This is a genomic window from Citrobacter sp. Cb023, assembly GCF_030336805.1.
Classification (GTDB): Bacteria; Pseudomonadota; Gammaproteobacteria; order Enterobacterales; family Enterobacteriaceae; genus Citrobacter; species Citrobacter braakii.
The window spans coordinates 172,381-230,051 of sequence record NZ_JAOWCV010000025.1; the positions used below are offsets into that span (position 1 = coordinate 172,381).

At 53.0% G+C, this 57,671-nt stretch carries 48 protein-coding genes and 2 pseudogenes (1 of these 50 running past the window's edge); 26 read left to right on the forward strand and 24 right to left on the reverse strand.

Annotated features, from left to right (window positions below):
* Positions 1 to 18 precede the first annotated feature (18 nt).
* On the forward strand, positions 19 to 1,446 hold the full coding sequence (gene patD / locus OGW44_RS02150) for an aminobutyraldehyde dehydrogenase (RefSeq protein WP_016153151.1): 1,428 nt from the start codon (positions 19 to 21) through the stop codon (positions 1,444 to 1,446).
* A 775-nt stretch (positions 1,447 to 2,221) separates the two neighbouring features.
* On the opposite strand, the gene OGW44_RS02155 is transcribed toward patD, so the two are convergent.
* The gene (locus OGW44_RS02155) at positions 2,222 to 3,349 is read right to left on the reverse strand and encodes a multidrug effflux MFS transporter (RefSeq protein ID WP_185654625.1); all 1,128 of its coding nucleotides are present in this window, start codon (positions 3,347 to 3,349) and stop codon (positions 2,222 to 2,224) included.
* Between the two features lie 101 nt (positions 3,350 to 3,450).
* On the opposite strand from OGW44_RS02155, the gene OGW44_RS02160 reads away from it, so the two are divergent.
* Positions 3,451 to 4,230 carry an AraC family transcriptional regulator gene (locus tag OGW44_RS02160; protein ID WP_053389780.1) on the forward strand — a complete coding sequence of 260 codons (780 nt, stop codon included), beginning with the start codon at positions 3,451 to 3,453 and terminating at the stop codon, positions 4,228 to 4,230.
* A gap of 119 nt (positions 4,231 to 4,349) precedes the next feature.
* On the opposite strand, the gene yncL is transcribed toward OGW44_RS02160, so the two are convergent.
* Complete coding sequence (yncL, locus tag OGW44_RS02165) at positions 4,350 to 4,445, reverse strand: stress response membrane protein YncL (RefSeq protein WP_071524268.1); 96 nt, start codon at positions 4,443 to 4,445, stop codon at positions 4,350 to 4,352.
* A 192-nt stretch (positions 4,446 to 4,637) separates the two neighbouring features.
* Here yncL and OGW44_RS02170 point away from each other — a divergent pair, with 192 nt between their 5' ends.
* Positions 4,638 to 4,811, forward strand: a complete 174-nt coding sequence (locus OGW44_RS02170; protein ID WP_016153148.1) for a GhoT/OrtT family toxin — start codon at positions 4,638 to 4,640, stop codon at positions 4,809 to 4,811.
* Between the two features lie 19 nt (positions 4,812 to 4,830).
* On the opposite strand, the gene OGW44_RS02175 is transcribed toward OGW44_RS02170, so the two are convergent.
* Genes OGW44_RS02175 through OGW44_RS02185 form a run of 3 tightly spaced genes read right to left on the reverse strand, consistent with a single transcriptional unit; the run spans position 4,831 to position 11,286 of the window.
* On the reverse strand, positions 4,831 to 6,990 hold the full coding sequence (locus tag OGW44_RS02175; RefSeq protein ID WP_131405935.1) for a virulence factor SrfC family protein: 2,160 nt from the start codon (positions 6,988 to 6,990) through the stop codon (positions 4,831 to 4,833).
* Positions 6,987 to 9,968, reverse strand: a complete 2,982-nt coding sequence (locus OGW44_RS02180) for a virulence factor SrfB (RefSeq protein WP_185654624.1) — start codon at positions 9,966 to 9,968, stop codon at positions 6,987 to 6,989. Before OGW44_RS02180 ends, OGW44_RS02175 begins: the two co-directional genes overlap by 4 nt.
* A gap of 4 nt (positions 9,969 to 9,972) precedes the next feature.
* Positions 9,973 to 11,286, reverse strand: coding sequence for an SrfA family protein (locus OGW44_RS02185; RefSeq protein WP_181599233.1), 1,314 nt, complete (start codon positions 11,284 to 11,286; stop codon positions 9,973 to 9,975).
* Positions 11,287 to 11,568: 282 nt separating this feature from the next.
* Between OGW44_RS02185 and OGW44_RS02190 the strand changes: the two genes are divergently transcribed.
* Both OGW44_RS02190 and OGW44_RS02195 read left to right on the forward strand, forming a co-directional pair.
* Positions 11,569 to 13,167: an ABC transporter substrate-binding protein gene (locus OGW44_RS02190; RefSeq protein ID WP_016156573.1), complete on the forward strand. Its 1,599-nt coding sequence runs from the start codon at positions 11,569 to 11,571 to the stop codon at positions 13,165 to 13,167.
* A 17-nt stretch (positions 13,168 to 13,184) separates the two neighbouring features.
* Positions 13,185 to 13,418 carry a YdcY family protein gene (locus OGW44_RS02195; RefSeq protein WP_016153143.1) on the forward strand — a complete coding sequence of 78 codons (234 nt, stop codon included), beginning with the start codon at positions 13,185 to 13,187 and terminating at the stop codon, positions 13,416 to 13,418.
* Between the two features lie 66 nt (positions 13,419 to 13,484).
* On the opposite strand, the gene OGW44_RS02200 is transcribed toward OGW44_RS02195, so the two are convergent.
* Positions 13,485 to 13,934: a DMT family transporter gene (locus OGW44_RS02200; RefSeq protein WP_016156572.1), complete on the reverse strand. Its 450-nt coding sequence runs from the start codon at positions 13,932 to 13,934 to the stop codon at positions 13,485 to 13,487.
* Positions 13,931 to 14,449, reverse strand: a complete 519-nt coding sequence (locus OGW44_RS02205; RefSeq protein ID WP_047498607.1) for a GNAT family N-acetyltransferase — start codon at positions 14,447 to 14,449, stop codon at positions 13,931 to 13,933. The genes OGW44_RS02200 and OGW44_RS02205 overlap by 4 nt, the downstream gene beginning before the upstream one ends.
* Positions 14,450 to 14,486: 37 nt before the next feature.
* Here OGW44_RS02205 and OGW44_RS02210 point away from each other — a divergent pair, with 37 nt between their 5' ends.
* Together OGW44_RS02210 and curA are read left to right on the forward strand one after the other, a co-directional pair.
* Entirely contained in the window at positions 14,487 to 15,062 is a 576-nt protein-coding gene (locus OGW44_RS02210) for a helix-turn-helix domain-containing protein (RefSeq protein ID WP_049271597.1), read from the forward strand.
* Between the two features lie 58 nt (positions 15,063 to 15,120).
* On the forward strand, positions 15,121 to 16,158 hold the full coding sequence (gene curA / locus OGW44_RS02215) for an NADPH-dependent curcumin/dihydrocurcumin reductase (protein WP_016156570.1): 1,038 nt from the start codon (positions 15,121 to 15,123) through the stop codon (positions 16,156 to 16,158).
* Between the two features lie 30 nt (positions 16,159 to 16,188).
* On the opposite strand, the gene pqqU is transcribed toward curA, so the two are convergent.
* Positions 16,189 to 18,309, reverse strand: coding sequence for a TonB-dependent receptor PqqU (gene pqqU / locus OGW44_RS02220; protein ID WP_049271594.1), 2,121 nt, complete (start codon positions 18,307 to 18,309; stop codon positions 16,189 to 16,191).
* Positions 18,310 to 18,569: 260 nt separating this feature from the next.
* On the opposite strand from pqqU, the gene yncE reads away from it, so the two are divergent.
* Entirely contained in the window at positions 18,570 to 19,631 is a 1,062-nt protein-coding gene (yncE, locus tag OGW44_RS02225; protein WP_046275590.1) for a 7-bladed beta-propeller protein YncE, read from the forward strand.
* A gap of 136 nt (positions 19,632 to 19,767) precedes the next feature.
* On the forward strand, positions 19,768 to 19,989 hold the full coding sequence (locus OGW44_RS02230; RefSeq protein ID WP_003020157.1) for a YgdI/YgdR family lipoprotein: 222 nt from the start codon (positions 19,768 to 19,770) through the stop codon (positions 19,987 to 19,989).
* A gap of 41 nt (positions 19,990 to 20,030) precedes the next feature.
* On the opposite strand, the gene ansP is transcribed toward OGW44_RS02230, so the two are convergent.
* Both ansP and OGW44_RS02240 read right to left on the reverse strand, forming a co-directional pair.
* Positions 20,031 to 21,473, reverse strand: a complete 1,443-nt coding sequence (gene ansP, locus OGW44_RS02235; RefSeq protein ID WP_003833088.1) for an L-asparagine permease — start codon at positions 21,471 to 21,473, stop codon at positions 20,031 to 20,033.
* A gap of 224 nt (positions 21,474 to 21,697) precedes the next feature.
* A pseudogene (locus OGW44_RS02240) lies at positions 21,698 to 22,332 on the reverse strand (Tn3 family transposase); the annotation flags it as partial.
* A gap of 69 nt (positions 22,333 to 22,401) precedes the next feature.
* Here OGW44_RS02240 and OGW44_RS02245 point away from each other — a divergent pair.
* From OGW44_RS02245 to OGW44_RS02255, 3 genes and pseudogenes are all read left to right on the forward strand, one after another.
* Positions 22,402 to 23,094 carry a hypothetical protein gene (locus OGW44_RS02245; protein ID WP_185654622.1) on the forward strand — a complete coding sequence of 231 codons (693 nt, stop codon included), beginning with the start codon at positions 22,402 to 22,404 and terminating at the stop codon, positions 23,092 to 23,094.
* Positions 23,095 to 23,333: 239 nt separating this feature from the next.
* Positions 23,334 to 23,813 carry an Hcp family type VI secretion system effector gene (locus tag OGW44_RS02250; RefSeq protein WP_053389794.1) on the forward strand — a complete coding sequence of 160 codons (480 nt, stop codon included), beginning with the start codon at positions 23,334 to 23,336 and terminating at the stop codon, positions 23,811 to 23,813.
* A 29-nt stretch (positions 23,814 to 23,842) separates the two neighbouring features.
* Positions 23,843 to 24,075 (forward strand): annotated as a pseudogene (locus tag OGW44_RS02255) (hypothetical protein).
* Between the two features lie 93 nt (positions 24,076 to 24,168).
* On the opposite strand, the gene OGW44_RS02260 reads toward OGW44_RS02255, so the two are convergent.
* Positions 24,169 to 25,710 (reverse strand): methyl-accepting chemotaxis protein, encoded by a 1,542-nt coding sequence (locus OGW44_RS02260; RefSeq protein ID WP_053389793.1) that lies wholly within the window; start codon positions 25,708 to 25,710, stop codon positions 24,169 to 24,171.
* Positions 25,711 to 26,226: 516 nt separating this feature from the next.
* Between OGW44_RS02260 and OGW44_RS02265 the strand changes: the two genes are divergently transcribed.
* The 8 genes from OGW44_RS02265 (at position 26,227) to OGW44_RS02295 (ending at position 33,544) form a co-directional block, all read left to right on the forward strand.
* Positions 26,227 to 27,225 carry an MsnO8 family LLM class oxidoreductase gene (locus OGW44_RS02265; RefSeq protein WP_185654621.1) on the forward strand — a complete coding sequence of 333 codons (999 nt, stop codon included), beginning with the start codon at positions 26,227 to 26,229 and terminating at the stop codon, positions 27,223 to 27,225.
* The gene (locus tag OGW44_RS02270; RefSeq protein ID WP_185654620.1) at positions 27,225 to 28,346 is read left to right on the forward strand and encodes an amidohydrolase; all 1,122 of its coding nucleotides are present in this window, start codon (positions 27,225 to 27,227) and stop codon (positions 28,344 to 28,346) included. Before OGW44_RS02265 ends, OGW44_RS02270 begins: the two co-directional genes overlap by 1 nt.
* Positions 28,347 to 28,371: 25 nt before the next feature.
* A complete protein-coding gene (locus OGW44_RS25730; RefSeq protein WP_016153133.1) occupies positions 28,372 to 29,685 on the forward strand; it encodes an LLM class flavin-dependent oxidoreductase in 1,314 nt (437 codons plus the stop codon).
* Between the two features lie 12 nt (positions 29,686 to 29,697).
* The gene (locus OGW44_RS25735) at positions 29,698 to 30,630 is read left to right on the forward strand and encodes an ABC transporter substrate-binding protein (protein ID WP_185665814.1); all 933 of its coding nucleotides are present in this window, start codon (positions 29,698 to 29,700) and stop codon (positions 30,628 to 30,630) included.
* A gap of 10 nt (positions 30,631 to 30,640) precedes the next feature.
* Positions 30,641 to 31,150, forward strand: a complete 510-nt coding sequence (locus OGW44_RS02280; RefSeq protein ID WP_016153131.1) for a GNAT family N-acetyltransferase — start codon at positions 30,641 to 30,643, stop codon at positions 31,148 to 31,150.
* Positions 31,151 to 31,159: 9 nt separating this feature from the next.
* On the forward strand, positions 31,160 to 32,086 hold the full coding sequence (locus tag OGW44_RS02285) for an amino acid ABC transporter permease (RefSeq protein ID WP_185654619.1): 927 nt from the start codon (positions 31,160 to 31,162) through the stop codon (positions 32,084 to 32,086).
* Entirely contained in the window at positions 32,070 to 32,843 is a 774-nt protein-coding gene (locus OGW44_RS02290) for an amino acid ABC transporter ATP-binding protein (RefSeq protein WP_016153129.1), read from the forward strand. The genes OGW44_RS02285 and OGW44_RS02290 overlap by 17 nt, the downstream gene beginning before the upstream one ends.
* An 83-nt stretch (positions 32,844 to 32,926) precedes the next feature.
* Positions 32,927 to 33,544 (forward strand): glutathione S-transferase family protein, encoded by a 618-nt coding sequence (locus tag OGW44_RS02295; RefSeq protein ID WP_016153128.1) that lies wholly within the window; start codon positions 32,927 to 32,929, stop codon positions 33,542 to 33,544.
* A gap of 69 nt (positions 33,545 to 33,613) precedes the next feature.
* On the opposite strand, the gene OGW44_RS02300 is transcribed toward OGW44_RS02295, so the two are convergent.
* Positions 33,614 to 34,924 (reverse strand): MFS transporter, encoded by a 1,311-nt coding sequence (locus OGW44_RS02300; protein WP_016156557.1) that lies wholly within the window; start codon positions 34,922 to 34,924, stop codon positions 33,614 to 33,616.
* Between the two features lie 73 nt (positions 34,925 to 34,997).
* On the reverse strand, positions 34,998 to 36,194 hold the full coding sequence (locus tag OGW44_RS02305; RefSeq protein WP_016153126.1) for an L-talarate/galactarate dehydratase: 1,197 nt from the start codon (positions 36,192 to 36,194) through the stop codon (positions 34,998 to 35,000).
* A 271-nt stretch (positions 36,195 to 36,465) separates the two neighbouring features.
* On the opposite strand from OGW44_RS02305, the gene OGW44_RS02310 reads away from it, so the two are divergent.
* Together OGW44_RS02310 and pptA are read left to right on the forward strand one after the other, a co-directional pair.
* Positions 36,466 to 37,518 carry a LacI family DNA-binding transcriptional regulator gene (locus OGW44_RS02310; protein WP_233628821.1) on the forward strand — a complete coding sequence of 351 codons (1,053 nt, stop codon included), beginning with the start codon at positions 36,466 to 36,468 and terminating at the stop codon, positions 37,516 to 37,518.
* A gap of 34 nt (positions 37,519 to 37,552) precedes the next feature.
* Entirely contained in the window at positions 37,553 to 37,780 is a 228-nt protein-coding gene (gene pptA, locus OGW44_RS02315) for a tautomerase PptA (protein ID WP_016156554.1), read from the forward strand.
* 39 nt (positions 37,781 to 37,819) lie between these two features.
* On the opposite strand, the gene OGW44_RS02320 is transcribed toward pptA, so the two are convergent.
* Positions 37,820 to 38,392 carry a flavin reductase family protein gene (locus OGW44_RS02320; RefSeq protein ID WP_109018153.1) on the reverse strand — a complete coding sequence of 191 codons (573 nt, stop codon included), beginning with the start codon at positions 38,390 to 38,392 and terminating at the stop codon, positions 37,820 to 37,822.
* Between the two features lie 157 nt (positions 38,393 to 38,549).
* Between OGW44_RS02320 and nhoA the strand changes: the two genes are divergently transcribed.
* On the forward strand, positions 38,550 to 39,395 hold the full coding sequence (gene nhoA, locus OGW44_RS02325) for an N-hydroxyarylamine O-acetyltransferase (RefSeq protein ID WP_185654618.1): 846 nt from the start codon (positions 38,550 to 38,552) through the stop codon (positions 39,393 to 39,395).
* 57 nt (positions 39,396 to 39,452) lie between these two features.
* Here nhoA and OGW44_RS02330 read toward each other — a convergent pair whose 3' ends face one another.
* The 7 genes from OGW44_RS02330 to OGW44_RS02360 form a co-directional block, all read right to left on the reverse strand.
* Positions 39,453 to 40,346: a PhzF family isomerase gene (locus OGW44_RS02330; RefSeq protein ID WP_047417415.1), complete on the reverse strand. Its 894-nt coding sequence runs from the start codon at positions 40,344 to 40,346 to the stop codon at positions 39,453 to 39,455.
* Positions 40,347 to 40,481: 135 nt separating this feature from the next.
* Positions 40,482 to 41,162, reverse strand: coding sequence for a respiratory nitrate reductase subunit gamma (gene narI / locus OGW44_RS02335; protein ID WP_185654617.1), 681 nt, complete (start codon positions 41,160 to 41,162; stop codon positions 40,482 to 40,484).
* A complete protein-coding gene (gene narW, locus OGW44_RS02340) occupies positions 41,159 to 41,854 on the reverse strand; it encodes a nitrate reductase molybdenum cofactor assembly chaperone (protein WP_016153117.1) in 696 nt (231 codons plus the stop codon). The genes narI and narW overlap by 4 nt, the downstream gene beginning before the upstream one ends.
* Entirely contained in the window at positions 41,854 to 43,398 is a 1,545-nt protein-coding gene (gene narH / locus OGW44_RS02345; protein WP_185654616.1) for a nitrate reductase subunit beta, read from the reverse strand. Before narH ends, narW begins: the two co-directional genes overlap by 1 nt.
* On the reverse strand, positions 43,395 to 47,135 hold the full coding sequence (locus tag OGW44_RS02350; RefSeq protein WP_185654615.1) for a nitrate reductase subunit alpha: 3,741 nt from the start codon (positions 47,133 to 47,135) through the stop codon (positions 43,395 to 43,397). The genes narH and OGW44_RS02350 overlap by 4 nt, the downstream gene beginning before the upstream one ends.
* 113 nt (positions 47,136 to 47,248) lie before the next feature.
* The gene (locus tag OGW44_RS02355; RefSeq protein ID WP_047358146.1) at positions 47,249 to 48,634 is read right to left on the reverse strand and encodes a NarK family nitrate/nitrite MFS transporter; all 1,386 of its coding nucleotides are present in this window, start codon (positions 48,632 to 48,634) and stop codon (positions 47,249 to 47,251) included.
* A 212-nt stretch (positions 48,635 to 48,846) separates the two neighbouring features.
* On the reverse strand, positions 48,847 to 49,425 hold the full coding sequence (locus OGW44_RS02360) for a TetR family transcriptional regulator (protein WP_016153113.1): 579 nt from the start codon (positions 49,423 to 49,425) through the stop codon (positions 48,847 to 48,849).
* A 117-nt stretch (positions 49,426 to 49,542) separates the two neighbouring features.
* On the opposite strand from OGW44_RS02360, the gene OGW44_RS02365 reads away from it, so the two are divergent.
* Positions 49,543 to 51,030: an MFS transporter gene (locus OGW44_RS02365; protein ID WP_049271566.1), complete on the forward strand. Its 1,488-nt coding sequence runs from the start codon at positions 49,543 to 49,545 to the stop codon at positions 51,028 to 51,030.
* Here OGW44_RS02365 and OGW44_RS02370 read toward each other — a convergent pair whose 3' ends face one another.
* The 3 genes from OGW44_RS02370 to yddG form a co-directional block, all read right to left on the reverse strand.
* Complete coding sequence (locus OGW44_RS02370) at positions 51,031 to 51,471, reverse strand: GFA family protein (protein WP_016153111.1); 441 nt, start codon at positions 51,469 to 51,471, stop codon at positions 51,031 to 51,033.
* An 83-nt stretch (positions 51,472 to 51,554) separates the two neighbouring features.
* Entirely contained in the window at positions 51,555 to 52,649 is a 1,095-nt protein-coding gene (ompD, locus tag OGW44_RS02375) for a porin OmpD (protein WP_131345781.1), read from the reverse strand.
* 459 nt (positions 52,650 to 53,108) lie between these two features.
* Positions 53,109 to 53,990 carry an aromatic amino acid efflux DMT transporter YddG gene (yddG, locus tag OGW44_RS02380; protein WP_016156546.1) on the reverse strand — a complete coding sequence of 294 codons (882 nt, stop codon included), beginning with the start codon at positions 53,988 to 53,990 and terminating at the stop codon, positions 53,109 to 53,111.
* Positions 53,991 to 54,277: 287 nt separating this feature from the next.
* Here yddG and fdnG point away from each other — a divergent pair, with 287 nt between their 5' ends.
* Both fdnG and fdnH read left to right on the forward strand, forming a co-directional pair.
* On the forward strand, positions 54,278 to 57,325 hold the full coding sequence (gene fdnG / locus OGW44_RS02385; RefSeq protein WP_185654614.1) for a formate dehydrogenase-N subunit alpha: 3,048 nt from the start codon (positions 54,278 to 54,280) through the stop codon (positions 57,323 to 57,325).
* A 13-nt stretch (positions 57,326 to 57,338) separates the two neighbouring features.
* Positions 57,339 to 57,671, forward strand: the 5' end (the start) of a protein-coding gene (fdnH, locus tag OGW44_RS02390; RefSeq protein ID WP_016153107.1) for a formate dehydrogenase N subunit beta. The gene runs 552 nt beyond the window's last position; 333 of the gene's 885 nt are visible here — the first part of the coding sequence; its start codon is at positions 57,339 to 57,341; its stop codon lies off the right edge, out of view.

Genomic DNA, 57,671 nt, shown 5'->3' on the forward strand with positions numbered 1-57,671 from the left:
ACGATATGGGAAATTGCTATGCAACATCAATTACTGATTAATGGCGAGCTGGTCAACGGTGAAGGTGAAAAGCAGCCAGTCTATAACCCTGCCACTGGAGAACGCATTCTGGAGATTGCCGAGGCGTCAGCCGGGCAGGTTGATGCGGCGGTACGTGCAGCAGACAGCGCATTTGCCTCCTGGGGACAAACCACACCGAAAGTCCGTTCCGAACTGCTGCTGAAACTGGCGGATGCTATCGCCGATAACGCGCAAACCTTCGCTGAGCTGGAATCGCTTAACTGTGGTAAGCCGCTGCACTGTGTCCTTAACGATGAAATTCCGGCAATCGTCGACGTTTTCCGCTTCTTCGCCGGGGCAGCTCGTACCCTGCAAGGACAGGCGGCCGGAGAGTATCTGGAAGGGCATACGTCGATGATTCGTCGGGATCCGCTGGGCGTGGTGGCCTCTATCGCGCCGTGGAACTACCCGCTGATGATGGCGGCGTGGAAGCTGGCACCGGCGCTGGCGGCGGGTAACTGCGTGGTGATTAAACCGTCAGAAATCACCCCGCTAACCGCTCTTAAACTGGCAGAATTTGCCAAAGATATTTATCCGCCTGGCGTTATCAACGTGCTTTTTGGCCGTGGCAAAACGGTGGGTGACCCGCTGACCGGTCATGAAAAAGTCCGGATGGTTTCCCTGACCGGCTCCATTGCGACCGGTGAACACATTATCCAGCACACCGCGCCTTCGATTAAGCGCACACATATGGAGCTGGGCGGCAAAGCCCCGGTCATCATTTTTGATGATGCCGATCTGGATGCGGTGGTGAGCGGCGTGCGAACCTTTGGGTATTACAACGCCGGACAAGACTGTACTGCCGCTTGTCGAATCTATGCCCAGAAAGGCATTTATGACGCGTTGGTTGAGAAACTCGGTGCCGCGGTTGCCAGTCTGAAAATCGGTGCACCGAATGACGAATCGACGGAGCTGGGGCCGGTAAGCTCGCAGGCGCACCTCGATCGCGTGACTAAAGCGGTCGATGAAGCCAAAGCACTGGGGCATATCAAAGTCATCACCGGTGGTAAAAAAGTGGACGGCGCAGGCTACTATTTTGCTCCGACGCTGCTGGCCGGGGCGAAGCAGGAAGATGCTATCGTGCAGCGGGAAGTTTTCGGTCCGGTGGTCAGCGTCACCGTATTTGAGGATGAAGATCAGGTGCTGGCGTGGGCTAACGATTCGAAATACGGCCTGGCATCCTCCGTCTGGACTCGGGATGTGGGGCGCGCGCATCGATTTAGCGCTCGCCTGCAGTATGGTTGCACCTGGGTCAATACCCACTTCACGCTGGTCAGCGAGATGCCGCACGGCGGACAAAAACAGTCTGGTTATGGCAAGGATATGTCGGTTTACGGGCTGGAAGATTACACGATTGTTCGCCATGTCATGATCAAGCATGAGTAATGTATTAAGCGCGAGCGATAAATGCGGCACGGATAGCTAAATACTGGCAAACGTGTGTCTATATTATTCGCGCCACTGGCCTCGTCGCCATCGGACGGCGGTAAGTTGGAAATATCCGCGAGGTCAGGCTAATTTATACAACAAAGCCCCGGCTTAATGTCGTAATGCTTGTCAATTAAGCATTACGGCGAACATGTGATTTCGGCTCAGGGTTCCGTTCACCTCAGCGATATCAATTCTCTGAGGCTCAGACACCCGTGAACGTGCAAGAGAGGCTCACCACCGCATCCCTGCGGGCAGACCCGGTCAGCCGTCAACGCCTCATCGATTTTCAGCCGGAACGGGGTCATCGCTGCAACGCACTGACTTCCAGTTAAATCTGTTTTGCTGTTCAGATAAAAAACGCAGGGGGTCAGGTGTGGGCTGGTCCGGCTGAAAATTGCCGACGTGTTTCCGTAAGGTCGGGAGAACCCGCAGGGATGCGGGTTCAGGGCGCGTTTTGCAGGGACGCTACCTCGCGCCCGGCCCGGTAGCCTGGAGGAATAAACGGAGGGGACCGCGGAGCGGCAATTTTCCCGCCGGGAGCCCGGATTGTTAAGGGTACGGCGATAGTACCCTTAACACGTTCACAGGTCGTATTGCCTCAGAGATGTGACAAACATAAGGTGAACGTAGCAATACGCCGGAGGCAACAGATTCATTACCTGCGTATGTGCCACTCATCCTCGTTAACTGGCAAGCATTACAGCTTAATGTCAGGAGGAACGTCATCCGGTTATCCGCGGCGCAAGCTGCAAATCCAGGCGAGTAGCGCACAGACGCTCAGAACCAGCCCCAATTGTTGCACCATGCCTGCCACCCCCAGCATCATTCCCAGCAACAGGTAATAGCTTAATCCGAATAATGCACCGGCGGCCCCGGCCTGTTCACGATAGTGGCGTAGGGCCTGACTCAGTACATTAGGGATCGCGATGCCATAGGCAATCACCGCGCCGAAAACCGGTATCAGAATCCACGCGGAGTGCTGTAACCACCACGCGGCGAGGCCTGACAATGCTGCCAGCGCACAGGCATAACGTACCCTCTGTTCCGACGTCAGGTCTGTCGTCAATAATCTCCGGTTCAGCAGGCTGCCCGACAGCGAAGCAAACGCAAGTAGTCCCCCCGTCCAGCCAAAGGCTCTGGAACTCCATCCCAATTGCCCGAAAAGAAACGGAGCCAGGCTGTAATAGCTAAACAGCATGGTGTTCAGCAGCGCAACCAGCATGGTATTTTTCCACAGCTCGCGGTCACGCATCATACGGGAGAGCAGTGCAGCAAGGCTGGGTCTGAGCGTATTTTCGGGCCGGGTTTCTGGCAGCATGGTCGCAGTCAGTAGTAGCAGTAGCAGCGCCAGCAGCACAAGGGCAATAAATACACCGGTATGACCATACAGGCTGACCAGCCAACCTCCGCTTAGCAGGCCGAAAACGGGACTCAATGCCAGCGCAGCGCCCATCACGGAAAAGACGCGGGATAGCGCGGTTGATTCATACGTGTCCCGTAACATGGTCTGTACCACCACTGACCCGGCAGCCGCGCCGATGGCTGAGATCATCCGCGCCAGCAGCAAAACTCTGAAGTCAGTGGCAACCACGGCCAGGGCACAACCTGACCCATAGCAGATAAGTCCTGCCAGCATCGCCCAACGTCGACCGAGGCAGTCGCTCAGCCAACCCCACATCGCCACGCCGACGGCGAAGGCAATAAAATAAACGGAGAGTGTTTGCGCCGCGCGCTCACTGCTTACGTGATAAGACGTGGCGATTCCTGGCAATGCCGGGCTATAAATGGTTTCCACCAGTTGCGGAAACATAATCAGCAAAGTAAGAAGCCACAGCGGCGGGCGGCGAAGAGTGTTCATAGGAATATCCAGAGAGACAGAAAACTGGCGGGCATTATTGCTGAAAGGGAGGTGTCGCATTACCATTATCAAGACTTTAAATATCAACTATCGGACAGATAATGGAAATTGCCCCGGATGATGATTTCGATGCGGATAGCTTTGATAAACCGGTAATCGGGATTGCCTCCGAGATGGGCGTACACGATTCCGGCCGGCATAGCCATCTTCGTCATCAGCTACTTTTTTCGGCAGCGGGAAGCATTACGATTGAGCTGGAGCATGCCCTGTGTCTGCTACCGCCACGGCGCGCGGTCTGGATCCCGGCTGGTACGGTACATCGCGCCATAATGCGTGGCGTGATGGCTTATCGTTCGTTGTATTTTTCAACTACATTGCCGTTATCTAAATTACCGCTGCAGATAGTCGACGTTAATCCTCTCTTTTTTGAAGTAATAGAACGTATGGCTTTCTGGCCATGGGAAATGCCTGCCGCGCAGCAGGCCAGTCTTATCACCGTTTTCTGTGAGGAAATGCGGGCCGCCCACAGTGAAAACTGGACGTTGCAGTTTCCCTCAGATCCACGGCTGAACGTGTGGCTTGAAGGAGTACGTATGGGCGAATTGCCACCACGACTAAATCAATTATCCCAACGGGTTGGGGCATGCGAGAGGACGATCAGTCGAATATTTACCAGGGATACCGGGATGAATTATCAGAGCTGGCGGCAGCAATTTAGACTATTAAAAGCCATGGAGATGCTGGCTGACGGGGGGCAGATCAGCCAGATGGCGCAATATCTGGAATTTGTCAGTGACAGTGCTTTTATCGCTTTTTTCCATCAGCATACCGGCACAACACCGAGCCGTTATGCGGGCAATATAATGCCGCAGAAGGATTAGGGGGATTACATACTAAGGATAATTTACCGGGTGGCAGGATAGTGGGAAAATCGTGTACTAATGGCAGAGAGAAGAGCCTCTCTGCCAGCGGACGCTGCAATTAATCAAGAAGAACGACATCAAGCAAACCAGCCAAACCTTGCGGAAATCAGACTGAAAAGTCCTACAGCAGCAAATATATTTATCAGCACCACAGTTTTACTGGAAACATTCATTTGTGCCACCTTTCGTTTTAACCCTTATGGGTATAGTACGGGTTATAACTATCCGCAATAGTACGGATTCTGAACATAATGAAAACGGCTTGTTTTACCGGCGTTTCTCTTAAAATAATTAATAAAACTTGATGTAGGTCATGAAAAAGAGCATATTGCGCGCGATTTTACCTTTCGGCCCGGATGCCTGACATGTCTCTGTACCAAAAAATGTTGGTTTTTTATGCGGTGATGGCCGCTATCACGGCAATCATCACCTGGTTTCTTTCCCGCGATAAAAAGCGGATTCGTTTTCTCAGCGCGGTATTAGTCGGGGCGACCTGGCCGATGAGTTTTCCCGTCGCGTTAATGTTTTCTCTCTTCTGATGACGGCGTAAACGCCGTTTCAGGAGGAAAGCAGTGCATTTAATCGTTTTTTGTCGGCTGCGAAAACATCCTGCGGATGCTGATATCCCACGTTTTCATTGGCGCGGGTATACAAAGCGACCAGCCAGTCGTAAACGTAACGGCTTGCGCCATGCGAAGGTTGTTCATCCAGTTTCGTCAACCGTAACATCGGTTGTTGCGCCGGGGCACTAAAAATAGCCGATCCTTTTTGGATCCTGCTGGCCGGACGCTGTTCCTCTGCCACGCTGGCAAATCCAAGCCAGGTAATAAAATCCCCAATATCGGCATGAAGCTGCGCGGCGCAGACGTTTTCTCGCTGCATAATGCGCTGTAAGCGTTGCGGCATCTCCAGCCGATAGCTGGTGGTAACGAGGATATCAGCAACCTGCCTTAGCGTACGCGGCTCGAGACGTAAACGGCGCGCATTATTTTCATCGCGACACCACTGGCGCACGTGGTTAACCCACATTTTGTGCGCCTGATACCCGGTCTCTTTGCTTTCCGGCGAGTGCGGTGTGTCACGCACCTCGGCAAACAGGTCAATCTCTTCATTAAATAATCCGCTCACCTGTTCCTCGCGCGGCTGCTGAACACGCAGTAGCGACTCAAAGAGGCGCATCGGCGGGAGCAAACCGTCCAGGAGTTCGCCATGTTTTGCCGCCTGGGCCTGGAGCTGGCGGATCACCGACTCATTGCTACCCGATTCGGTTTCAACGGGGTTAATCCAGCCGATCAGGGTTTCGCGTACGCGCTGCTGGTGCTGCTCACGCAGGGAGGTCAATCTCGCCTGGCGTTGCTGGGGCGAGGTTGCCTGAGTCAGCCATTCGACGAGGCGTTGTAAGCTGTGTTTATCCAGCGCCTGCAGCGTGCCCCAGTGCAGTCCGGGCTTGCCCATTAATTGCTGCACAGATTCATCAAGATTTTGCTGAGTGCTAAACCGCGCATCCTGCGGAGTAATGGCCCAGACCACTCCCGGCAATGCGGCGTCATGTACGGGCTGAGTGTCGTTAACCCAGCCCAGTAGTTTGCGGGTGATGGCGGGCGTCTGGGAGCGGGTAGATACCGCATTACAGATTAAAAGTACATCCGGTTGCAGATGCTGGCGATAATGTTCCAGCATCCAGCCTAATTTGGCCTGCCACAATGGATGGGGATGAACATCCGGGGCGAGGGGAATATCCAGCAGATCGACATTTTCCAGTACCGCGTCTTCAACCGTCAGGACCAGCTCGCGCGTGAGCAGCGCCAGCGAAGCCTGAGAAAGGCTGACCGCATTGAGCAACTGATCATTTTCTATTGGATGAACCACCACATCGCTTTGCGCCTCATTCCCGTTCAATGCTACCTGAGTCAGGAAACTCTCGGCAGGTAAACCAAAATGGTCAACCAGCAGGCTCAGCGGAGCCGCGAGTTCTTGCGCGCTCCCGGTTTGTTGCAGCGTATGCGCCAGCGCCAACCACTGTTGCGTCAACTCTGGTTGTTCTCCCCACAGTAACGCCCAGGCGTTTGCCCGGGTAGTCAGATCCAGAGCGGGTAGCAGCGTGGCAAACTGATGCCATAGCGCGTCGTCAAATTGCTGCTGTCTGGCCGGTACGCAGGCGCGCCAGAAACGACCAATTGCCGCGACATCATGCGCGGTAATGCCCGGCACCGGATGACGCTGGCGCAACGTTTGCCATTTTTCCAGGCGCGCCTCAATAATCGATTTCTCGACCTGGCGGTTGTCCGCAAGCGCACAGAACTGGGTAATAAATAGCTGTACCAGTTCGGCTTCACTGAGTAGCCGCAGGCGCAACGGCCATTCACCATCGAGCGGATTTTCATCACGCGTAAAACGGATCGCCATGTTGGTTGGCGCATGACCAGGATTAATATGTGAAAAGTAATCAAAGCTGCGATCCGGGGTAACGATATTCACTTTGCCATTGGCGTTGCTGCACAATGCTGTGAGCAGGTGCGCTTTTGCCGATTGCGAATGTCCGTAAAGCCCAACGCATCCTCGCGATGAAAAGGTTGTCTTCAATGCAGACTCATTAACGGCGGCCAGGGTGAGCTGTGCCAACAGGGCATCCGCTTCATCATCAAGACGCGCCGCACGCTGACGGGTATCAGTTACCCACTCGATGGCGGCCTGCGCGGTGTTTAACATCTTACTCATTTCAGGTACACGCTCCCGCTATCAATCCAGTAATGGCTCCCGCTATGGCGTCGGTCTGCCAGCGTATTCAGTTTTAACGTTAAGGCATTGGCGGCAACGGGAGTGCCATCCTGTAACCACGCATCGCTCAGTACGAAAAATTCCGGGCCGCTTTCTTTGCTACCACCGCGTAGCTGCAGCCGTACATTCAACACGCCATCTCCGGCGATGGTTTTTGCCAGTTCGGCAGAATTTATGCTGAGCGTATACAGCGGTGTGGCAGGCCAACGGCTGTTGGCCAGTTGACGGAAACCTAACGTAACGTTGCCGCGCAATGGGAAGTGCAGGCGGGCATCCAGCTTCGCGCCGGGCTTATCCAGATCGATATCGTGATACCAGATGTTCTCATCACGCAGCGTATTGACCGTATTATCCAACACGCCGAGATAACGTACGGTCGAGTAAGCGCCGATATCGGCAGCTTTAAAGTTGAAACGCGGCAAGCGTAGATCCAGCGCCAGGCTACACAACATGGCACCAACTGCTGCGGTGGATTTGGGGTTACCAATCCGCCCTTGTTGGCTGAACGGATACCACTCATGTACGCGGTAGTTATCCATCCAGATCATACGATTAACCGGAACGGGCTGCAGATGGCGGATCAACGCCTGTACGCCAGGTAAACAGGCGGGTCTGCCGGTCACTAATAAAATATCGCAGCGATAGTGTGAAATGGCCTCACAGACCGCGTGCAGTGGGGAGGTCAGGGTAAACTGGCCCGCCAGTAACGCTTCTTGTAACTGCCGGAACTGCACCTGTAACGGCACGCTCAACACATCAAACGCTGGCGATCCCGCAGGCAACGCATGATCGATAGCCTGCTGGATGTAATTCAGTACGTTGCGCGTTGGTTGCTGGCTCAGGAGTTCGCCAAAGGTGGCATGCAGACCCGCTACCGGATCGTTAATATCACTTTGTTCCCAGGCTGAAAGTACCGCATGACCGAGCGGCATAAAGAGTTGTAACGCCGTTTGTTGACGCAAAATCGCCTGGGTGTCGATGCGCCCGGAATCGCCAAATAGCGTAGCCAGCAATGCGGCGGCGTCGGTCACGCCAGCCTGTTGCAGGCGGGTTTGCAGCGCAGGCAACACGCAACGCTGAATCACGTCCAGCAGCATGTCATCGCCCGCAACCTTAAAGCCTTCACGGAACAGCAGATGCGGGGTAATTTTGACGTTTGTACCCACGCCGTCATCAAGCTGGTAATGGACGACGGCCATATCCGTTGTCCCGCCGCCAATGTCGATCGATGCCACGCGCAGCGCACGACCTTTAGTCTCACCAGGCTCCGGCAGACGGTCCGGGCGGGCAAGGGCGTTAAAGAACGATTCGGTGTGGCCATCGTAGTGAGAGATAGCTTCGTTATACAGCCACACCAGTTGCCCGCAGCTGGCCTCATCCCATTCCATCTGGATCTCAGGTACGGGAACCACGCTCTTTTCCTGCTGTTTACGGGTGGTGAAGTCTTCATCCTGCGGGTGCCAGCCCATTGCTTTCCAGACCAACGCAATAGCTTCAAACATGCGCAGGCGGAAAATCTCACGCTCCTGTTTGGGCATCGCCGACGGCAGGGTCAGGATCAGCGTACGCAACTGACGAGGAGATGCCGGGAATCCGAGGCGCAAACGCGTCGCCACGCTGTTAATTTGCCCCAGCGCCTGGGCCAGTATTTCGCACAACATATGCGTCATCAGCGTACTGCGGCTGTATTGCGGTGAGAATACCGGCAGACGATCATCCTGCGGCAGGCTGAACAGCGGTTGCCCGTCATCGTTCATCAGGTTCATCAGCGGGAAGGCGGTAGCCAGTGGTTCGCGCTGGGTTTTGCCATTCATCTGGCTAAAGCGCCAGTCATGCAACACCGGCGTTTCGTCCCACAGATAACGGCGCGGGCTGGAGATCCCACTGCTGCCTTCAGTGCCCATGCGCTGCATCGCCAGCTTTCGGGCTTCATCGCCAACGCGGACAATCGACGGCCAGATAAAGGCATCATCACGGCCGCTCTCCACGGAAAAGTGCTGCTTACCAAAACGCGCTTCGGAAAACTCCAGTCGGCTGGTGAACAACGGATCGTTGAGAAACTGTGGCTCGCTTAACGAACGCACCTGCAATTCGGCTGTCTGGCGCAGTCCGTCATTGGCATCCCCGTGATCTTCAATCAGGACGCCACAGGTATGGGTGTTACCGATATCCAGGATAAGATCAACGGGAATGGCGGGCGTGCTGAGGGTATGCGTGACCAGCTTCACTTCCGGGACGGAAAGCTGCTCGCCTAACAGGGTTAGCACATTCAGCCAGTGCGCCTGATATTCAAAGTTACGCAGCGCCTGCTGGATCTCTTGTTCTGAGCGGTTCTCACGCTGTGTGACATGATGCATAAAGGATTCGCGCAACCAGCCGTCAATCCAGGTCTGGTCGAGGAAATCGGCAATTTCGTTGTCATGCCAGGCCAGCGCAAATCGCGTACCGTTCAGCAGGTCATTTTCGTTGGGGGTTAACGCCGCAGGGGCATTTTCAGTGAGCTGGCTGTCCAGCGCCACGGTGACGCGGTGGGTGTTGCCCGCGCTGTCAGGTTGCGCCAGCTTTCGCACCTGTACGCGCGCCCAGTTATCCGGGCCTTCAACGAACGTACGCGGCGGATTAAAGCGCAGGAACGGCAGCGGCAGCCAGACACCGTCGAGCACGTTCAGCGAATAATGCAGCTTCTGGGTGCTTTCCGGCTTCACCACTTCGGGCTGACCGCCGGTGCTGCCAGGTAAGGTATAACGTCCGGTTGTCAGATCGAAATCCAGCCGCAGCAGGGGACCGTTTGCCGTTTTGCGCACAAAGCGACCATGATGCGCAGATTCCTGCGGCGTCAGGCCAAAATCCAGAAATTGCACACCGCTATTGGCGATGAGCGTCACGCTCTGTTTGTAGTCACACAGATTCACCAACATAAAATCAGGCACCTATCTTTTTGATCGTCAGAGGGATTTCCGCGTGATCGTCATAACGTGCGGTACAGGCAGCGACGTCATTGGTTCCCGCTTTGCAGGTAATTTCCGGCATCGGATAACGTGACCCGTCCGTACAACGGGCATTCCCGCGACTCTTAATCATTAATTCACCTGACTGATGCAAACCGGAGAAAATCTCGGCACGACAAACAATATTGTCGCCATGAACCACGCGCGCCGTGCCTTTATTGGCCTGGATCTGATAGCGCAGCGACGGCGCTTTACCGCTAACCGGATCTTTAACATCAACCATTACGCGCCAGTTACCGTTGAGAAAACGCGTCGTTCCTGCCTTCATCTGGTTGGCATCCATCACCAGCGCATCTTTCGGAATCGCGGCGATCACGACCGGTCCCTCGACAGGTTTTTCTTTTTTGGCGACCGGAACCACTTCAGCCCGATGCAGCGGCAGTGCAGATGTCAGTTCTGGCAGCGGTGCTATATCTGACTTAGCGACGTCTGCAGGGGGAACAGCGGGTACGGGCGGGGTGGGCTGTTGCTTCCACAGCAGCGGCCCAACCATGGCTGCAATGATCACCGCGGCAACGGGCAGGCTCCACAGCGGCAGGCGACGTGCGGGTTTCTTCTGTGCGAGCGGCGGCGAGACTTCAGGTTCGTTAACAACGACCGGGGGTTGTAGTTCATGTTCAGGTTCAGCCGGTTTAGGTAGCTCAACGACTGGAGTCAACAAAGGCGCCTCGGCCTCGGCGAAGGTGATTTGGGCAGTGATTTCTTCTTCCGGCTCAGGCTCCGCTACGGTGACGACCGGAGGAATATCGGCAAGGCGCAGGCAATCGAGCACATCGTCGCGAGGATTTTCATTCAGATTGACGAAACCCCAGAACGTAATAACGGGTTTACCTTCAACCAGAAACACGTGATTCTCACCAGGAAACTGGATGGCTTTTTCCAGCAGTGAGCCAAACAGTTGCAGGGAGGTTTTACCCGATTGCAGACTTTTACGGCTCAGCGCCGCCGCATTTTCCAGCGTGCTCCCCAGATAGCGCAGCGCACGAAAACGGGCCTCTTCATCAGCGGCTTTCCATGCAACAGCTTTCCCTTCAATCGGCGAATACCAGTCAACGCGATCGCCGTTGTCGTTAATTTGTGGGATCGCCAGACAATCCACCATCGCCTGCTGTTTACGCAGGCGAAGCGTTTCACGAATTTGCAATGCTGAATCAAACACGGCCTGACCACCGCCGCCCACGGCCTGATAGTCATCCAAATTGCCGCTGCGCAAGAGAGTTTTTGCCACGTTGTTACCCCTTAGACTTCTTCACGTATCTACTTTACGTTTTATAAAAACGAGCAAACGGTGGAAGAGAGGCAAAAAGGGGCGAATTTTCATGGCATAGAGTGCCGGGAAAAATCTTGACGTTTTGAAAAAGACTTAAGGGAAATTAATTCTCTTAGGGTGATGAATTATTCAGCGAAATACACCGGATTAGAATAACCTGATAGTGATTTGTTATTGGTCAGTTTTTGTCAGCTATGCTCTGATATCCCGGTTAATAATAAAATAAGAAGGCTTATAACCATGATTGCAAGGAAAACGTTACTCGCGCTGGCGCTCAGCGCCGTCTTACCATCAGGCGCGGCGTTCGCGGCCAATACTGACACTCTCATTTACTGCTCAGAAGCGTCGCCAGAGTCATTTAACCCGCAAATCGCCAGTTCCGGTCCATCGTTTGTGGCCAGCTCACAGGTGCTCTACAACCGACTCATCAACTTTGATCCGGTAAAAAATACGCCAGTTCCGTCTCTGGCAACGGACTGGACGATTTCGCCGGACGGTAAGACCTACACTTTTACCCTGCGTCAGGGCGTGAAATTCAACAGTAATAAATTCTTCAAACCAACCCGTGACTTCAACGCTGATGACGTGGTTTTCTCGGTATTACGACAGAAAGATGCCGATCATCCATACCACAAAATTTCTCAGGGAAGCTACGAATACTTCAACGATGTCGGTCTGGATAAACTGATTAAAGAAGTGAAGAAGGTCGATGATTATCATGTTCAGTTTATCCTTAATGAACCTAACGCCGCGTTTCTTGCCGACTGGGGAATGGATTTTGCCTCCATCCTCTCTGCGGAATATGCCGACGTGATGCTGAAAAAAGGCACTCCGGAAAACGTCGATAACTGGCCAATTGGCACCGGGCCATACGTGTTGCAGCAGTACAAGCAGGATTCGCAAATCCGCTATCTCGCCAACCCCAACTACTGGGACGGCGCCGTCCCCACGAAGCACCTGATCTTCTCAATCACGCCAAACGTTCAGACCCGATTGGCGAAACTGCAAACCAATGAATGCCAGATAATTCCGGCACCTGCACCTGTACAGTTTGACGAGATTAAGAAGAATAAAGATTTGACGCTGCATTCGGTTGAAGCGCTGAACGTCGGGTATCTGGCGTTTAATACCGAGAAAAAACCGTTTGATAACGTGCTGGTGCGTCAGGCGCTTAACTACGCGACAGACAAAAAGGCCATTATTAACGCCGTCTTTTTAGGTTCCGGTACGGTGGCAAAATCGCCAATTCCGCCGAATATGTTGGGGTTCAATAAAGATTTGCAGGATTACGCTTATGACCCGCAAAAAGCGAAAGATCTGCTGAAACAGGCGGGACTGGAAAACGGCTTTGAAGCGACGCTGTGGTCAATGCCGGTTCAGCGCCCATACAACCCGAACTCCCGACGGATTGCCGAGATGATCCAAAGCGACTGGGCGAAGGTTGGCGTGAAGGCGAAAATTGTGTCGTACGAGTGGGGCGAATATCTCTCCGGAATGCGTAAAGGTGAGCATGACACCGCGTTGTTCGGTTGGATGTCAGACAACGGCGATCCGGACAACTTCGCCGATGTACTGCTGGGCTGTGACAGCATTAAAACCGGATCTAACGCCGCGCGCTGGTGCGATAAAGAGTATAATTCGCTGGTTCAAAAGGCGAAACTGGTGAGTAAACCGGAAGAACGCGCCGCGCTTTACCAGCAGTCGCAAGAAATTTTCTACCAGCAGGCTCCGTGGATTGCGTTGGCAAACGGGAAAACGTTTTACGCGACGCGCAGCAACGTCAGCGGATACAGCGTTAGCCTGATGGGCAGCGATTTTTCAAAAGCAAAATTAAATTAATGAGTTAAGGAGAGGTTATGTCGCATCTGGATGAGGTCAGCGCACGTGTTGATGCCGCCATTGAAGAGAGCGTCATTACGCATATGAATGAATTGCTGATTGAACTCAGCGATGATGTCGTGCTGAGCCGGGAAGAACGTTACACCCAGCAACAGCGTTTGCGTACGGCTATCGCACATCATGGCCGTCAGCATAAAGAGGATATGGAAACCCGTCGCGAACAGTTGACCAAAGGCGGCACAATCCTTTAATTCGTTGTGGCCAGATGGCGAAGTAACACCTTATCCGGCCTGCATGTTCAGGCCGGATAAGCGCAATTAAAACGAACGTCTCGCCACCAGCCAGGCCCCAACAACCAGCAGCACCGCGCCGCAGACCGGCCCCACCAACGCCCGCAGCGGCACGCCATGACTGCGCAGAATATCCAGCACCAGTCCGCCGATTAACTGGCTGGCCACCAGCACCGCGATAGTGGTTGCTGCGCCCACATTTTGGTATCCACTGATGCTGGCAAAAACAAAGAACGATCCTAGCAAACCAGGGATTAGCGTCCACCAGCGCACGCTGGAAACCAGTTCCCCAAACCCCGCCATACCTTGCTTAAACCACAGTATGCTGACAAACAGCACGATCCCGACCAGAGAGTTAAGTAACATGGCGATGAGGATCGTCGAGGACGTCTGCGTGATGCGTACCATCAAGGTATTTTGCACCACCAGACCAATACCTGCGGCAATCAGAAAGGAGAGGGTTAGCGTCTGGTTCATCTGCTGGCATCCGGTTCGCGGCGATCGTCTAACTGCAACTGCATAAAAGTCAGATCCAGCCAGCGCCCAAATTTCGTGCCAACCTGTGGCATTTGCGCGGTGGTTTTAAAACCCAGCGTACTGTGCAGATGCAGCGACGCCTGATTCTGAGACTCAATGCCCGCAACCATCACATGCTTGCCGCACGCGCGGGCTTCTTCTATTAACCTGCTGAGCAGCGATCGTCCCAGGCCTTTACCCTGATGAGCAGGATGGACATATACCGAATGTTCAACGGTATGACGGAATCCATCAAAGTTACGCCAGTCGCCAAAGGAGGCGTACCCTGTAATCACGCCATTCTCTTCACTCACCAGCACCGGATAGCCCATCAACTGGCGGGCTTGATACCATGAGATACGGTTTTCGGCATCGACCGTTTGATCGTTCCAGATAGCCGCCGTATGCAGTACCGCGTGGTTGTAGATTTCTGCAATGGCGGCACAGTCTTCTTTGCTGGCAAATCGAATGGACATGTTGAACCTCAGGGATTGTTCACTATAGTATTACAATATGAATACTATTGAAGACAGCATAAATCAACGGATCGGTGCAAGAATTCGCATTGAGCGGGAATCTCGCGGCTGGTCTCTGACGGAACTCGCTGAGCGCGCAGGCGTGTCGCGGGCGATGATCCATAAAATAGAGCGCGGTGAGAGCAGCCCAACGGCCACGCTGCTGGGCAGGCTCTCCGGTGCCTTTGGTATCAGCATGTCTATGCTGATGGCGCGGGCCGAAATGCAGGAGGGCAAGCTGCTGCGCTTCGCTGATCAGCCGGTCTGGCACGACCCGCAAAGCCACTATCTGCGCCGCCACGTTTCACCGCGCAGCGATCTGCCTATTGATCTGGTGCAGATAGAATTGCCCGCCGGAAGCGATATCCCGATGCCAGCCTCTTCCTACGTGCAGGCAAGACAACTTATCTGGCTACAGCAGGGGGAATTGGTCTTTGTGGAAGGGGAAGTGCGTCATGAAATGCGGGCTGGTGATTGCCTGGAGCTTGGCCCGCCGAATGATTGTCGGTTTATCAATGAAACCGCACACCCCTGCGTTTACCTGGTTGTGCGGTTAAATCATGTCGTCAGCTAACTGGCGGACGCAGGCTGCTACTATTGATGTAATCATGCCAAAAGCAGAGGAGCACATCATGGGTCAACAGACTAATCGCAATCGCCGCTGGGTACTGGCTTCCCGCCCGCATGGCGCGCCGGTCCCGGAAAACTTCCGTCTTGAAGACGATGAGGTGGCAACGCCGGGTGAAGGCCAGGTTTTGCTGCGCACCATTTTTCTTTCCCTCGATCCCTACATGCGTGGACGCATGAGCGATGAGCCGTCTTACTCCCCGCCGGTAGAGATTGGCGGCGTGATGGTTGGCGGGACCGTGAGTCGCGTGGTGTCATCCAACCATCCTGATTACCAGCCAGGCGAGTGGGTGCTGAGCTACAGCGGCTGGCAGGACTATGACATCTCCGACGGTAACGGGCTGGTGAAGCTTGGCGATAATCCTGAACATCCCTCCTGGGCGCTGGGAGTGATGGGGATGCCAGGATTTACTGCTTATATGGGGCTGCTGGATATTGGTCAGCCAAAAGCGGGGGAAACGCTGGTTGTGGCCGCCGCCACCGGCCCGGTTGGCGCAACGGTAGGGCAGATTGGTAAGCTCAAAGGCTGCCGGGTGATCGGGGTTGCAGGCGGGGCAGAGAAATGCCGACATGCCACCGAGGTCTTGGGCTTTGATGTCTGCCTCGATCACCATGCACAAGATTTTGCGCAACAGCTGGCAAAAGCCTGTCCGCAGGGGATCGATATTTACTACGAAAACGTTGGCGGTAAGGTATTTGACGCCGTTCTGCCATTGCTCAATACCTCTGCGCGCATTCCGCTGTGCGGACTGGTCAGCGGTTACAACGCCACATCGCTTCCAGGCGGACCCGATAGATTACCTTTGCTGATGGCAACGCTGCTGAAAAAGCGAATTCGGATGCAGGGCTTTATCATTGGTCAGGATTATGGTCACCGCATTCAGGAGTTTCAGCGGGAGATGGGGCGCTGGGTTAAAGAGGGCAAAATCCATTACCGCGAGCAAATCACCGACGGTCTGGAAAATGCGCCGCAGACCTTTATCGGCCTGCTGACCGGCAAAAACTTCGGTAAAGTGGTGATTCGTCTTGCAGACGATGCGTAAAACGGATGGCGGGAGTCATTCCCGCCAGTGTTACTCAAAACGCCAGGCCAGATTAATCCCTACGCCATAGTTTCGTCCTGGCGCCGGTTCGTAATATCGACCATTTGCCTCATTCACTATCACCGAACCGACGTAGGACTTATCAAACAGATTATCCACCCGACCGAACAGGTCGATCATCAGACTGCGGTAATAAAATTTATAGCCGGTATTTAAACCCACTACGGTATAGGACGGGGCTTGCGCCGTATTTTCATCATTGGCCATAATGTTGCTCATATAACGAACATCAGTTCCCGCATACCAACCTTCATCAGGCACGTAGCCCAGCGAAGCAAATCCCATGTTTTGCGCAATGCCAGGCAGGCGGTTGCCGTTGCAGTTTTGATCGCCACAGACGTTGCTGCGGTAGGTAGCATCCAGCCAGGTCCATGCAGCTTTTACGCGCCAGCTTGCGGCAAAGCGTTGGTCCCAGGATAACTCACCTCCCTGACGGCGGGTTTTTCCAGCGTTTTTGTAGGTTGTCCGCCCGCCGCTACTGCTGTCAACCACGATCTCGTCATCGGTATCGGTCTGGAATAGCGCTGCGGTAAACAACCCATCGCCGATACGCGTTTTACTGCCGATTTCCACGGTATCGTTTGTGGAAGGCTGTAGGTCAAAATTCATCCCACTTTGGCCGTCGGAGCGGTAAGACAACTCGTTGATGGTGGGCGTTTCGAACCCGCGTCCTGCGGCCAGGTAGACGTTCCAGGCATCGGTGATGGCGTATTTTAACGATCCGGCAGGTAACCACTGGTGATAGCTGGCGTCACCGCTGTCATCTCCGTTACCAGGCGTAATATAGCGATCGTTAGAATCAAACCACACCGAACTGTAGCGAACGCCGGCATCCAGCGAGAGTTTCTGCGTTAATTGCCACTGGGTTTGCAGATAGGGATCGACATTCCACATCAGGTTACGTTCGTTACGTCGTAAGTCGCCTTTCTGACCATATTCTGGCACGCCATCATCAAGGCGAAAGTTGTTGTAGCCTTTACGGTTTTCGCTCATGTTTTCGTAATTCAGACCGGTGGTGAAGGTCACGGGTATGCCCAGTTCGCCACGGTGAGTCCAGCGGTTGTCTATCCCTTGATAATGACGTTGCAGGGTAATAACGCCTCCGGCATGAGAGGGTTTTAACTGCGGGGCCATCGGGATCGACTGATACTGAGTGGTTTCACGCTCGCCTGCATAGGTCATGATGCTGATATCATCCTTCGCGCTAAGCTGGCGTTCATAGCGCAACCCCGCCTGGGTCTGCTTGATGGTTTTTCGCGTGTTGTATTGCTCAGCGCGGGGAGATTGCTGCGGATTGGCCTGCCACTCCGACTCGGTAAGACCACCAGGATCGTCAGCTTTACTCTCTACACTATTGAAAATCAGGGTTAGTTTGCTCGTATCGTCCATGCGCACGCCCAGTTTGGCATTGGCCAGATTTTTTTGTGCGCTGCTGCGATCGCGATAACCATGGGTGGTAAACCGGGTTGTTGAAACGGTGTAATCCACATCCCCTCGCTGTGTACCATCGCCCAGTGCGCCCGTTGCTTTTAACCCGTAGCGCCAACTGCCAAAACTGCCGTAATAACTGCTGGCTTCAATGGTTGGCGGCTCATGTCCCGTTTCAGTGCTGACATTTATCACACCACCAGACGCATTGCCATACAGAGCAGAGAAGGGGCCGCGTAAAACCTCAATATTTTGTACGCTGCTGATATCAATATTGGATGTTTGACCCTGCCCATCCGGCATGGTTGCCGGGATCCCGTCGACATACAAACGAATGCCGCGGATACCATAAGTGGTTCGCGAACCAAATCCGCGAATCGACAACTGGAGATCCTGGGCGTAGTTCTGCCGATTTTGCACCTGCAGCCCAGGGACGCTGGTCAGGGATTCAGACAGGTTAATTCGCGGCGTTGCCAGACGCATATCTTCTCCGTCAACGACGCTGACGGCGGCAGGGGTGTCCAGTTCAGAAACGGACTGTGGTGTCGCGCTAACGATCAACGTTTGATCGTTTATCTCACTTTCTGCCACGGCATAAGGCGAGAGGAAGACAGGCAGTAAAGAAACAGGAAGTGCAGTGTAGCGGGATGCAAAAATCGTCATGAACAAGGCCAGTTAATGATGCTTACGCCGAAACACCAGCGATAAGCGCGTGAATTTTTTTATAAAAGATGAATTTTAGCGCTGCTGAATTGCGCTAATTTTTCGGGCAATGACAACGATTGTAGTCAATATGTGAAGAAGTGCTCCACTTTGAGATGAATAATGATTACTATTCTCATTCTTAAAAAAGGCAAAACCATGATTTTGCTCATTGAAGCTATGTGAAGCAGTAACAAACGAATTTATCAAAGGGAGTCGTCATGTCTTTACGTCATCTGTTTTCGCCGCGTCTGCGTGGTTCTTTACTGTTAGGTTCACTGCTCGTTGCATCATCTTTTACTACGCAGGCTGCAGAAGAACTGCTGCGCAAAGCCGTGGGCAAAGGCGCCTATGAAATGGCATACAGCCAGCAAGAGAACGCGCTGTGGCTGGCGACTTCGCAGAGCCGCAAACTGGATACCGGCGGGGTGGTTTACCGTCTTGACCCGGTCACCCTCGAAGTGACTCAGGTTATTCATAACGATCTCAAACCGTTTGGCGCCACCATCAACAACGCCACACAAACGCTGTGGTTCGGCAACACGGTAAACAGCGCGGTGACGGCAATGGATGCCAAAACGGGCGCGGTGAAAGGACGTCTGGTGCTGGATGCGCGTAAGCGTTCTGAAGACGTTCGCCCACTGCAGCCGCGTGAGCTGGTCGCCGATGACGCCACCAACACGGTATACATTAGCGGTATTGGTAAAGAGAGCGTGATTTGGGTGGTGGACGGTGATGCCATTACATTGAAGGACACCATTCAAAATACCGGCAAAATGAGCACCGCTCTGGCTGTCGACAGCAAGGCTAAACGCCTGTACACCGCCAATGCGGACGGTGAATTCATCACCATCGATACCACCACCAACAAAATTCTCAGCCGTAAAAAGCTGCTGGATGATGGAAAAGAGCATTTCTTCATCAACCTGAGCCTGGACACGGCGGGCAACCGCGCCTTTGTCACCGACTCTAAAGCGGCGGAAGTGCTGGTAATCGACACCCGTAATGGCAACGTCCTGGCAAAAGTCGCCGCGCCGGAATCCCTGGCCGTGCTGTTTAACCCGGCGCGTAACGAGGCCTACGTGACCCATCGTCAGGCCGGCAAAGTGAGCGTGATCGACGCGAAAAGCTATAAAGTCGTTAAAACGTTCGAGACCCCAACATTCCCGAATAGCCTGGCGCTCTCCGCCGACGGTAAAACCCTGTACGTGAGCGTGAAACAGAAGTCCACCCGCGAGCAGGAAGCCACCCAGCCGGACGATGTTATTCGTATTGCGCTGTAATTAACCGGAGGGGGAAACCCCTCCTGTCACTTCTCTAAATCCCCCGATACGCCTCGTTACACCCGGCCAGTAGCCTGACCCACTTCAGGGACTTACACTACGCCCTCAACGGCTAACTGAATAACACGGGAATACCATGAAAAAGCCATTTATCTGTCTTTGTGCAGGCGTAATGCTGTTTACATTGGCAGGATGCACCACCGATTACGTCATGACGACCAAAAGCGGACAAACCATCACCACCCAGGGTAAGCCAAAACTGGATAAAGACACGGGAATGACCAGCTATACCGATCAGGATGGGAATGCGCGGGAAATTAACAGCAACGACGTAGCGCAGTTGATTGAAGCGAACTAAAAAAGAAGGCCTGAAGGATTAACCTGTCAGGCCTTCTGCCGTTATGGCGCGGTGCGGTGGATCTCTGCAACGCGTTTACGCACGCCGAACCAGCCTGCGACCAGCAGGATGGCAATCAGCGGTAATGACGCGATGGTATAGGTGCCGTTTGGATAGTCAAACGCCATCAATACCAGTACGCTCAGCAGGAACAGCAGCGTTAACCACGAGGTAAACGGTGCGCCCGGCAGTTTAAAGCTGACGTCTGCCGTTTTACCTTCTTTTATGGCCCGGCGCAGACGCATCTGACAGACCATGATAAATCCCCACGACGCAATAATGCCCAGTGACGCGAAGTTCAACACGATCTCAAACACCTGTGACGGCACCAGATAGTTCAGGAATACCCCGACGACATACACGACCAGCGTGGCGAGGATCCCGGCCCAGGGCACCTGTTGACGGCTCATTTTAGCCATGAATTTCGGTGCCGAACCGCCCATCGACATGGAGCGTAAAATACGCCCGGTGCAGTACAACCCTGAGTTAAGGCTGGAAAGCGCCGCGGTGAGCACCACAATATTCATGATACTGCCAATGTACGGCACGCCCAGTTTGGAAAAGAAGGTAACAAACGGGCTTTGCCCCGCCTGATAGGCGTTCCAGGGCAGTAGCAGAACCAGCAGCACAACAGAACCCACATAGAACAGACCAATACGCCAGATAACGCTATTGATTGCTTTCGGCACCATCGTTTGCGGATCTTTGCACTCACCGGCGGCGGTACCCACCAGTTCAATAGAGGCAAAGGCGAAAACCACACCCTGTACCAGTACCAGCGCAGGCAACAGGCCATGCGGGAAGAAGCCGCCGTTGTCGGTAATCAGGTGAAAACCCGTGGCGTTACCATCCAGCGGCTTTCCGGTACCTAAAAAAACGGTACCCACCACCAGGAAGATCACAATTGCCAGTACCTTAACCAGCGCAAACCAAAACTCCATCTCCGCGAACCACTTCACGCCGATCATGTTCATGGTACCGACAATAGCCAGCGCGCCGAGGGCAAACACCCACTGCGGCACGTCGCCAAATGCGCCCCAGTAGTGCATATACAACGCCACCGCGGTGATATCGACAATGCCGGTCATCGCCCAGTTGATGAAGTACATCCAGCCAGCCACATAGGCGGCTTTCTCACCTAAAAATTCACGGGCGTAGGAAACGAAGCTACCGCTGGAAGGGCGATGTAAAACCAGTTCGCCGAGCGCGCGCAGTATAAAGAACGAAAAAATACCGCATACCAGATAGACCAGCGCCAAAGCCGGGCCGGCCATCTGCAGGCGTGCGCCTGCCCCTAAAAACAACCCGGTACCAATTGCGCCGCCAATGGCGATCATTTGTACCTGTCGATTGCCCATCGCTTTGTGATACCCCTCTTCGTGAGCATTCAACCAGCGTCGTTTCGCCGCATGTTGTTCCGCGGCTTGCGTGTTGTTTGTGTTCATTACGATTCCTGTTGACCTGACAAAAATACAACATCCTTTTTGCCGCACCTGCTGCGGCGAAAACAGCCTTACCCTTCATTGTGTTACGGGGGAAAACTGCCGGCCGAGCATCCTACATTCAATTGATTGGTTCCGCAAAGCCCCGGTAACAAGAATTCAGCATTTTTATGCAGCCGGTACTGGCGCGGTGTGGCCTCGATTCAGCCAATAAAAGAGAAGGGCGTTTATACCTGTAGAGGTTCTACGCCGGAACCGCCGAAACCCAGTTTAAGTCCGGCAACAAGAGTATCCAGATCGATAAGTTCATTGCTGCTCTGGAAGGTGTAATGCCCGTTCACTAAAATGTGCTGCCAGGCCATCGGTGATATCCGGGTCAGCGCCTCGACGCCTTTGGTATTATCTTCGGCTTCCAGTCTCTCCAGCAAACGTGACAGGATCTCGGAGTTGTAATAAATGATCGCATTGGAGATCAATCGCCCACACTGGGTACTGATGTCCGTTTCAGTATCATTTTTCCCTGTTAACTCTTTCTTACCGCCGACTTTGGCGACTGATGCACGTAACTGGTGATAAGATTAAACGCGATTCTGGGAGCGACGGATATTGCGTTCCAACTGCGGGTCACGCAGATACTTCAGCGTGTAAATACTGCGAACCAGCCGATCGTATTCAAATATCGCCTGTCTTGTCGGGTTGGCCGTTGTATATGTACATAACTTGCGGATCAGCGTTCCCTGCGTCATTTCCTTCAGCCCCGGCGTGGCGACGATGCGATCAAGATTGCTTTTTTCGCGTGTGATAAGGTCCAGAACAATCTGCCCGCAGGCTGGATCAGGCATTTTTTATATGCTGACGAATCCTTTTATCGGACGCTTTCCCGAGAAAAGTATTGAAAAACTGGATGTAATGAAATTAGCATGGAGCGGTTATGTACAACAACAATGAAGTCATCAGTTACCTACAGGCTAACAGGATCCTTGCATTAAAGCTCGATCATGCAGTTTCTGCCGTCGGTCAGCAGGTTACAAATCAAGTTGAAACCTTGGGAAAGGGCGCTACCCGTCTGCTGTATTACACGTCCTGCTTTACCGATGAATATAATGATGTTTGCCAGCAGCAAAAAACGGAGGATCTGCGCTTCAGGAATGCTGTTATTCGCATTATCCAGCATGGTGACGTTGTCTATGAAATGCTTCGTGTCTACTTTGAAGAAGTATTCAAATACAAAACTAATGCCCAATTAGAGCATATAAAAAAAGCACTTATGGCTGTAAATGTTCATATCGCGGCCAGCACCCTTACCGGTGCGGGGTACGCTTTAGCGGTCGCTACCAGCGTCCGTATCGGATTGCATCTAAGTATGCAACTCAGTGCTCTTACGGGACGTGCAGCGGGTACGACTGCGGGGGTTGTGGCCACGTACGGCTTGGTTCAGAAAGCGGCGGATAGTGCTCGTCGTCTACACGTCCAGTATCCAGCTTATTACTCTGCACTTTACATGCAACAACTGGATATGATGTATTTCCTGATTGAACCGGTATTTGAGCGCGCGGGCGCACTTGAAGCGCAATGGTCATCTGATTCCGGTATAGCAAATATCATCACCCGGATGATCAGATAACCATGATTCGATCACTAAAGAAATTTCTACTGTGGCAGCTCAGGTTTTTATCATCGCTGTACGGACCTGTAATTTTTACGATTATTTTCGCATTGCTCCAGGGATATTTTTTCCCTGACAGCCCTGTCTGGCCTACAGGCGTATTCGCCATAGTTATGATTGTTATTTTCACGCGTTACTGTAAATGGTGACAGCGTTAATATCACAGTTACTTAAATCATCACTGATAAGGAAATTATATGTCTACTCCCGCTCATTTATGGCTTGAAGATGAAAATGGAGCGCCGATTGTTGGCAGTTGTTTAATGCCCCTGCGTTTGGGTTCCATCGAATTAAAATCATTTTCGCACGGCGTAACCATTCCAGTAGACCCCAATTGGGGCAAACTTACAGGGACGCGCGTTCATAGCCCGATCACGATAGTGAAGGAATTTGATCAGACAACACCGCTCCTGTACCGCGCTGTCTGTGAAGGCCGAACCATGAAGAAGGCGACAATCAAGATGTACCGTATCCTGGAATCGGGCATCGAGGCGGAGTATTTCAATATCATTCTGGAAAACGTCAAGTTCACAACGGTTGCGCCATACCTGTCACCTAACGGTATGAGTAGTACTCACCTTGAAACGCTCGAGTTGCGTTATGAGGCGATTACCTGGAAGTATACGGAGGGTAATATTATCTATCGAGACTCATGGAACGATCGTTGTTGTGCCTGATGACGAGGGGCACCAAAGGAGGAAAGAAAATGGTCGACTTAACTTCTGAACAACGGCAGTTGGCGAAGATAGTTCATGATAATGATGATGCTCAATTATTGCGGGCTGTTATGACTATATGGATGCCTTTAAACGGGGGATGGACAGCGCTTCAAAAGTCCAGATGCCTGCAATACCCTGGATATTTCGCTTTGCAAAATGGATGGAAAGGCTGGCTCAGGGCATTGCTGATGGAGTCATTGAGGTACCGAAAGATCACTAAAAGCAACGGACCGGAAATTTCGGCGGTTCCGGCGTAGAGCCCCATGTAGAGGAGTGCGCTTATCGAGACATTCACCCAATAAGCGCCGTAACGTTATGCCGATACGCCAAAGACCTGAACGGCCTGCTGTAAGCGTGATGAACGCTGGGTCAGATCGGCGGTGGCGTCGGTGACGCGCTCCACCATCTCGGCATTATTGTGTGTCATGGTGCCAACGCGTGAAATTGAATCGTTAATCAGATCCAAAGCCTGGGTTTGCTCACGCGTGGCCAGACTAATGTCTTTGATCATCATCGACATCTGCAGTACATCCCCAATCATCCCGGTGAGATGCGTTTCCGTTTGCTCCACCATTTTGACGCCGCTATTAACATTGGCGACGTTCTTCTCAATAAGCTGTTTGATCTCTTTTGCCGCAGACGCCGAGTGTTGGGCCAGATTGCGGACTTCTGCCGCAACAACGGCGAAGCCACGCCCGGATTCCCCGGCTCGCGCGGCTTCAACCGCGGCATTGAGCGCCAGAATATTGGTCTGAAAGGCGATGCTGTCGATCACGCCAATGATGTCAACGATCTGCCCGTTGTCACGCGATATCGCCTGCATCATGGCGATAGTTTGTTTCATGATATCGCCGCCTTCTGCAGCGTTGGCGCTGGTTTTATCGGCCATGGTCATGGTATGTGCTGCCGTCTCAGCGGTTTGTTGTACCGCGCTACCAATTTCTTCAATGGCCGCAGCGGTTTGTTGCAGGTCGGCAGAGGTTTCTTCTGAACGCTGATGCAGCGCCGTACCTTCTTTTGACACCCGCTGACTGATAGCGCGAATACCGGAAATTTGCGTACTGACGTCATCGACCAGAGAATTCAGATTAAGCCCGGACTGATTAACCAGTCGCATTAGCATTCCGATCTCATCCACCCGATTTAAATGACAGTTATCAGGTTTACGTCCGGACACCACTTTCTTCATTTGCGTCAGGAGCGTATTAACTGGCTGACAAATTTGATACTTAAGGTAAATAGCCAGCGCCAGAAATAACACCAGCAAGCCACCCGACTGAATAAATGGATTAAACGGGGCGAAGATAAATAGCAAAGCGAGCAGGGCCGTCACCCCTAAAGAATAATTGACGCGCTGGCTGATATTCAGCCATTTAAACATGGAAGTCCATGCCAATAAGCCGCGACGAATGATAATCCCTTTAAAAAGTCGAAAGCCTTTAAACTGCTGACTATTCATTTTTTGGTATAAACTTTCGCTGTGAGTTATTTCATCACGCGAAGGAACGGTACGCACGGAGATGTAACCGGTGAGTTTTTCATTGTGCCAGACCGGCGTAACGTTGGCGCGAACCCAGTAATGGTCACCATTTTGGCGGCGGTTTTTCACCATACCCGTCCAGCTGTCTCCCTGCTGTAGCGTGTACCACATATCGGCGAATGCAGCGGGAGGCATGTCAGGATGGCGAATAATATTATGCGCTTCGCCCATTAATTGATCTTCGTTAAATCCGCTGGCATCGATAAAAGCAGAATTAGCGTAGGTAATATGACTTTCTTTATCCGTCGTTGAAAGCAGCGTCGCTTTGTCGTTAAGTGCGTGCTCAATTTGTGTAACGGGCATGTTACTTTTCATAGAGGCCCCATAATGATATGCATAATCCATACAAAAATTCCCGCAATAAAATCGGGAGGAATATTAAAAAGCCGTTTTAAACCGTTTTAATAAGAAACGCTGCATTCTCTACTAATCATCATTTCTGTGGAAGTATTTAAATTAAAAAATCTCTGTGGAATATTCATTCAGGGTCATAAAACTGAAACATTTTATACAACCGCATAACGTTTTAAGTCATTTAACCTGACTTAACGTAAATCGCGTTAAAAAACGTTTTCGCAAAAAGAAAACTGGCATGAAATGATTTGGATGTTATTCCCATGAGACCAACGCCCCTATTATATTTTGTAGGCCATACATTCCGTGTGTTTTCAGTTTCGTGTTCCGACCAGTACAAGGCGATCCGAATTTTAACCCTGACAGCGTCAGGGCTGGTTATCTACTTTTTAGCTGAGCAAATGTGAATTAAATGTTTCTGCATGGTTATCTGATAATTTAATAATAATGACATGTTAACAAGCATAGGCCCGTAACATGTCATATCGCCTGAGTATTCTGGATAAAAGCCCCCTCGGGGAAGGTGAAACCGCCGCGATGGCGCTTGCCCGGACGTTACGTCTGGCGCAGCAGGCAGAAGAGTGGGGATACCATCGTTTCTGGATCGCGGAACACCATAATACGCCACAGCTGGCCAGCCCATCACCGGAGCTGGTGATTGCCTGGATCCTCGGGCAAACCCAGCGTATTCGTGTAGGCTCCGGTGGCGTGATGCTGCAACATTACAGCCCGTACAAAGTGGCGGAAAACTTCAATCTTCTGGCCTCGCTGGCACCCGGGCGTGTCGATCTCGGCGTAGGGAAAGCCCCTGGCGGTTTACCACTGTCGACTCAGGCACTACAGCAAGGAGTGCATCAGGATGAAAAAGGCAGTTTTGCCGACCAACTTTCCCAGCTTAACGACTGGCTAACGCTGAGCGGCACGGAAAGCGGGGAAACGGTATTTCCGACGCCAATCCCACCGATACCGCCGGAAGGGTTTGTCCTGGGAGCCAGTGTGCAAAGCGCACAGTTAGCAGCGCAATTTAATTGGCATTTTATCTTCGCGGCACACCTCAACGGTGACCGCGCGTTATTGCGTGACGTTTTGTCCTTCTGGCAGACCCACAGCGCACGTCCAACGATAGTTGCCGTCCAGGTGATTGTGGCTGACAGTAACGATACCGCCGCGCAGCTTGCGGAAAACGTGCAAATCTGGGGCGTGGAGCTGGAGAATGGTCAACGTGTCACGGTAGCCAGTGAAGAGCAGGCGCTGGCATTCGCCGCGCAGGCCGGCAGTCCGCCACGCAAAATCGCGCGTCGTGAGCAGGCGTTGTTACACGGCACGGCTCAGGAGGTGATGGCGAAGCTGAATGCCCTGCATACGCAATTTGGCATTGAGGAGTTCATTATCGACACGCCAGTGGCGGAAGGTCACGCGCGTCTGACATCGCTGCGGTTGTTGGCGCAAGCCCATAACGCCGTGGAGGTGCTCTGATGACTCTGGCCTCAACGCTTATCAACTGGCGTCGTGAATTACACCAGCACCCGGAGCTTTCCCTGCAAGAGTCGGCAACGACGGCGCGCATTCACGCCTGGCTGCACGCAGCGGACGTCGAGATTTTGCCGTTCGACCTGAAAACCGGTCTGGTCGCGGAAATCGGGCAGGGAGAAGATGTCATCGCGCTGCGAGCGGATATCGATGCGCTACCGATAGAAGAAAGCGCCGATGTGCCGTTTCGCTCCCTCACTCCGGGAGTGATGCATGCCTGCGGGCATGACGTCCACACCAGCGTCATGCTGGGCGCCGCGCTGCTGCTTAAACAACAGGAAACACACTTACCGGGTCGAGTACGTATTTTGTTTCAGCCCGCTGAAGAGAGTTTCAGTGGCGCAAAAACGCTGATCCGCGCCGGTGCGCTGCACAACGTTGCGGCTATTTTTGGCATGCACAATGAGCCAGGTTTACCAGTGGGGGAATTTGCCACACGCGGCGGCGCGTTCTATGCCAACGTCGATCGCTTCGTGCTGCGTATTAATGGCAAGGGCGCACATGCGGCGCGTCCGCATGAAGGCAGAGATGCCATCCTGCTCGCCAGCCAACTGGTCACGGTGTTGCAAAGCGTTGCCAGTCGCGACGTTAACACACTGGATTCAGTGGTGCTTAGCGTGACCCGTATTCAGGGAGGAAATACATGGAACGTGTTGCCAGAATCCGTTGAGCTGGAAGGGACGCTCAGAACGCACCGGACTTCGGTGCAGCAGCAGGTTAAAGCACGGGTTAATGACATCGCCGCCGGTTTTGCCCACGCCTTTGGCGCACAAATCGACGTTATCTGGCATGCGGGGCCGACCGCGTTGGTAAACGATGCACGTTGGGCCGATATCGCCACCGCCGTGGCGAAACAATCAGGCTACACCACCCACCATGCCGACCTGCATATGGGCGGCGAGGATTTTGCTGTCTATCTGCAAAATACGCCTGGGGCATTTGTCAGTATTGGCAGCGCCAGTGAATACGGATTACATCACCCGGGCTTCAATCCGGACGAACGTTTAATTGAACCTGCCGCGCATTACTTTGCACAGTTAGCAAAAACGGCATTCGCACATCTTTAAGTTTACCTGTTGGGTAGGGGTTATTATGGCTGAAAATCGGCAACTACGGCTCGGCACTATTCTGCATGGCGCAGCGGGAAATATGTCCGCATGGCGTCATCCGGCGGCACAGGCCGATGCCAGTATTAACTTTGATTTTGTCAAAGAGACGGCGCTTATTGCGGAAAAAGGGAAGCTTGATTTTATTTTTGTCGCCGATGGTCTGTATATTAATGAAAAATCAATCCCACACTTTTTAAATCGCTTTGAGCCGCTGACGGTATTATCTGCTTTGGCCAGCATTACCCAAAATCTGGGATTGGTTGGCACGGTATCCACGTCATACAGCGAGCCGTTTACTACCGCACGGCAGTTCGCCAGCCTTGATCATCTCAGCCAGGGGCGAGCCGGATGGAACGTGGTCACGTCACCTCTGGAGGGTTCGGCAAAGAACTATTCCCGTGCCCAGCATCCAGAACATGCCTTGCGTTATCGTATCGCCGATGAATATTTACAGGTGGTGAAAGGACTGTGGGATTCCTGGGAAGATGATGCTTTTACCCGTAATAAGGCAAGCGGAGAATTTTTTAATCCGCAAAAACTGCACACGCTTAACCATCATGGAGATTATTTTCAGGTCGCAGGGCCGTTAAATATTGGGCGCACGCCACAAGGCCGTCCGATTATATTCCAGGCGGGCGCTTCACAGGATGGTAAGAAATTAGCGGCGCAGCATGCCGATGCTATTTTTACCCATCAGGAGTCGCTGGCGGAGGCCAAAGAGTTCTATCAGGATGTAAAAAGCCAGTTGGCCTACGCCGGGCGACATCCCGAACAACTGCATATATTCCAGGGCGTCAGCGTGATTGTTGGCGACAGCGCAGAGGATGTTGAGCAGCAGTATCAGACTACCGCTGCGCTGGTCTCTATTACCGACGCGCTGAACTACCTGGGCCGCTATTTTGAACATCATGATTTCGCCCAATATCCACTGGACGCACCGTTCCCGGATTTGGGTTCCCTTGGACAAAACAGCTTTCGCAGTACGACTGATGAGATCAAACGCAACGCGCGTGAGCGTGGCTTAACGCTACGCCAGGTTGCTCTGGAAGCGGCCAGCCCACGCCCACGTTTCAGCGGCACGCCGCAACAGGTTGCCGATGGTCTTCAGCAGTGGTTCGACGAAAAAGCCGCAGACGGTTTTATCATCCAGGGGGGAACGCCAGATACCTTCCCACGTTTTGTCGAACAGGTTGTCCCCGTGCTTCAGGCGCGTGGCCTGTTCCGTCATGAATATCCCGGTACGACCCTGCGCGCAAGCCTGGGACTCGCGACACCTGCAAACCAATTCACACAATAAGAGAAAAACGCTATGCAGAAAAAATCAGTCTTCCTCGCGCTGTCACTGGCTTTCAGCGCTAACGTCTGGGCAAATGATGTGACTATTAACGGTACAGGCGTAAGCCTGGAAGCCAATAAAACGCCAATCAATACGGCAAAAAATCCGCAGGCGATTGCGCAGTTGCCCGCGAACCTGCACCTGGCCGTGCCGGGTAAATTCACCGTGGCGATTGCCGGGTTAAGCCAGCCGCCGCTGACCGTCTTTGCCGATGACAATAAGACACTGATCGGCAGCGAGGCGGACATCGCTCGTCTGGTGGCTGACAGTCTGGGGCTGGAACTCAACGTCGTGCCCACGTCATGGGAAGACTGGCCGCTGGGCGTCACGTCCGGCAAATATGATGCCGCGATCAGCAATATTACCGTCACCAAAGCCCGCAAAGAGAAATTCGATTTCGCGACGTATCGTAAGGACTCCCTTGGCTTCTATGTCAAAACCGGCAGTAAGCTGAAAAAAATCGAGCAGGCGGAAGATATCGCCGGTCTGCGCATCATCGTCGGTTCGGGGACAAATCAGGAAGCCATCCTGCTCGCCTGGAACAATGAGAACGTGAAGAAAGGGTTGCAGCCGTTTACGCCGGTGTATACCAAAGATGATGCCGCGCAAACCCTGGCTCTGCAGTCAGGCCGCGCCGATGCTTACTTCGGTCCTAACGTTATCGGCGCGTGGAAAGCTGCACTCAACGGTAAAACGCAACGGGTGGGCAGCGTTGATGGCGGTTGGCCAAAAGCGGCACACATCGCTGTGACGCTGAAAAAGGACAGCGGTCTGGTTCTGCCGGTACAAACCGCCCTCAACGGCGTAATTGGCAACGGCGACTATGACAAGGTGCTGAACCGCTGGGGAGAAGGGGTGGAGCGTATTCCGCAATCTGAAATCAACCCGGCCGGTTTAGGCGACTAAGGAGGTCATCGTGAGCGATCAATTTCGCGTGGTCTCACCTGAAGCCAGCGAGCTGCAGCCAATTTTGAACGGTCTGTTCGGTGAATATGCCGCTCGTTATGGCGATTATTTTTCTCGCGACGCTGAAGTGGAGCTGACCGAATGGTATCTGGCACCGCAGGGACTTTTCGTGGTACTGGAGCGCAGCGGCGAGATTATCGCCACCGGGGCCTACAAACCTTACGACAAAGACACGGCCGAGATTAAGCGCATCTGGACGAAAAGCAGCCTGCGTCAGCAGGGGCTGGCGGCGCGCGTGGTGCAAGAGCTGGAACGCAGGGCGCTGCTGGCGGGCTACAGCCGGATTTATCTGACCACGGGATTTCGCCAGCCGGAGGCCGTGCGACTTTATTTAAGCCAGGGCTACGATCCGCAATTTGATACAGCGCGCGATCCCGAAGAGTACAGCCTGCCACCGTTTGATGGCCGGCTGCGCTTTACCAAACTGTTGACCATCGCCGGTCAGGCCAGAATAGCCTGAGGAGAGAAGATGAAAACGACGGAGAGTATTAAAGTCGTACCGGCGCGCTATCCGATGCGCACCGCAGGTGCAGTCATTGCCTTGTTTGTCCTGGCGGTGATTATCCAGTCCGTGGCGTTTAATCCGCGCTGGGAATGGGGCGTGTTTGCCCGTTGGTTCTTTGATCCGGTTATCTTGTCCGGCCTTGGGCAAACTCTGCTACTGACGCTTATCGGTACGCTGTTGAGTATTATCATCGGTGGTCTGCTGGCGCTGTCACGACTTTCATCTTCCTGGTTGCTGAACGGTCTGGCATGGGGATACATCTGGCTGTTTCGTTCGTTACCGCTGATTGTGGTGCTCATCGTTTTGTACAACTTCTCCTATTTGTACGACACGCTGGCGATTGGTATTCCGTTTACTCCCATTCAATGGGGCAGTTTTGAGACCATCAATGTGCTCGGCCAGTTTTCCACCGCGGTGGTTGGCCTGACGCTGGTGCAAAGCGCCTATACCGCTGAAATTATTCGTGGTGGATTTTTAGGGGTTGACCACGGCCAGTACGAGGCAGCGGCAGCGCTGGGCTTACCCGCATGGCGACGTACGCTGCGGATTATTCTGCCGCAGGCGCTGCGCACCATTTTGCCTGCTGGCTTCAATGAAATCATCAGTCTGGCGAAAGGTACGGCGATGGTATACGTGCTGGCAATGCCAGAGCTGTTCTACACCATCCAGATGATCTACAACCGCACGCAGGAAGTGATCCCGCTGCTGATGGTGGGTGCGGTGTGGTATCTGGTGATCACCAGCGTCCTGTCGTTAATTCAGCACCTGGTCGAACGCGCGCTGGCCCGCAGCGAGCGACGTTCAGCAATCAATACCGCCCGGGTGAGCCGTGCAGAAAAACGCAACCGTCAACGTCCGCAGCAGGAGGCCGTCCATGTCCCACTCGCCTGAAGGCCATATTTCCATTACCGGCGTCAGCAAATACTTCGGTCGCCACAAAGCGCTGGATAATGTGTCGCTGGAGATCCCTCCCGGAACGGTAACGGTTATTCTTGGCCCGTCCGGTTCAGGGAAATCCACACTCTTGCGGACGATCAACCATCTGGAGCGCGTCGATGAAGGGTTTATTCAAATCGATGGCGATTACATTGGTTATCGTCGGCAGGGAGACAAGCTGTATGAGCTGAAAGAGGCGGAAATTTTGCGCCAGCGCGTTAACGTCGGCTATGTGTTCCAGAATTTTAATCTGTTTCCGCACTTAACGGTGCTGGAGAATTTGATTGAAGCGCCCATTGCGCACGGTCTGGCATCGCGTAAAGCCGCCACCGAGCGGGCATTAACTCTGCTTGATGCCGTTGGCCTGCGTAATAAAGCCGATGCCTGGTCGCGTCATCTCTCCGGCGGTCAGCAGCAGCGTATCGCTATTGCCCGTGCGCTGGCGCTAAATCCACGCGTTATGCTGTTTGATGAACCCACTTCAGCGCTGGATCCTGAACTGGTAGGCGAAGTTCTGGATGTCATCAAAGCACTGGCGCAGTCGGGAACCACGCTGGTTGTGGTGACGCACGAGATTGGGTTCGCCCGGGAAGTGGCGGATCAGGTGGTGTTTATGGTCGATGGCAAAATTGTCGAACAGGGCAGCAGCGAGCAGGTGCTGAATCATCCACGCCACACGCGCACCCAGCAGTTCTTGTCGAAAGTGCTGTGAACTTGCAGGGAAAGATAGGCAGGTCTGCATAGACTGACGAATGCTGCTCTACACTTAGGGTTTTAACTTTGGGGGGTTGCAGCATGATTAAGGTCTATGGGGTGCCGGGCTGGGGATCGGCCATCAGTGAAGTGATGCTCACACTGGCGGAGATCCCTTACAGCTTTATTGATGTTGATGGTTTTGACCGCGACGGGCCTTCGCGGGAGTTGCTTAAAAAAATGAATCCGTTGTGCCAGGTGCCCACACTGATACTGGAAAATGGTAACGTGATGACGGAAACGGCGGCGATCGCCCTGATGATCCTCGATCGTTGTCCTGAACTTGCGCCACCCGTTGGGCACGCTGAGCGCCAGCAGTTTCAGCGTCTGTTGATATGGCTGGTGGCAAATGTCTATCCAACGTTTACCTATGCCGATTATCCACAACGCTGGGTACCAGACGCCGCGGCGCAGTTGAAAAAGAACTGTATTGAGTACCGCAAATCGCTTTATATGTGGCTGAACGACCAGCTAAGCGCTGAGCCGTATGCGTTTGGCGATCAGCTAACACTGCTGGACGTTTATATTGCCGTTATGCGCACCTGGGGGCCGGGGCATGACTGGTTTCAGGACAACACGCCCAATATCAGCGCTATCGCTGACGCGGTTTGCCAGCACCCGCGACTGCGTACTGTACTGAAAAATAATAAGATTATTTGAATAAAAAAACGCTGTTCCGCAGGAGTGCAAATCCCGGAACAGCGGGCGAACTATCGCCATAAGCTTACATTACGCGACGGACGGGCTCAGCGTAATACGATCCAGCGGCCCCACGATAAACAGATAAGAAATCAGGCCAATCAGCCCCATCGAACCGACGTACAGAATGGCGTAATCGAATGACTGGGTATTCGCCAGAATGACGCCGATCACCAGCGGCGTGATAATACTCGCCATATTGCCGCACATATTGAATACGCCGCCAGCAATGCCGAGCACTTCTTTTGGTGAAGTATCGCTAAGTACGCACCATCCCAGATTGCCAAAGCCTTTAGCGAAAAATGCCAGACTCATCGCCGCGATGACCACAAATTCTGACGAGGTGTAGTTAGCGATAACGATGACACAGGAAAGTAACATTCCGCAGATAACGGGTAGCTTACGAGCAACCGTCAGGCTGTAGCCGCGTTTTAATAGCCAGTCTGAAAAAACGCCCCCTAACAATCCACCGATAAAACCGGCAATAGCAGGAATACTGGCGACAAACCCCACTTTAAGGATCGACATTCCTTTAGCCTGATACAGATAGGTAGGAAACCAGGTCAGGAAGAACCAGGTGATTGACGTCACGCAGAACTGCCCGATGTAAACGCCAATCATCATGCGGTTGACGCAGACGCTTTTTATTTGCGCAAAGGTAATCTTCTGTGGCTCTTTTTTATTTCCCAGCGACGGTTCGCCACCGCCTTCCCGGATATAGTCAATTTCCTGCTGGTTTACCTTCGGATGATGCATAGGATCTCTGACTTTTACCAGCCAGAAGATGCCAAGAATAACGCCAATCGCCCCAATGTAATAAAAAACAAAGTGCCAGCTGAGATTATGCAAAATAATCGTCATTAACGGTGTAATTACCCCTAACGAGATATATTGCGCGGCCTGATAAACTGAGGTGACAAATCCTCGTTCGTTATTAGGAAACCACTGCACGCTTAATCGGCTGTTGGCAGGAAAGGCCGGAGCCTCAATGGCACCCATCAGTAAACGTAAGATTATCAATACCACAAGTGGACTGGCGTACAGATAAATAGTGCCCTGAAACATGGTCACCAGCGACCAGCCAATCAGGGCGCAGCCGTATACCAGACGAGAACCGTAGCGATCAAGTAGCCAGCCGCCAGGCAATTGCATAATGACATAAGAAATACCGAAGGCAGAAAATGCCAGCCCCATTGCTTCGGGATCAAAACCTAATTCTTTGCTCATAATCGGAGCCACGACGGATAACGTCGCGCGATCGGCGTAATTAAATACGGTGGCAAGAAACAGAAATATCAAAATACCGTAACGCACTTTTGTGCGCTTTATTATTGTGTTCATCACCCACTCCTTTCATAAGGTTGAGAGCGTTTCTGTAGGGAAGAGGGCGGGTATTACTTACCCGCCAAATAAATTAAGGACGTTTACCAAACTCGCAGGTTAATTGCGTCCAGCGGCGTGTCTGCTCGCTGATGCTGAACCCCAGACCGTGACGGTCGGAAACCCACATCCGACCATCGCGCAGCTCAAGCTGTTCATTAAATAACGGGTTCAGCCATTCGAAATGTTCCAACCATGGCTCAAGCGGGTAAGCGGCGGACAGATGCAGGTGAACTTCCATGGCAAAGTGCGGAGCCAGTTTGCGACCGTGTTTCGCCGCCAGGTCCATAATTTTCAGAAACGGTGAAATTCCCCCCACACGCGGTGCATCGGGCTGCACAAAATCACTGGCATTACCGAGGATCAGCTGTTCATGTTCGCGGAAACTGGTCAGCATTTCACCGGTAGCAATCGGGGTATCAAGCGCGGCGGCCAGTTGGGCGTGACCTTCCACATCGTAGGCATCCAGCGGCTCTTCAATCCAGATCAGATTGAACTGCTCCATTTTTCGTCCCATACGAATGGCGGTTTCTCGATCCCACTGCTGATTGGCATCGACCATCAGCGGGAAGTCATCGCCCAGCGCTTCACGCACCGCGGTTAAGCGGCGAATATCCTCGGCGCAGTTTGGCTGACCAACCTTGAGTTTGATGCCGCCAATGCCGTTTTCACGGGAAATAACGACGTTTTTGAGCACCTGATCCAGCGGCGTATGCAGGAATCCGCCGGAGGTGTTGTAACACTGCACGGAGTCCCGGTGTGCACCCAATAGTTTTGCCAGCGGCAACCCTGCTCGCTTGGCCTTCATATCCCACAAGGCGATATCGATAGGGGAGATAGCCTGAACCGCCATGCCGCTGCGCCCTACGGAAGCTCCAGCCCACAGCAGCTTGGTGTAGATCTTGTCGATATCGTTTGGATCTTCGCCTAACAGGTTATCGGCAATTTCTTTGGCATGAGCATAGATTCCCTGGCCGCCAGCCCGTTTGGAGTAACTAAATCCAACGCCTTCAAACCCGTCGCGACTGCGGATCTCCGCGATAATAATGGCGACTTCGGTTAGGGGTTTCTGGCGACCGGTCAGCACTTTGGCATCGCTCACGGGTGTTGCCAGAGGAAGGAAAGCCAGGGACAGCTTAACCCACTCGATACGGTCGCCGGTTTCAGCCGCGGTTTTTGCATTGGCTGATTTGGCATACGTTACGGCATCGGAATTCGCACTTAATGACATTTTAATCTCTCCTGGTGATAACAAATGATTGCGCTAACATTTTTAGTGTTAGCGCAATCATTGCGCCAGCGAATTGAATGCGTTTTGAACAATCGCTCACAAATACTGAGACAAAAGGGCAGTAACTTGTAAACAGCATCACATTCCAATACTTTATGGGTAAATGCACAAGTCATTATGATGGCGCTATCATTTCAGATGGCGCTAATTAACTAAGCTGCTGTTTTCTCAGCGTTATCGTAGAGGGGCGCTGGCAATAGCCGAAATCATGATGAATAATGCCAGGATAAATCAGCGATTTTTGACAAGGGCATCGACAGTGAAAAATCCCAGACCTCCGCGCGCACCCACGCTGGAAGATGTTGCCCGTACCGCGGGATTGTCGCCCATGACGGTGAGCAGGGCGTTGAATACCCCGCAACTGGTGCGCCCGAGAACAGTAGAAAAAGTGATGCAGGCGGTACGCGCCACTGGCTATATTCCCAACGCGCTGGCCGGGGGGCTGGCGTCGCGTCGCAGTAAGCTTATCGCTGTGGTTGTCCCACAAATTAACAACAATATGTTTGTCGATACCATTCAGTCATTAAGCGATGAACTGGCTGAACGCGGATATCACATCTTGCTCTGCGTGTCGGGTTATACGCCGCAAACAGAGGCTGAGCTGGTGGCGACGCTGCTTTCTCGTCGCCCGGATGGTGTAGTGCTCACCGGTATCCATCATACCGCCGAGCTGAAAAAGGTGATTCTTAATGCGGCCATCCCGGTCGTGGAAATTTGGGATTTAACGCCAACGCCCATCGATATGCTGGTGGGGTTTTCGCATGAAAAAGTCGGGCAGGCGGTAGCAGACTATTTGCTGGAAAAAGGGTATCGCCGTCCTGGTTTGCTATGGACCGCCGATCGCCGGGCTGGCCAGCGTAAACAAGGACTGTGCGATGCGCTGAGCCGTCATGGTATTGCGGCTGGCGCACAGGTGGATGTCCCGCTTCCTGCCTCTCTGGCATTGGGGCGTAGCGGGTTGGCACAGCTATTGGCTGAACGCGCGTTTGATGTCATCGTCTGTAGCTCAGATACGTTAGCCCAGGGGGCGATCATGGAAGCCGAAAGCCGTGGTCTACGCGTGCCGCAGGAATTAGCGGTAATCGGTTTTGGCGATCTCGACTTTGCCGCCAGTAACCGACCTGCCATCACCACCGTCAGCGTCGACAGACGGGCTATTGGACAACGCGCCGCCTCTCTGCTTGCCGATCGTATCGAACAAATTCCGCGTGAAGACGATATTATTGATGTTGGATTTCACCTGGTGGAACGAGAATCCGCATAAGTTACCTGCATCCCAAAACAATAAGGAATCTGCTATGCCGCACGTCGATATCAAATGTTTTCCTCGCGACCTGAACGACGAACAAAAATCCGCGCTGGCGGCGGATATTACCGACGTCATTATTCGTCATTTGCAAAGCAAAGACAGTTCAGTGAGTGTGGCGCTTAATGAAATTGAGCCCGAGGCGTGGCAGGGCGTGTGGGATGCGGAGATTGCGCCGCAGATGGCCAGGTTGATTAAAAAACCCGGCTACAGCATGTAAGACAAAATGGGCGGATTTTCCGCCCGTTTTGTCGTGCCATTATTCAGTTGCTGTTATGAGTTTTCCACTGGTGACAAACGTTCCGGCCCCAAGATGATGCAGGGTATTGAGCTTGCCATCATCAAACTGCCAGCGTCCTTCCACGAAGGCTCGCTCATCAGCGGCAGCCGAGACCACTTCACCAAACAGCGTGTCATATTTTTCCTGTGCCGCAGTGGCAGGCAACAGGCGACACTCCATCCAGGCCAGACATTTTGCTTCAATCAGCGGTAAACCCAGTACCGGTCCCTGCACCACGGGAATGCCGTAGCAATTGAATTTATCTTCCACACGACCGGAAACGCTGCCTACGGCCCAGGTCCAGTTGGCGGCGGCAACGCCCGGAATAACGATGCCGAATTTGCCGCTACGTTCAATGAGCTCCCGTGACCAGGCGGTCTTGTCGACAACAATCGCGATCCGCGGTGGTTCAAACTCCACGGGCATTGACCACGCGGCAGCCATCACATTTCGCCGCTCGGTATGCTCATCCCGGCTGGTGATTAATATCGTTGGGCCGTGATTTAGCAACCGACTGGCATGTTTTAATTCGATCGGACGAAAATGGCTCATGGATGCTCCTTGGCTGAGAGATAACACACCACAATAAACATAGATATTAACGGTATTAGCGATTTTGTCGCCTCGTCTGGAGGAACAACGCACAAAATCGACGGCGCAAAATTAAAAATGCGTTATAAGTACTGCATTAATTGAACAGGAACTCCGTATGACGCCTTTTTTAACCGCTTATTTTGCCCGTATTGGCTGGTCAGATTTGGCCAGGGTCAACATTGAAACCTTACGGGCGCTGCATTTACTGCACAACGCCGCCATACCTTTTGAAAACCTGGATGTATTGCTTCCAAGAGAGATGCAGCTTGACGATTTGTCATTGGAGGAGAAGCTGGTGACGGCGCGTCGCGGCGGCTATTGTTTTGAACAGAACGGAGTATTTGAGCGAGCGCTACGCGAAATCGGTTTTACCGTACGCAGTCTGCTCGGACGTGTGGTACTGGCGAACCCGTCAAGCCTGCCACCGCGCACGCATCGTCTGTTGCTGGTTGAGTTGCAGGGAGAGCAGTGGATCGCCGACGTTGGCTTCGGCGGGCAAACGCTGACGGCACCGATTCGTCTGCAGGCGAACATTGAGCAGAAGACACCACACGGCGAATATCGGCTGATTCAGGAAGGTGAAGACTGGATCCTGCAGTTCCGTCATCACGAACACTGGCAATCAATGTACCGTTTCGACCTGGTCGTACAGCATCAGAGCGATTATCTGATAGGCAACTTCTGGTCCGCTCACTGGCCGCAATCGCATTTTCGCCATCATCTGTTGATGTGTCGTCATCTGCCCGACGGCGGGAAATTAACGTTAACCAATTTTCATTTCACCCATTATCAGGATGGACACGCGGTAGAACAGATTAATCTGCCTGACGTCCCCAGTCTGTATGCCTTGTTGCAGGAGCGGTTTGGCCTGGGCGTGGATGACGTGAAGCATGGCTTTACCCAGGATGAGCTGGCGACGGTAATGGCGGCGTTTGATACGCATCCGGACGCGGGGAAATAGGGGCATTGGAATTAGTGCCGGATTGGCGTAATCGCCTTACCCGGCCTACGGGAACAATTAAAAATCTATCGCCCATTCTGCGTGAAACAGGATCACCGCCGAACCGGTAATGGTGACTTTTTCTGGCTGGTTATCACGGATAGTCACCGTCACATCAACAATACCGTCGCGCCCGAGCGCACGGCCCTGATGTCCCTGAACACGTAACGTTTTCCCATCATGCGCCATCTGCCCATGGTGAACCAACCACGCGCCCATTGGACCGTTGGCATTGCCGGTAACCGGGTCTTCCACAATCCCAATTGCAGGCGAAAACATGCGGCCATCGGTGGCGTTTTCGCCCGGGCGGATTTGAAAAGGAAAGAAGCCGTTACAGCCAATTTGTTGGCTGATGGCTGTCAAAGCCTGCAAATCAGGGGAAAGGGCGTCGAGGTCCACCTCGGGCTTGAGCGGAATCATCACTTTCGAATGCCCGGTGGTAGCAACCTGAATCGGCAAGCCTGCCAGCATATCGTCTTCGCTCAGGTGTAGGGCCTCGATAATCGCACTACGAATAACCCCTTCCAGCGGAGGTTCAAATCCGGGTACGCCTTGTTCAAGGCTAATACGATAGTCATTCCCGGTAGCTTCGATATCCACCCGATGACGACCAGCCAGCGAGGTTTGCCAGACTGTACTGTTGCCCAAGCCAAGCACGTTTGCCCGCACATAATGTGCAGCGACGGTAGCATGCCCACAGATAGGAACTTCTACCGTCGGCGTGAAATAGCGGATGCGAACATCGCTGTCGTCGCTGGTCAGCAGGAAAGCGGTTTCCGAATGACGCAGCTCGCGAGCAATGAGTTGCATCTGCGTTTCGCTCAGTCCGTCAGCATGCAAAACCACGCCTGCTGAATTGCCGCGAAAGGGTACCGAGGTAAAGGCATCGACGTGGTAAACCTGTGGTTTCATTAACGTTCTCCCTGGAATGGAGAAGCATCATAACGTGCAAAATGCCGGATGGCGACGATCGCTATCTTATCCGGCCTACGGTGCCTGGTTGTAGGCCGGATAAGGCGTGTCGTCACCCGACATTTCAATGCGGATTTATCGGCGTGAACGCACTATTTGATAGCGGCGGGTAAAGTACTCAAACGGCGCGCTCCACACGTGAACCAGGCGCGTGAACGGGAACAGCAGGAAGATAGTCATCCCCAAAACCAGGTGCACACGGAAAATCAACGCCACGCCATCCAGATGCGCAGACGCGCCGCCCTGTAAAGTCACCACCGACTGCGCCCAACCTACCAGTTTCAGCATTTCACTGCCGTCAGGATGCTGCGCAGAGAATGGGATGGTGGTTAAGCCGAGGATACACTGAATCAGCAGAACGCAGAGGATCAGGATATCGGCAGTGGAGGAGGTTGCACGAATGCGCGGATTGGTCAAACGACGTACCAGCAAGCCAGCGCCACCGACCAGCGTCAGCACGCCACAGAGCCCACCGGCGATCATCGCCATCTGCTGCTTTACCGCAATCGGCAGGAACCAGGCATACATCCAGTGCGGGGTTAACATGCCAAACAGGTGCCCGAAGAAGATCCCCAGAATGCCGATGTGGAACAGGTTTGACCATAACACCATGCCGCGTTTGTCCAGCATCTGGCTGGAAGAGGCTCGCCAGGTGTATTGCCCGTAGTCATAGCGTAGCCAACTGCCGAGGATAAACACCGTGCCACAGAGGTACGGGTAGATATCGTAAAAAAAGACGTTCAGGTACTGTATCATTTCGGGCCTCCCGCGCTGACGTCGACATACTGAGGTGCCACGTCCTGGCTAAAGCGTCGTTGATAGTTTTGTAACGGTGAACTGTCACAGGCGGTGGCGTTATCCTCGATAAACTTCACCTGTTCCTCTTCCCAGACGGCATCCAGCGCTTGTCGGGTATCGTCGCGAGTTTCCGTGCCAACCTGTTTAGTGACACTGTCACTTGAAAGAGGGCTTCCGGCAAGCAGTAGCAGGGCGTCAAACAGTTGATACCACGGCGTATCACGCTGTTTCAAACGCCCCCCCAGCAGCGCCAGAATCGGTGCGACGTTCTGCAATCCTTCTTTGGCCTCCGCTTCCGGCAACACGCTTAAGTACTCAAGATACAGCGGCAGATGATCCGGCAGTTCGCGGCAGTCGAGCTGCAGTCCGACCTTTTCGTACTGCGCCAACAGATCAACCATCGCCTGGCCCCGATCGCGAGACTCGGCGTGCACGTGCTCAAACAGCAGCAGAGAGGTGGCCCGGCCCCGGTCAAATATCTCACACCATTCGGCTTGTTTATCCAGTAATGGCGCATTGAGCAGCCCCTGGCTAAATTCGGTAAGCATTGGGGCATCGCTGGCCACAAGCGCCAGCGCCTCGTCTTTACACTCCCACAGCAACTCGTCGGGGTATTCCATCAGCAGGCCGATAACCTTCAGGATTTGCATTATTCACCCTCCGCGTTATCGCGCACTTCGGTGATGTCGATGGCATCAATACGACTGCTGTTAAACAGGTTGAATTTGGTATCTGAACCATGGCAGCCGTCGCCAAAGGTAAATCCGCAACCGTTTTTCTCCGGGAACGCATCACGCGCCATTTCACGGTGGCTGGTCGGGATCACGAAGCGGTCTTCATAGTTGGCGATGGCCAGATAGCGATACATCTCTTCAACCTGCTCAACTGTCAGACCCACTTCCTCAATCGCGCGGGTGTCCGTAACGCCTTCTACGGTTTGCGAACGCATATAATGGCGCATGGCCATCATTCGTTTTAGCGCCCGCAGTACCGGACCGGTATCGCCCGCGCTAAGCATGTTGGCAAGGTACTGAACCGGAATTCGCAGTGATTCAACCGCTGGCAGAATGTTGCCATTGTGCGGCAGTCCCCCCGCGTCAGCGACCGACTGAATCGGCGACAACGGCGGTACATACCAGACCATCGGCAGGGTGCGGTATTCCGGGTGCAGCGGCAGCGCCAGCTTCCAGTCCATCGCCATCTTGTAAACGGGCGAACGTTGGGCCGCTTCGATGACGTTGTGCGGAATACCTTGTTTTAACGCCTCTTCAATGACCACCGGGTCGTGTGGATTGAGGAACACATCGCACTGACGCTCGTAGAGATCGGTCTCATGCTCGGTGCTGGCTGCTTCTTCGATGCGGTCGGCGTCATACAGCAATACGCCAAGATAGCGGATGCGTCCCACGCAGGTTTCCGAACATACCGTCGGCTGGCCGGACTCAATACGCGGGTAGCAGAAAATGCACTTCTCTGATTTACCGCTCTTCCAGTTAAAGTAGATTTTTTTGTACGGACAACCGCTGATGCACAAGCGCCAGCCACGACATTTATCCTGGTCGATCAACACGATGCCGTCTTCTTCACGCTTATAGATGGCTCCGCTCGGGCAGGTGGCGACACAGCTTGGGTTCAGGCAGTGTTCGCACAAGCGCGGTAAATACATCATGAAGGTGTTTTCGAATTGCCCGTACATCTCCTTTTGCATTTTCTCAAAGTTACGGTCGCGGGCACGTTTTGAGAACTCACCGCCGAGCAACTCTTCCCAGTTAGGGCCCCAGATAATCTTGTCCATCCGTTTGCCATCTATCAGCGAACGCGGACGTGCGGTGGGCTGATTCTTGCTTTCCGGCGCGCTATGCAGATGCTGATAATCGTAGGTAAAGGGTTCGTAATAATCATCGATTTGCGGGATCACTGGGTTAGCAAAAATTTTGGTGATAACGCCCATCTTGCCGCCCAGGCGCGGCCTTATCTTCCCGTTAACATCGCGAATCCAGCCGCCTTGCCACTCTTCCTGATCTTCCCAGTTTTTCGGATAGCCAATGCCTGGCTTGGTCTCAACGTTGTTAAACCACGCATATTCCATCCCTTCACGCCCGGTCCAGACGTTTTTACAGGTGACGGAGCAGGTGTGGCAGCCGATGCACTTATCCAGATTAAGAACCATGCCTACCTGTGAGCGTATTTTCATTTTTTCGTCTCCTGTACCTGATCGCGACCTTCATCATCCAGCCAGTTAATATTTTTCATTTTTCTAATCATGATGAACTCATCGCGGTTAGAGCCGACCGTGCCGTAATAGTTGAAGCTGTATGCCAGTTGCGCATAGCCGCCGATCATGTGCGTGGGTTTCGGGCAGACGCGGGTGACTGAGTTGTGGATCCCGCCGCGCATACCGGTGACTTCCGATCCAGGGATATTCATGATTCGCTCCTGAGCGTGATACATCATGGTCATTCCCGGCGGCACGCGCTGACTCACCACAGCCCGCGCGGTGAGCGCGCCGTTGGCGTTAAAGGCTTCAATCCAGTCGTTATCCTCAATGCCCAGCTCTTTAGCATCGGTCTCACTGATCCAGACAATGGGGCCGCCGCGCGACAGCGTCAGCATCAGCAGGTTTTCGCTGTAGGTAGAGTGGATCCCCCATTTCTGATGCGGAGTCAGGAAGTTGAGCGCTTTTTCCGGGAAGCCGTTAGGCGGAACTTCGCGCATATTGCTGACGCTTCGGGTATCGATAGGCGGACGATATGCCACCAGACTTTCACCAAACGCTCGCATCCACACGTGATCCTGGTACAACTGTTGGCGACCGGACAGGGTGCGCCACGGGATCAGCTCGTGGACGTTGGTATAGCCTGCGTTATAGGAGACATGTTCACTTTCCAGCCCGGACCAGGTGGGGCTGGAGATGATTTTGCGCGGCTGCGCCTGAATATCGCGAAAACGGATTTTCTCGTCTTCTTTGTTCAACGCCAGATGCGTATGGTCGCGTCCGGTCATCGCTCCCAGCGCTTCCCAGGCTTTCACCGCCACCTGACCGTTCGTTTCCGGTGCCAGGGCGAGGATAACCTCAGACGCATCCAGCGCGGTGTCTATCAGTGGTCGGCCTTTCGCCGGACCTTCGCGTTTGGTGTAGTTCAGCTTGCCGAGGAAATCGACCTCCGTCTGGGTATTCCACGTAATACCTTTCCCGCCGTTACCGAGCTTGTCCATTAGGGGACCGAGCGAAGTGAAGCGTTCGTAGGTGGCGGGATAGTCACGTTCCACGACGGCAATATTGGGCGCCGTTTTCCCCGGGAGGAGATCGCATTCGCCTTTACGCCAGTCCTGAATGTCAAACGGCTGCGCCAGCTCTGCCGGGGAGTCGTGTTGCAGCGGTTGTAATACCACATCCGTTTCTTGCCCAAGGTGCCCGACGCAAACCTCAGAGAAGACTTTGGCGATGCCTTTATAAATTTCCCAGTCGCTCTTCGATTCCCACGCAGGATCGACCGCCGCCGACAGCGGGTGAATAAACGGATGCATATCTGAGGTGTTCATATCGTCTTTTTCATACCAGGTGGCGGTCGGCAAAACGACATCGGAGAACAGGCAGGTACTCGACATACGGAAATCGAGCGTTACCAGCAGATCAAGCTTGCCCTCTATCGCCGCGGACTGCCATTCCACCTCTTCAGGTTTAATACCTTCGCTTGAACCGAGCGCTTCCCCCTGGATCCCGCTTTCGGTACCCAGCAGATACTTGAGCATGTATTCATGCCCTTTACCGGAGGAGCCGAGCAGGTTAGAGCGCCAGACGAAGAGATTACGCGGATGGTTGTTACCACTATCCGGCTGCTCGCAGGCAAAACGAATTTCACCCGATTTCAGCGCCTGTGCAGTGTATTGTGCAGGCGACACTCCCGCTTGTTCTGCCTTTGCTTTGACGGTCAGAGGGTTGAGGTTGAGCTGCGGCGCGGACGGCAGCCAGCCCATTCTTTCTGCCCGCACGTTAAAGTCGATCAAATGTCCGCTAAACTTCGACGCGTCAGCCAGCGGAGAGAGGAGTTCCTGAGCGGTGAGTTTTTCATAACGCCACTGGCTGGAGTGATTGTAGAAAAACGAGGTGCTGTTCATCTGACGCGGCGGGCGGTTCCAGTCCAGCGCAAAGGCCAGCGGCAACCAACCAGTTTGCGGACGCAGTTTCTCCTGACCCACATAGTGCGCCCAGCCGCCGCCGCTTTGTCCCACACAACCGCAGAACACGAGGATGTTAATCATTCCACGGTAGTTCATATCCATGTGATACCAGTGGTTGACGCCAGCCCCGAGGATAATCATCGAACGGCCATGGGTTTTGTGCGCCGTATCGGCAAACTCACGGGCGATTTGTTCGATATGACGACGAGGGACACCGGTAATTTGCTCTCCCCAGGCCGGGGTGTAGGCTTTCACTTCGCTGTAATCTTGCGCGCTATGAGCGTCATCCAGACCACGGTCGAGGCCGTAATTCGCCAGCACCAGATCATAGACGCTCACCACCGGGCAACGGCTGCCATCGGCGAGGGTAAGATGTTTTACCGGCAGTTGACGAATCAGCACGGGTTCCTGTTTCACGCTGCGAAAATGCGGGTTTTCGTTGCCGCCAAAGTAGGGGAATGCCACGCCGGTCACTTCATCATGCTGACCGAGCAGCGAGAGGGAAAGTTCTGTTTCAGCGCCAGCCGCCAGTGGCTCCAGGTTCCATTTACCTTTCTCGCCCCAGCGAAAACCGATAGACCCGTTCGGGACCACCAGTTCGCCAGCAGTGTTAAAGGCCACGGTTTTCCACTCCGGATTGTTACTTTCGCCCAGACCATCGACAAGGTCTGAGGCGCGCATCATGCGCCCTGGAACGTAGCTGCCATCTTCCCGGGCATCCAGCAAAACCAGCATCGGCATATCGGTATAGCGACGACAGTAATTGATGAAGTAATCGCTTGGATTGTCGAGGTGGAATTCTTTCAGAATCACGTGGCCCATCGCCATCGCCAACGCGCTGTCTGTCCCTTGCTTGGGGGCCAGCCACTGGTCGCACAGTTTGGCGACTTCCGAGTAATCCGGCGTAATGGCAATCGTCTTGGTGCCTTTGTAGCGTACTTCAGTAAAAAAGTGCGCATCCGGGGTACGGGTCTGCGGCACGTTTGACCCCCAGGCGATGATGTAGCTGGAGTTATACCAGTCGGCGGATTCTGGAACATCGGTCTGTTCGCCCCAGGTCATCGGTGATGCAGGCGGTAAGTCGCAGTACCAGTCATAGAAGCTCAGGCAGGTTCCGCCCAGTAGCGAAAGATAACGTGTGCCTGCGGCATAGGAGACCATCGACATAGCAGGGATCGGGGAGAACCCGGCCACGCGATCCGGGCCATAGGTTTTCACCGTCCAGACGTTTGCGGCAGCAATGAGCTGATTAAGCTCTTTCCAGTTGGAACGGATAAAACCACCGCGCCCGCGTACCTGTTTGTAGCTCTGGCATTTTTGCGGGTCGTTCATAATGGATTCCCAGGCCAGCACCGGATCGGGCTGGCGGGACAGGGCGTCGCGCCACAGTTCGATCAGACGTTTACGCACCAGGGGATATTTCAGACGGTTGGCGCTGTAAAGATACCAGGAGTAGCTGGCACCGCGCGGGCAGCCACGGGGTTCATGATTTGGCAGGTCAGGGCGGGTACGCGGGTAGTCGGTTTGCTGCGTTTCCCAGGTCACCAGTCCGTTTTTGACGTAGATTTTCCAACTGCATGAGCCGGTACAGTTAACGCCGTGGGTAGAACGCACAATTTTGTCGAACTGCCAGCGCTGACGATAGCTGTCTTCCCAGTCCCGGTTGGTGTGCATCACTTGCCCGTGCCCATCGGCAAACGTATCGCCCTTTTGTTTAAAGTAGCGAAAGCGATCGAACAGTTTACTCATGACATAACTCCTGCTTTGAGAATATTGCCGACGGTGAATCGAACGGTAGGCCGGATGGCGGTTAACGCCTTATCCGGCCTATCGAACTGTCCGATCCTGCGGTATCCATTTTGTTATTTTTTTTGTGATTTACGGCCATAGACCAGCCAGGTCACCAGCACGCAGACGATGTAAAACACGAGGAATATTTTCATTGCGCCCACCGGAGAGCCGGTCAGCGCCAGCGATGAACCAAACGCTTTGGGGATGAAAAAGCCCCCCACAGCGCCAATAGCAGAGATGAATCCCAGGGCGGCAGCGGTATCGGTTACCGCTTCACGTTGGGCCTGTTCTTCAGTACCACCGTGCAGCTTGACACGGTATATGGTGATTTTGCGAAAGATCACCGCGATCATCTGGAAGGTTGAGCCGCTTCCCAAACCCGCAGTCAGGAACAAGCCCATAAACACCAGGTAGAAGGCGACAAAGTTTCCTTCGCCTGACCCAGGCAGGGTGAGGAACAGCAGGGCGCTAAACAACGCCATAAAGATGAAGTTAATTAACGTGACGCGCACACCGCCGAATTTGTCAGAAATCACGCCGCCTGCCGATCGCGCAAGAGCGCCGATGAAGGGGCCGAAGAACGCAAGTTGCAGGATATTCACGTCCGGGAACTGAGTTTTCGCCAGCATGGCAAAGCCTGCCGAAAAGCCGATAAATGAACCGAAGGTGGCGAGATACAGCAGGCTTAATAACCACAGATGAAAACGTTTGAGGACCGGCAACTGGGAAGCAATTGAGGCCTTCGAACTGGCAATATCGTTCATTCCCATGCCTGCTGCTAAGGTGGCTATCAGCAGTAACGGAACCCAAATCCATGCGGCATTGGCCAGCGACAATAACGAGCCGTCGGCTTGCGGTACGCCCTGTACGCCCAAAAAGGTAAAGATAGGCAGAAAGATCACCAGCGGCGCGATCAACTGCATCACGCTGACGCCAAGGTTGCCGAGACCACCGTTAACGCCTAATGCGCTGCCTTGTTTCGCTTTGGGGAAGAAAAAGCTGATATTACCCATGCTGGAGGCAAAGTTTGCGCCAGCAAAACCACACATCAGCGCAATGATAATAAATACGCCAAACGGAGTAGCGTTATTTTGCACGGCAAAACCGAGCCAGACGCAGGGAATAACCAGAATAATCGTACTAAAAATGGTCCACCGGCGCCCACCAAATATAGGTACCATAAAGGAGTAGGGGACGCGCAATATTGCGCCAGAAAGAGAAGGCAATGCCGTTAATAAAAACAGTTGGTCAGTAGTGAAATTAAAACCAATTTTATTCAGATTGACGGCCACGGCGCTGAACAACATCCAGACGCAGAACGCCAGCAACAGACAACTTACTGATATCCAGAGGTTTCGGCGTGCAATATGCTTACCTTTGTTTTCCCAAAAGGCGGGGTTCTCCGGTTTCCAGTCAGTTAAAAGATAACGATTATTTTTCTCATTTGATGCTGACATATTATTCTCCATGCCCATGCCGTTCATGAAAAAGAAATAAACGCACACAGCGCCGCGCGAGTTCTTTTTAGAAACTATTGAAAAGTTTTGGGAATATTGACTGAAAGAATAGATAAAAAAGCGCAATAACGCGGCGTGATGAGGGAATTACATGTTGCTTAAGTGTTACCAATTGTAAAGATAAAAGGTGTATTATTAATTCATCTATAACATCAATTAACTAACTCTAACGTAATCATACGATCCAAATGGCGTTCGAATGCAGGGTCGGCCATTTCCTCAATGCCTAAGACATAGATGCCATCCAGGCCGCAAACCAATGCGATTAAGCGCCAGGCCACCTCGGCCGCATCCGGTATTGCTGAAAATTCACCTGCACTCTGTCCTTGAGTGATGATAGCGGCGGTTTCTTCATGCCACATCCGCATGGTTAGCAGGTAGGCGCTTTTGATTTCCGGATCTTTATCCGCCAGGACCTGCGCTTCACGCCACAGTTTAATGTAGGGTTCGAACCCGCCATCTTCACTGCCCAACATGGCATGCAGTCGTTCGCGGAAGCTGGCGTTATCACTGACCTGTTCGGCATCCAGAAGGGTCCGTATCAGTTGCACAAACGCGAGGGATTTTAACTCACCCGCAGAGGTAAAGTGATGGTGTACCTGCCCGGTGGATACCTGAGCTTCCGTGGCAATACGCCGCACCGTCATAGCAGTAAATCCTTCCTCAAGCGCGACACGCATGGCCGCTTGCAGAATAACTTCCCGACGTTCGTCCCGATTCAGATAGCTCATCTTTCCTCCTGTACCCGTATAGCATGCAGTCTAACAAAAAGTTGGACATACGTTCAAATTTCCGTAGGATCGCTAAAGCTGGACGCGTGTCCAGTTTCAGTTTCGTTAGGGAGTTTTATGTTTCGTCAGTGGTTAACGTTAGTCATTATTGTACTGGTCTACATCCCTGTTGCGATTGATGCAACGGTGCTGCACGTTGCCGCGCCCACGCTGAGTATGACGCTGGGTGCCAGTGGTAACGAGCTGCTGTGGATCATCGATATTTATTCTCTGGTAATGGCCGGAATGGTATTGCCAATGGGCGCGCTGGGCGATCGTATTGGCTTTAAACGTCTGCTGCTGTTAGGGGGCGGAGTATTTGGTCTCGCATCGCTGGCCGCTGCCTTTGCCCACAGCGCGGGTTGGCTGATTGCCACTCGGGCCGTATTGGCGATTGGGGCGGCGATGATTGTTCCGGCAACGCTTGCGGGTATTCGCGCCACATTCGCTGAGCAACGGCATCGCAATATGGCGCTCGGCGTCTGGGCGGCCGTGGGTTCCGGCGGTGCGGCATTTGGCCCACTGGTTGGTGGAATGCTGCTGGAGCACTTCTACTGGGGATCCGTGTTCTTAATTAATGTGCCGATTGTCCTGGTGGTAATGGCCTTAACCGCACGCTTAGTGCCGCGCCAGGCCGGACGTCGCGATCAATCGTTAAATTTCGGTCATGCAATAATGCTGATTGTCGCCATTCTGCTGCTGGTTTACAGCGCTAAAACCGCGCTGAAAGGGCATACGGCGACCGTTGCCATTACGTTGACGCTGTTAACCGGCGCGTTACTGTTGTGGCAGTTTGTCCGCATCCAGCTTGCCGCTTCCCGCCCGATGATTGATATGCGGCTGTTCACGCATCGCATCATCTTAAGCGGCGTTGTGATGGCGATGACCGCCATGATAACTCTGGTGGGTTTCGAGTTACTGATGGCTCAGGAGCTACAGTTTGTTCATGGTTTAACACCGTATCAGGCGGGACTGTTTATGCTGCCGGTGATGCTGGCAAGCGGCTTCAGCGGCCCCATTGCCGGTATGCTGGTGTCACGCCTGGGATTACGTTGTGTGGCAACGGCGGGTATGGCGCTTAGCGCCGTCAGTTTTTACGGCCTGGCGATGACAGATTTCAGTACTCAGCAGATTCAAGCCTGGATATTAATGGCTTTGCTCGGTTTCAGCGCCGCCAGTGCGCTGCTGGCCTCAACGGCGGCTATCATGGCGGCAGCCCCGGCAGAAAAAGCCGCAGCCGCGGGCGCCATTGAGACAATGGCTTATGAACTGGGGGCCGGGCTTGGGATCGCTATCTTTGGTTTGTTGTTGAGCCGCAGCTTTTCAGCCTCGATTCTGCCGCCTGTCGGACTTAATCCACAGGAGATAGAACGAGCCTCATCGTCAATGGGGGAGGCGGTGCAACTGGCGCACTCGCTCCCGTCGTCGCTGAGTGAGGCGTTGCTGTCGGCTGCTAAAGAAGCCTTTACCTGGTCGCACAGCGTGGCCTTAAGCAGCGCCGGCAGCATGCTTATCGTATTAGCGGTAGGAATGTGGTTCAGTCTGGCAAAGGTACAGCGTCAATAACTAATGGGCTAAATGACAGGGGTAATCCATCTCTTCGACTTCTTTCCCACTCAGTCGAGCGTATTGCCCCGTCAGCCTCCAGAACGCAGGCTGTGTTTCCGTATAGATCTCTGCCGCTAAAACCAGGCGGCGGCGATCCACCTCATTCAGCTCCAGCAGCGTCCACGGCACAAAATAACGATCGCTGCCCGTTAGGGTAAACCACAGCGGGCACCCGCATCCGGAACAGAAGAAACGTTCACCACGATTTGAAGAAGGGAAGTGCGAAGGTTCTGCTGAATCTGGCGACATCAGCGGCTGAGCGCTGGCTTCCAGATACATAGCGATGCCACCTGACCACTTCTGGCACAGCGTACAATGACAGGCATAGACATCCAGCATTTCGACGTCGACGGTAAAATGACTCTGCCCGCAAAGACAACGACCAGTGAATGTCTGCACGGCATACTCCTTATGACCGAGTCTACATTAAGAGAAAAAGCCAGCCCTGGAAGGACTGGCTTTGTATTCAGACTACAACAAAATTAGAACTGGTAGTTCAGACCAACAGCAACGATGTTGTCAGTGCTTACACCGGCAGCTCTTGTGAAGTTGTTGGCATCCAGCAGGTTGATTTTGTAATCAACGAAGGTGGACATGTTTTTGTTGAAGTAGTAGGTAGCACCCAGGTCTACGTATTCAACCAGATCCTGGTCGCCGTAACCGTTGATGTCTTTACCTTTAGACTTCAGGTAAGCAACGGACGGACGCAGACCGAAGTCGAACTGGTACTGAGCAACAGCTTCAAAGTTCTGTGCTTTATTTGCAATACCGATGATCTCAGTACCTTTAACAGTACCACCAAAGGTAGTCATGTTACGGGTTTCGGAGTAGGTGGTTGCCAGGTAGATGTTGTTCGCATCATATTTCAGGCCAGCAGCCCAAATTTCAGCGTTCTTACCGTCAGCTTTGAACTGACCGCTGTGGTTGTTCTGGGAGTCAGTACGGTCAGATTTCGCATAGGTTGCACCTACGCCGAAGCCATCGTACTCATAGGTAGTTGACAGACCGAAGCCGTCGCCATTAGCTTCTTTGTCGGCGCTACGATCGTTTTTACCCTGGTACTGCAGGGCAAAGTTCAGACCTTCAACCAGACCGAAGAAGTCGGTGTTACGGTAGGTTGCAACGCCAGTAGTACGGCCAGTCATGAAGACGTCAGTCTGGGTCCAGGTATCGCCACCGAACTCTGGCAGAACGTCGGTCCATGCGCCGATGTCGTAAGCTACGCCGTAGTTACGACCGTAGTCGAAAGAACCGTATTCAGCGAATTTCAGGCCAGCGAATGCCAGACGGGTTTTATCTTTGTCGGAACCCTGATCTTCAGAACGGTTGCCTTTGAATTCATATTCCCACTGACCAAAACCAACCAGTTGGTCGTTGATCTGAGTTTCGCCTTTGAAGCCCAGACGCGCGTAAGTTTTGTCGCCATCGCTGCTGGTATCGTTAGAGAAGTAGTGTTGAGCGTGAACTTTACCGTACAGGTCCAGTTTGTTTGCGTCTTTGTTATATACCTCAGCTGCGTTTACCGCACCTGCCGCCAACAGGCTAGTCACTGCCACTGCAACTAATTTAAGTTTCATTCTAAATAATCCTTATAATTATTTCTTGGTGTGTTTCCTAAACCATTGCTAAACGAAGGGGTTCGTCAATGGCAAACCATTTTTAAATGACGCAGTGGTATAAGTTCAATAATAAGTTTCATAATATTGCGAAATATTTGAAGTTGTGTGATCCAGATCTACATAATATAGCTGATTGTATTAATCTTAATATGTGACAGATCGGAATGGGTATATTTACATGGGGAACTATTGTGCAGGCTATGATTTAAATGGCGTTAGTTTCGCAGGTGTAATATATACATGTGAAGAGATACAGATAACCGAGTAATACTTTCGGGCGTTAATTAATTTCCATATATTTAACATTTAATTAAAAAAATATAAACATAAACCGCAGTGGAATGAACAATTATTATTCATTAAATTGTCTAAAGTATAGCCGGATTTTATTTGTTTGTGATAAAACCCGACTTTTTTTCAGGCACGCCGCGTTGCCAGCCAGCAAAGCAGAGACCCCGCGCAGACCATCAGCGCTCCTTGCCAGAAGGATAGTGACAGCGGGGCGCTGAGCAACACCGCCGCCAGCGCAGAGGAGAGCACTGGAGTAAAATAAGACCCGACGGCCATAACGGTCACGTTGCCATGCAAAATACCAATATTCCACGCGGCATAGGCAAATCCTAACGTTAATGCTGCAGTGAACATTTTAATCGTCACCGAAGTGCTGAAAACCATTTCCGGTTGAGGCGTAATAAAATAGTAAACCCACAAACTTGCCGCCGTTAGTAAAACGAACACGGTGATGCCGTTAAAACCTTTTGCATATTTATTGGTCACCGTGCAATACGTTGCCCAGATAAAAGCGCCGAGAAAGGCGAGGAAATAGCTAAGCGGGCTGCTGGCAACATTGCTGATAATTTCTCCAGGATTCAGGCCGTTTTCACCCCCCAACACCCAACAAACCCCGGTCAATGCGATGATTAATCCGGGAATCACCAACCAGGTTGTTTTTTGGCCATTAAATAAGATGGCGAATAATATTGTCAGGCTTGGCCAGAGATAATTGACCATACCCACTTCAATAGCCTGGTGACGAGTGGCGGCATAGCCGAGGGCCAGCGCTAAGCATATTTCATAGCTAACAAAAAGCACGCTACCGGCGATTAAATATCGCACAGGAATTTTTCTGATATTTGGGAATCCGACGGTAAATATCAGCAACAGGCCGCTTAATGTAAAAATCATCGCCGCGCCGCCTGCCGGCCCCAGTCCTTCGCTTACCCCACGAATAAGCCCGACCATCGTGCTCCAGAGCACGATGGCAATAAGCCCAATTAACGTTGCTTTTTGTTTTGTCATGCTGATTGTCTGTCCATGGTACTGGCAAAAATTAAGCTGAAATGTATAGCACCTTTACACCGTAGCGCGCTAATTAATTCCCTTTTGTCTACTCCCTTATGGGTACAAAGGTTAAGCGAAGTGCACTATTTAGTAGCGGAACCGTTTCGTTATTGATTTGACGCAAAAAAAATATGGATATAGCTGATAGTTTCGTCGCGAAGTTGTACATGTCATCTTTCAATCATGCCGCGCTGGCGCAATTTGAGAGATTTCCTGTACGAATCCCTGCAAAAAAGAGGAAAGCAATGGACGTCAGCCGCAGACAATTTTTTAAAATCTGCGCGGGCGGTATGGCGGGAACAACAGTAGCCGCTCTGGGTTTTGCACCCAAAATGGCACTGGCTCAGGCGCGAAACTATAAGCTGTTGCGCGCCAAAGAGATCCGAAACACCTGCACATACTGTTCCGTAGGTTGCGGGCTATTAATGTATAGCCTGGGAGATGGAGCAAAAAACGCCAAAGAGTCGATTTACCATATTGAAGGGGATCCGGATCATCCGGTGAGCCGTGGGGCATTATGCCCTAAGGGCGCAGGATTACTGGATTACGTGCACAGTGAAAACCGTCTGCGTTACCCGGAATATCGCGCTCCAGGCTCCGACAAATGGCAGCGTATCAGCTGGGATGAGGCTTTCACCCGTATCGCGAAGCTGATGAAAACTGACCGCGACGCCAACTTTATTGAGAAGAATGAGCAGGGCGTAACGGTAAACCGCTGGCTTTCTACCGGGATGCTGTGCGCATCTGCGGCAAGTAATGAAACCGGCATGCTGACGCAAAAATTTGTGCGCTCACTCGGCATGCTGGCAGTAGACAACCAGGCGCGCGTCTGACACGGACCAACGGTAGCAAGTCTTGCTCCAACATTTGGTCGCGGTGCGATGACCAACCACTGGGTTGATATTAAAAACGCCAACGTCGTGATGGTGATGGGCGGTAACGCCGCTGAAGCACATCCGGTGGGATTCCGCTGGGCGATGGAAGCTAAAAACAACAATGATGCCACGCTAATTGTTGTTGACCCCCGTTTTACACGTACAGCCTCGGTAGCGGATATTTACGCGCCAATTCGTTCCGGCACGGACATTACGTTCCTGTCCGGCGTCTTGCTGTATCTGATTGAAAACAACAAAATCAACGCTGAATACGTTAAGCATTACACCAACGCCAGCCTGCTGGTGCGGGATGATTTTGCTTTTGAAGACGGCCTGTTCAGCGGTTACGACGCGAAAAAACGCCAATACGATAAATCGTCCTGGAACTACCAGTTCGATGAAAACGGCTACGCGAAACGCGATGAAACGTTAAGCCATCCTCGCTGTGTCTGGAACCTGCTAAAACAGCACGTTTCCCGCTACACGCCGGATGTGGTGGAAAACATCTGCGGTACGCCAAAAGAAGACTTCCTGAAAGTGTGCGAAGTGCTGGCTTCCACCAGCGTAGCGGATCGCACCACCACGTTCCTGTATGCACTGGGCTGGACACAGCATACCGTCGGGGCGCAGAACATCCGTACCATGGCCATGATCCAGTTGCTGCTCGGCAACATGGGGATGGCAGGTGGCGGGGTCAACGCTTTACGCGGCCACTCCAACATTCAGGGTTTAACCGACTTAGGGCTGCTCTCTACCAGTCTGCCAGGCTACCTGACGCTGCCGTCAGAGAAACAGGCCGATCTGCAAACCTATCTGGCCGCTAACACGCCAAAAGCGACGTTGGCCGATCAGGTGAACTACTGGGGCAACTACCCGAAATTCTTCGTCAGCCTGATGAAATCTTTCTACGGCAATGCGGCGCAGAAAGAAAACGACTGGGGCTTTGAGTGGCTGCCGAAGTGGGATCAGTCCTACGACGTCATCAAATACTTCAACATGATGGATAGCGGGAAAGTCACCGGCTACATCTGTCAGGGCTTTAACCCGGTCGCGTCCTTCCCGGACAAAAACAAAGTGGTGCAGTGCCTGAGCAAACTGAAGTATCTGGTGGTTATCGATCCGCTGGTGACTGAAACCTCAACGTTCTGGCAGAACCACGGCGAATCAAACGACGTTGATCCGGCTTCTATTCAGACCGAAGTCTTCCGTTTGCCATCCACCTGCTTTGCGGAAGAGGACGGCTCCATCGCCAACTCCGGTCGCTGGCTGCAGTGGCACTGGAAAGGTCAGGATGCCCCGGGTGAAGCCCGCAACGACGGCGAAATTCTGGCCGGTATTTATCACCGTCTGCGCGACATGTATCGCACTGAAGGCGGTAAAGCTGTAGAACCCGTGCTGAAAATGAGCTGGAACTATAAGCAACCGGACGAACCGCACTCCGAAGAAGTGGCAAAAGAGAACAACGGCTATGCGCTGGAAGACCTCTATGATGCCAACGGTGTGCTGGTTGCGAAGAAAGGCCAGTTACTCAGCAGCTTTGCGCTTCTGCGCGATGATGGTTCTACGTCATCGTCCTGCTGGATTTATACCGGTAGCTGGAACGAGCAGGGCAACCAGATGGCCAATCGCGATAACGCCGACCCGTCAGGTCTCGGTAATACGCTGGGCTGGGCCTGGGCATGGCCGTTAAACCGTCGCGTGTTGTATAACCGCGCTTCGGCGGACCCGCAAGGTAAACCATGGGATCCAAAACGCATGCTGATCCAGTGGAACGGCACGAAGTGGACGGGGAACGATATCCCGGACTTCAACACCGCAGCACCGGGCAGTGGCACCAATCCGTTTATTATGCAGCCGGAAGGGCTGGGTCGTCTGTTCGCTATCGATAAGATGGCGGAAGGTCCGTTCCCGGAACACTACGAGCCGATGGAAACGCCGCTGGGTACGAACCCGCTGCATCCGAACGTGATCTCCAACCCGGCAGCGCGTCTGTACGAAGCGGATAAGTTACGCATGGGCACGAAACAGGACTTCCCGTACGTCGGAACGACCTATCGTCTGACCGAACATTTCCATACCTGGACCAAGCACGCATTGCTGAATGCGATTGCCCAGCCAGAGCAGTTTGTGGAAATCAGCGAAACGCTGGCGGCAGCGAAGGGGATCTCCAACGGCGATCACGTCAAAGTTAGCAGCAAGCGTGGATTTATTCGCGCAGTTGCCGTGGTTACCCGTCGTCTGCGTACTCTGCACGTCAACGGTCAGCAGGTTGAAACGGTTGGGATCCCGATCCATTGGGGCTTTGAAGGAGTCGCGCGTAAAGGCTATATCGCCAACACCCTGACGCCGAATGTCGGTGATGCAAACTCGCAAACGCCGGAATATAAAGCGTTTTTAGTTAACATCGAGAAGGCGTAAGGGAGGCGAACATATGTCTATGGAAACGCAGGACATCATCAAACGGTCCGCAACAAACGCCATCACGCCGCCGCCTCAGGCCCGTGATTACAAAGCTGAGGTCGCAAAGCTGATCGACGTTTCCACCTGCATAGGCTGTAAGGCCTGTCAGGTGGCATGTTCAGAGTGGAATGATATCCGCGATGAAGTCGGCCACTGCGTCGGGGTGTATGACAACCCTGCCGATCTTAGCGCCAAGTCCTGGACGGTGATGCGGTTTACCGAAACCGAACAGAACGGCAAGCTCGAGTGGTTGATTCGTAAAGACGGCTGTATGCACTGTGAAGATCCGGGCTGCCTGAAGGCA

Bases quoted from the DNA above. Each gene is read 5' to 3' on its own strand.
- OGW44_RS02320 (WP_109018153.1), bottom strand. From the start codon at position 38,392: ATGAGCCATTTTCGTCCGATCGAATTAAAACATGCCAGTCGGTTGCTA.
- OGW44_RS02170 (WP_016153148.1), top strand. From the start codon at position 4,638: ATGTCTCTGTACCAAAAAATGTTGGTTTTTTATGCGGTGATGGCCGCT.
- OGW44_RS02305 (WP_016153126.1), bottom strand. From the start codon at position 36,194: ATGTCATTAAGTGCGAATTCCGATGCCGTAACGTATGCCAAATCAGCC.
- OGW44_RS02210 (WP_049271597.1), top strand. From the start codon at position 14,487: ATGAATACTATTGAAGACAGCATAAATCAACGGATCGGTGCAAGAATT.
- OGW44_RS02360 (WP_016153113.1), bottom strand. From the start codon at position 49,425: ATGAGCTATCTGAATCGGGACGAACGTCGGGAAGTTATTCTGCAAGCG.
- OGW44_RS02200 (WP_016156572.1), bottom strand. From the start codon at position 13,934: ATGAACCAGACGCTAACCCTCTCCTTTCTGATTGCCGCAGGTATTGGT.
- OGW44_RS02310 (WP_233628821.1), top strand. From the start codon at position 36,466: ATGAATAATGCCAGGATAAATCAGCGATTTTTGACAAGGGCATCGACA.
- OGW44_RS25730 (WP_016153133.1), top strand. From the start codon at position 28,372: ATGGCTGAAAATCGGCAACTACGGCTCGGCACTATTCTGCATGGCGCA.
- OGW44_RS02250 (WP_053389794.1), top strand. From the start codon at position 23,334: ATGTCTACTCCCGCTCATTTATGGCTTGAAGATGAAAATGGAGCGCCG.
- yncE (WP_046275590.1), top strand. From the start codon at position 18,570: ATGTCTTTACGTCATCTGTTTTCGCCGCGTCTGCGTGGTTCTTTACTG.
- pptA (WP_016156554.1), top strand. From the start codon at position 37,553: ATGCCGCACGTCGATATCAAATGTTTTCCTCGCGACCTGAACGACGAA.
- OGW44_RS02205 (WP_047498607.1), bottom strand. From the start codon at position 14,449: ATGTCCATTCGATTTGCCAGCAAAGAAGACTGTGCCGCCATTGCAGAA.
- OGW44_RS02160 (WP_053389780.1), top strand. From the start codon at position 3,451: ATGGAAATTGCCCCGGATGATGATTTCGATGCGGATAGCTTTGATAAA.
- yddG (WP_016156546.1), bottom strand. From the start codon at position 53,990: ATGACAAAACAAAAAGCAACGTTAATTGGGCTTATTGCCATCGTGCTC.
- nhoA (WP_185654618.1), top strand. From the start codon at position 38,550: ATGACGCCTTTTTTAACCGCTTATTTTGCCCGTATTGGCTGGTCAGAT.
- narI (WP_185654617.1), bottom strand. From the start codon at position 41,162: ATGATACAGTACCTGAACGTCTTTTTTTACGATATCTACCCGTACCTC.
- OGW44_RS02270 (WP_185654620.1), top strand. From the start codon at position 27,225: ATGACTCTGGCCTCAACGCTTATCAACTGGCGTCGTGAATTACACCAG.
- OGW44_RS02155 (WP_185654625.1), bottom strand. From the start codon at position 3,349: ATGAACACTCTTCGCCGCCCGCCGCTGTGGCTTCTTACTTTGCTGATT.
- OGW44_RS02295 (WP_016153128.1), top strand. From the start codon at position 32,927: ATGATTAAGGTCTATGGGGTGCCGGGCTGGGGATCGGCCATCAGTGAA.
- OGW44_RS02330 (WP_047417415.1), bottom strand. From the start codon at position 40,346: ATGAAACCACAGGTTTACCACGTCGATGCCTTTACCTCGGTACCCTTT.
- OGW44_RS02290 (WP_016153129.1), top strand. From the start codon at position 32,070: ATGTCCCACTCGCCTGAAGGCCATATTTCCATTACCGGCGTCAGCAAA.
- OGW44_RS02180 (WP_185654624.1), bottom strand. From the start codon at position 9,968: ATGTTGGTGAATCTGTGTGACTACAAACAGAGCGTGACGCTCATCGCC.
- ompD (WP_131345781.1), bottom strand. From the start codon at position 52,649: ATGAAACTTAAATTAGTTGCAGTGGCAGTGACTAGCCTGTTGGCGGCA.
- OGW44_RS02285 (WP_185654619.1), top strand. From the start codon at position 31,160: ATGAAAACGACGGAGAGTATTAAAGTCGTACCGGCGCGCTATCCGATG.
- OGW44_RS02300 (WP_016156557.1), bottom strand. From the start codon at position 34,924: ATGAACACAATAATAAAGCGCACAAAAGTGCGTTACGGTATTTTGATA.
- OGW44_RS02230 (WP_003020157.1), top strand. From the start codon at position 19,768: ATGAAAAAGCCATTTATCTGTCTTTGTGCAGGCGTAATGCTGTTTACA.
- OGW44_RS02245 (WP_185654622.1), top strand. From the start codon at position 22,402: ATGTACAACAACAATGAAGTCATCAGTTACCTACAGGCTAACAGGATC.
- OGW44_RS02190 (WP_016156573.1), top strand. From the start codon at position 11,569: ATGATTGCAAGGAAAACGTTACTCGCGCTGGCGCTCAGCGCCGTCTTA.
- OGW44_RS02350 (WP_185654615.1), bottom strand. From the start codon at position 47,135: ATGAGTAAACTGTTCGATCGCTTTCGCTACTTTAAACAAAAGGGCGAT.
- OGW44_RS25735 (WP_185665814.1), top strand. From the start codon at position 29,698: ATGCAGAAAAAATCAGTCTTCCTCGCGCTGTCACTGGCTTTCAGCGCT.
- pqqU (WP_049271594.1), bottom strand. From the start codon at position 18,309: ATGACGATTTTTGCATCCCGCTACACTGCACTTCCTGTTTCTTTACTG.
- narH (WP_185654616.1), bottom strand. From the start codon at position 43,398: ATGAAAATACGCTCACAGGTAGGCATGGTTCTTAATCTGGATAAGTGC.
- ansP (WP_003833088.1), bottom strand. From the start codon at position 21,473: ATGAACACAAACAACACGCAAGCCGCGGAACAACATGCGGCGAAACGA.
- narW (WP_016153117.1), bottom strand. From the start codon at position 41,854: ATGCAAATCCTGAAGGTTATCGGCCTGCTGATGGAATACCCCGACGAG.
- yncL (WP_071524268.1), bottom strand. From the start codon at position 4,445: ATGAATGTTTCCAGTAAAACTGTGGTGCTGATAAATATATTTGCTGCT.
- OGW44_RS02265 (WP_185654621.1), top strand. From the start codon at position 26,227: ATGTCATATCGCCTGAGTATTCTGGATAAAAGCCCCCTCGGGGAAGGT.
- OGW44_RS02260 (WP_053389793.1), bottom strand. From the start codon at position 25,710: ATGAAAAGTAACATGCCCGTTACACAAATTGAGCACGCACTTAACGAC.
- OGW44_RS02355 (WP_047358146.1), bottom strand. From the start codon at position 48,634: ATGTCAGCATCAAATGAGAAAAATAATCGTTATCTTTTAACTGACTGG.
- OGW44_RS02365 (WP_049271566.1), top strand. From the start codon at position 49,543: ATGTTTCGTCAGTGGTTAACGTTAGTCATTATTGTACTGGTCTACATC.
- OGW44_RS02195 (WP_016153143.1), top strand. From the start codon at position 13,185: ATGTCGCATCTGGATGAGGTCAGCGCACGTGTTGATGCCGCCATTGAA.
- patD (WP_016153151.1), top strand. From the start codon at position 19: ATGCAACATCAATTACTGATTAATGGCGAGCTGGTCAACGGTGAAGGT.
- OGW44_RS02175 (WP_131405935.1), bottom strand. From the start codon at position 6,990: ATGAGTAAGATGTTAAACACCGCGCAGGCCGCCATCGAGTGGGTAACT.
- curA (WP_016156570.1), top strand. From the start codon at position 15,121: ATGGGTCAACAGACTAATCGCAATCGCCGCTGGGTACTGGCTTCCCGC.